51 protein-coding genes, 6 pseudogenes and 1 other annotated feature (2 of these 58 cut by a window edge) are annotated in these 57,671 nt (G+C 39.1%); of the genes and pseudogenes, 17 read left to right on the forward strand and 40 right to left on the reverse strand.

The genetic code is table 11. The features are described 5' to 3' along the window. The 3 genes from NSS70_RS19080 to NSS70_RS19090 form a co-directional block, all read right to left on the reverse strand. Nucleotides 1–556, reverse strand: the beginning of a protein-coding gene (locus tag NSS70_RS19080) for an IS1634 family transposase (RefSeq protein ID WP_339192846.1). It extends 1,055 nt beyond the left edge of the window; only the first 556 of its 1,611 coding nucleotides appear in the window; the start codon lies at nt 554–556; the stop codon falls past the left edge of the window. 72 nt (nt 557–628) lie between these two features. Further along, nucleotides 629–1,657, reverse strand: a complete 1,029-nt coding sequence (locus tag NSS70_RS19085; protein ID WP_340882298.1) for an ISL3 family transposase — start codon at nt 1,655–1,657, stop codon at nt 629–631. A gap of 137 nt (nt 1,658–1,794) precedes the next feature. After that, nucleotides 1,795–3,399: a PucR family transcriptional regulator gene (locus NSS70_RS19090; RefSeq protein WP_340882302.1), complete on the reverse strand. Its 1,605-nt coding sequence runs from the start codon at nt 3,397–3,399 to the stop codon at nt 1,795–1,797. A gap of 634 nt (nt 3,400–4,033) precedes the next feature. Here NSS70_RS19090 and NSS70_RS19095 point away from each other — a divergent pair. Then, nucleotides 4,034–4,231 carry a hypothetical protein gene (locus NSS70_RS19095; RefSeq protein WP_339197890.1) on the forward strand — a complete coding sequence of 66 codons (198 nt, stop codon included), beginning with the start codon at nt 4,034–4,036 and terminating at the stop codon, nt 4,229–4,231. Between the two features lie 169 nt (nt 4,232–4,400). On the opposite strand, the gene NSS70_RS19100 is transcribed toward NSS70_RS19095, so the two are convergent. Continuing rightward, entirely contained in the window at nt 4,401–4,601 is a 201-nt protein-coding gene (locus NSS70_RS19100; protein WP_339197893.1) for a hypothetical protein, read from the reverse strand. Nucleotides 4,602–4,756: 155 nt separating this feature from the next. On the opposite strand from NSS70_RS19100, the gene NSS70_RS19105 reads away from it, so the two are divergent. The 5 genes from NSS70_RS19105 (at nt 4,757) to pdxA (ending at nt 9,979) form a co-directional block, all read left to right on the forward strand. Further along, complete coding sequence (locus NSS70_RS19105) at nt 4,757–5,896, forward strand: sigma-54-dependent Fis family transcriptional regulator (RefSeq protein WP_339197896.1); 1,140 nt, start codon at nt 4,757–4,759, stop codon at nt 5,894–5,896. 86 nt (nt 5,897–5,982) lie between these two features. Then, on the forward strand, nt 5,983–6,546 hold the full coding sequence (locus tag NSS70_RS19110) for a helix-turn-helix domain-containing protein (RefSeq protein ID WP_340882305.1): 564 nt from the start codon (nt 5,983–5,985) through the stop codon (nt 6,544–6,546). Between the two features lie 158 nt (nt 6,547–6,704). After that, nucleotides 6,705–7,667, forward strand: coding sequence for a 2-keto-3-deoxygluconate permease (locus tag NSS70_RS19115; RefSeq protein ID WP_339210567.1), 963 nt, complete (start codon nt 6,705–6,707; stop codon nt 7,665–7,667). Between the two features lie 18 nt (nt 7,668–7,685). Further along, nucleotides 7,686–8,987, forward strand: coding sequence for a four-carbon acid sugar kinase family protein (locus NSS70_RS19120; RefSeq protein WP_339197905.1), 1,302 nt, complete (start codon nt 7,686–7,688; stop codon nt 8,985–8,987). Then, entirely contained in the window at nt 8,984–9,979 is a 996-nt protein-coding gene (gene pdxA / locus NSS70_RS19125; RefSeq protein WP_339210568.1) for a 4-hydroxythreonine-4-phosphate dehydrogenase PdxA, read from the forward strand. The genes NSS70_RS19120 and pdxA overlap by 4 nt, the downstream gene beginning before the upstream one ends. Before the next feature lie 458 nt (nt 9,980–10,437). Here the strand turns inward: pdxA and NSS70_RS19130 are convergent, their stop codons facing one another. Continuing rightward, a complete protein-coding gene (locus NSS70_RS19130; protein WP_117017421.1) occupies nt 10,438–11,775 on the reverse strand; it encodes an MFS transporter in 1,338 nt (445 codons plus the stop codon). A 452-nt stretch (nt 11,776–12,227) separates the two neighbouring features. Here NSS70_RS19130 and NSS70_RS20955 point away from each other — a divergent pair. Further along, nucleotides 12,228–12,494 (forward strand): annotated as a pseudogene (locus NSS70_RS20955) (IS1634 family transposase); the annotation flags it as partial. 313 nt (nt 12,495–12,807) lie between these two features. Here NSS70_RS20955 and NSS70_RS19135 read toward each other — a convergent pair. Beyond that, nucleotides 12,808–13,047: a hypothetical protein gene (locus NSS70_RS19135; RefSeq protein WP_339193526.1), complete on the reverse strand. Its 240-nt coding sequence runs from the start codon at nt 13,045–13,047 to the stop codon at nt 12,808–12,810. 432 nt (nt 13,048–13,479) lie between these two features. Next, nucleotides 13,480–14,397, reverse strand: a complete 918-nt coding sequence (locus tag NSS70_RS19140; protein WP_445290591.1) for an Rpn family recombination-promoting nuclease/putative transposase — start codon at nt 14,395–14,397, stop codon at nt 13,480–13,482. Between the two features lie 736 nt (nt 14,398–15,133). Continuing rightward, nucleotides 15,134–15,429: a binding site (T-box leader), on the forward strand. Between the two features lie 56 nt (nt 15,430–15,485). Between NSS70_RS19140 and NSS70_RS19145 the strand changes: the two genes are divergently transcribed. From NSS70_RS19145 to NSS70_RS19160, 4 genes are read left to right on the forward strand one after another with little or no spacing between them, the layout of a single operon-like run. Then, nucleotides 15,486–16,355, forward strand: coding sequence for an SAM hydrolase/SAM-dependent halogenase family protein (locus NSS70_RS19145; protein ID WP_339210584.1), 870 nt, complete (start codon nt 15,486–15,488; stop codon nt 16,353–16,355). A gap of 30 nt (nt 16,356–16,385) precedes the next feature. Continuing rightward, nucleotides 16,386–16,940 (forward strand): ECF-type riboflavin transporter substrate-binding protein, encoded by a 555-nt coding sequence (locus tag NSS70_RS19150; RefSeq protein ID WP_327856125.1) that lies wholly within the window; start codon nt 16,386–16,388, stop codon nt 16,938–16,940. 50 nt (nt 16,941–16,990) lie between these two features. Continuing rightward, nucleotides 16,991–18,721, forward strand: coding sequence for an ABC transporter ATP-binding protein (locus NSS70_RS19155; RefSeq protein ID WP_340882310.1), 1,731 nt, complete (start codon nt 16,991–16,993; stop codon nt 18,719–18,721). Further along, nucleotides 18,693–19,520 (forward strand): energy-coupling factor transporter transmembrane component T family protein, encoded by an 828-nt coding sequence (locus NSS70_RS19160; protein ID WP_327856127.1) that lies wholly within the window; start codon nt 18,693–18,695, stop codon nt 19,518–19,520. The genes NSS70_RS19155 and NSS70_RS19160 overlap by 29 nt, the downstream gene beginning before the upstream one ends. A 536-nt stretch (nt 19,521–20,056) precedes the next feature. On the opposite strand, the gene NSS70_RS19165 is transcribed toward NSS70_RS19160, so the two are convergent. From NSS70_RS19165 to NSS70_RS19175, 3 genes and pseudogenes are all read right to left on the reverse strand, one after another. After that, a complete protein-coding gene (locus NSS70_RS19165; RefSeq protein ID WP_094244295.1) occupies nt 20,057–20,602 on the reverse strand; it encodes a transposase in 546 nt (181 codons plus the stop codon). Nucleotides 20,603–20,607: 5 nt separating this feature from the next. Beyond that, nucleotides 20,608–22,133, reverse strand: a pseudogene (locus tag NSS70_RS19170) (YifB family Mg chelatase-like AAA ATPase). 118 nt (nt 22,134–22,251) lie between these two features. Then, nucleotides 22,252–23,045: pseudogene (locus NSS70_RS19175) on the reverse strand (IS3 family transposase); the annotation flags it as partial. 209 nt (nt 23,046–23,254) lie between these two features. On the opposite strand from NSS70_RS19175, the pseudogene NSS70_RS20960 reads away from it, so the two are divergent. Further along, a pseudogene (locus NSS70_RS20960) lies at nt 23,255–23,519 on the forward strand (IS1634 family transposase); the annotation flags it as partial. Between the two features lie 40 nt (nt 23,520–23,559). Here the strand turns inward: NSS70_RS20960 and NSS70_RS19180 are convergent. From NSS70_RS19180 to galE (NSS70_RS19200), 5 genes and pseudogenes are all read right to left on the reverse strand, one after another. After that, nucleotides 23,560–23,826, reverse strand: a pseudogene (locus tag NSS70_RS19180) (UDP-glucose 4-epimerase GalE); the annotation flags it as partial. A gap of 35 nt (nt 23,827–23,861) precedes the next feature. Beyond that, nucleotides 23,862–24,305 (reverse strand): DUF488 domain-containing protein, encoded by a 444-nt coding sequence (locus NSS70_RS19185; RefSeq protein WP_339197924.1) that lies wholly within the window; start codon nt 24,303–24,305, stop codon nt 23,862–23,864. A gap of 12 nt (nt 24,306–24,317) precedes the next feature. After that, entirely contained in the window at nt 24,318–24,746 is a 429-nt protein-coding gene (locus NSS70_RS19190; RefSeq protein ID WP_339197927.1) for a DUF488 family protein, N3 subclade, read from the reverse strand. 60 nt (nt 24,747–24,806) lie between these two features. Continuing rightward, nucleotides 24,807–25,469 carry a dual OB domain-containing protein gene (locus NSS70_RS19195; RefSeq protein WP_339197930.1) on the reverse strand — a complete coding sequence of 221 codons (663 nt, stop codon included), beginning with the start codon at nt 25,467–25,469 and terminating at the stop codon, nt 24,807–24,809. A 294-nt stretch (nt 25,470–25,763) separates the two neighbouring features. Then, nucleotides 25,764–26,756: a UDP-glucose 4-epimerase GalE gene (gene galE, locus NSS70_RS19200; RefSeq protein ID WP_340882314.1), complete on the reverse strand. Its 993-nt coding sequence runs from the start codon at nt 26,754–26,756 to the stop codon at nt 25,764–25,766. Nucleotides 26,757–27,123: 367 nt separating this feature from the next. Here galE (NSS70_RS19200) and NSS70_RS19205 point away from each other — a divergent pair, with 367 nt between their 5' ends. Next, entirely contained in the window at nt 27,124–28,662 is a 1,539-nt protein-coding gene (locus NSS70_RS19205) for an amidase (RefSeq protein WP_340882316.1), read from the forward strand. Between the two features lie 180 nt (nt 28,663–28,842). Here the strand turns inward: NSS70_RS19205 and NSS70_RS19210 are convergent, their stop codons facing one another. The 19 genes and pseudogenes from NSS70_RS19210 to NSS70_RS19295 form a co-directional block, all read right to left on the reverse strand. After that, nucleotides 28,843–29,163, reverse strand: a complete 321-nt coding sequence (locus tag NSS70_RS19210) for a DUF6932 family protein (RefSeq protein ID WP_340882318.1) — start codon at nt 29,161–29,163, stop codon at nt 28,843–28,845. A gap of 319 nt (nt 29,164–29,482) precedes the next feature. Next, nucleotides 29,483–30,454: a UDP-glucose 4-epimerase GalE gene (gene galE / locus NSS70_RS19215; RefSeq protein WP_340882321.1), complete on the reverse strand. Its 972-nt coding sequence runs from the start codon at nt 30,452–30,454 to the stop codon at nt 29,483–29,485. A gap of 290 nt (nt 30,455–30,744) precedes the next feature. Next, nucleotides 30,745–32,118, reverse strand: a complete 1,374-nt coding sequence (locus NSS70_RS19220; protein WP_340882324.1) for a sugar phosphate nucleotidyltransferase — start codon at nt 32,116–32,118, stop codon at nt 30,745–30,747. A 20-nt stretch (nt 32,119–32,138) separates the two neighbouring features. Further along, nucleotides 32,139–33,266 (reverse strand): glycosyltransferase family 4 protein, encoded by a 1,128-nt coding sequence (locus NSS70_RS19225; RefSeq protein ID WP_340882327.1) that lies wholly within the window; start codon nt 33,264–33,266, stop codon nt 32,139–32,141. Between the two features lie 47 nt (nt 33,267–33,313). After that, complete coding sequence (locus NSS70_RS19230; RefSeq protein WP_340882330.1) at nt 33,314–34,663, reverse strand: UDP-glucose dehydrogenase family protein; 1,350 nt, start codon at nt 34,661–34,663, stop codon at nt 33,314–33,316. Between the two features lie 72 nt (nt 34,664–34,735). Further along, the gene (locus tag NSS70_RS19235; protein ID WP_340882332.1) at nt 34,736–36,181 is read right to left on the reverse strand and encodes an oligosaccharide flippase family protein; all 1,446 of its coding nucleotides are present in this window, start codon (nt 36,179–36,181) and stop codon (nt 34,736–34,738) included. A gap of 34 nt (nt 36,182–36,215) precedes the next feature. After that, nucleotides 36,216–37,241 carry a glycosyltransferase gene (locus tag NSS70_RS19240; protein WP_340882334.1) on the reverse strand — a complete coding sequence of 342 codons (1,026 nt, stop codon included), beginning with the start codon at nt 37,239–37,241 and terminating at the stop codon, nt 36,216–36,218. Between the two features lie 38 nt (nt 37,242–37,279). Beyond that, a complete protein-coding gene (locus NSS70_RS19245) occupies nt 37,280–38,398 on the reverse strand; it encodes a glycosyltransferase (RefSeq protein WP_340882337.1) in 1,119 nt (372 codons plus the stop codon). A gap of 271 nt (nt 38,399–38,669) precedes the next feature. Then, complete coding sequence (locus tag NSS70_RS20965; protein WP_445290592.1) at nt 38,670–38,786, reverse strand: transposase; 117 nt, start codon at nt 38,784–38,786, stop codon at nt 38,670–38,672. Nucleotides 38,787–38,927: 141 nt separating this feature from the next. After that, a complete protein-coding gene (locus NSS70_RS19250; protein WP_340882340.1) occupies nt 38,928–39,560 on the reverse strand; it encodes an IS110 family transposase in 633 nt (210 codons plus the stop codon). 193 nt (nt 39,561–39,753) lie between these two features. Then, nucleotides 39,754–40,644, reverse strand: a pseudogene (locus tag NSS70_RS19255) (transposase). 167 nt (nt 40,645–40,811) lie between these two features. Beyond that, entirely contained in the window at nt 40,812–42,110 is a 1,299-nt protein-coding gene (locus tag NSS70_RS19260) for an O-antigen ligase family protein (protein ID WP_340882343.1), read from the reverse strand. A gap of 92 nt (nt 42,111–42,202) precedes the next feature. Beyond that, a complete protein-coding gene (locus NSS70_RS19265) occupies nt 42,203–42,877 on the reverse strand; it encodes a sugar transferase (protein WP_445290604.1) in 675 nt (224 codons plus the stop codon). A gap of 41 nt (nt 42,878–42,918) precedes the next feature. Continuing rightward, a complete protein-coding gene (galU, locus tag NSS70_RS19270) occupies nt 42,919–43,803 on the reverse strand; it encodes a UTP--glucose-1-phosphate uridylyltransferase GalU (RefSeq protein ID WP_340882586.1) in 885 nt (294 codons plus the stop codon). A gap of 637 nt (nt 43,804–44,440) precedes the next feature. Then, on the reverse strand, nt 44,441–45,205 hold the full coding sequence (locus NSS70_RS19275; protein WP_340789248.1) for a tyrosine-protein phosphatase: 765 nt from the start codon (nt 45,203–45,205) through the stop codon (nt 44,441–44,443). Nucleotides 45,206–45,300: 95 nt separating this feature from the next. Beyond that, complete coding sequence (locus NSS70_RS19280) at nt 45,301–45,999, reverse strand: CpsD/CapB family tyrosine-protein kinase (protein ID WP_340788934.1); 699 nt, start codon at nt 45,997–45,999, stop codon at nt 45,301–45,303. Further along, nucleotides 45,989–46,735, reverse strand: coding sequence for a YveK family protein (locus NSS70_RS19285; RefSeq protein WP_066248041.1), 747 nt, complete (start codon nt 46,733–46,735; stop codon nt 45,989–45,991). The genes NSS70_RS19280 and NSS70_RS19285 overlap by 11 nt, the downstream gene beginning before the upstream one ends. 163 nt (nt 46,736–46,898) lie before the next feature. Continuing rightward, complete coding sequence (locus tag NSS70_RS19290) at nt 46,899–47,033, reverse strand: hypothetical protein (RefSeq protein WP_339197976.1); 135 nt, start codon at nt 47,031–47,033, stop codon at nt 46,899–46,901. A 346-nt stretch (nt 47,034–47,379) separates the two neighbouring features. Continuing rightward, entirely contained in the window at nt 47,380–47,523 is a 144-nt protein-coding gene (locus NSS70_RS19295; protein WP_186439282.1) for a hypothetical protein, read from the reverse strand. A 177-nt stretch (nt 47,524–47,700) separates the two neighbouring features. Here NSS70_RS19295 and NSS70_RS19300 point away from each other — a divergent pair, with 177 nt between their 5' ends. Together NSS70_RS19300 and NSS70_RS19305 are read left to right on the forward strand one after the other, a co-directional pair. Beyond that, nucleotides 47,701–49,314 carry an SWIM zinc finger family protein gene (locus NSS70_RS19300; RefSeq protein WP_339197978.1) on the forward strand — a complete coding sequence of 538 codons (1,614 nt, stop codon included), beginning with the start codon at nt 47,701–47,703 and terminating at the stop codon, nt 49,312–49,314. A 48-nt stretch (nt 49,315–49,362) separates the two neighbouring features. Next, nucleotides 49,363–52,110: a DEAD/DEAH box helicase gene (locus tag NSS70_RS19305; RefSeq protein WP_340882346.1), complete on the forward strand. Its 2,748-nt coding sequence runs from the start codon at nt 49,363–49,365 to the stop codon at nt 52,108–52,110. An 817-nt stretch (nt 52,111–52,927) separates the two neighbouring features. Here the strand turns inward: NSS70_RS19305 and NSS70_RS19310 are convergent. Both NSS70_RS19310 and NSS70_RS19315 read right to left on the reverse strand, forming a co-directional pair. Beyond that, complete coding sequence (locus tag NSS70_RS19310; RefSeq protein WP_311066645.1) at nt 52,928–53,311, reverse strand: single-stranded DNA-binding protein; 384 nt, start codon at nt 53,309–53,311, stop codon at nt 52,928–52,930. Between the two features lie 147 nt (nt 53,312–53,458). Further along, entirely contained in the window at nt 53,459–53,854 is a 396-nt protein-coding gene (locus NSS70_RS19315) for a hypothetical protein (protein WP_117017298.1), read from the reverse strand. A 260-nt stretch (nt 53,855–54,114) separates the two neighbouring features. Here NSS70_RS19315 and NSS70_RS19320 point away from each other — a divergent pair, with 260 nt between their 5' ends. Together NSS70_RS19320 and NSS70_RS19325 are read left to right on the forward strand one after the other, a co-directional pair. Continuing rightward, nucleotides 54,115–54,516 carry a helix-turn-helix domain-containing protein gene (locus NSS70_RS19320; RefSeq protein WP_066248034.1) on the forward strand — a complete coding sequence of 134 codons (402 nt, stop codon included), beginning with the start codon at nt 54,115–54,117 and terminating at the stop codon, nt 54,514–54,516. Nucleotides 54,517–54,589: 73 nt separating this feature from the next. After that, nucleotides 54,590–55,048 (forward strand): YwpF-like family protein, encoded by a 459-nt coding sequence (locus tag NSS70_RS19325; protein ID WP_063388992.1) that lies wholly within the window; start codon nt 54,590–54,592, stop codon nt 55,046–55,048. A 186-nt stretch (nt 55,049–55,234) separates the two neighbouring features. Here the strand turns inward: NSS70_RS19325 and NSS70_RS19330 are convergent, their stop codons facing one another. From NSS70_RS19330 to NSS70_RS19345, 4 genes are all read right to left on the reverse strand, one after another. Continuing rightward, entirely contained in the window at nt 55,235–55,507 is a 273-nt protein-coding gene (locus NSS70_RS19330; RefSeq protein WP_339210635.1) for a hypothetical protein, read from the reverse strand. 478 nt (nt 55,508–55,985) lie between these two features. Continuing rightward, complete coding sequence (gene fabZ / locus NSS70_RS19335) at nt 55,986–56,408, reverse strand: 3-hydroxyacyl-ACP dehydratase FabZ (protein WP_094244697.1); 423 nt, start codon at nt 56,406–56,408, stop codon at nt 55,986–55,988. 199 nt (nt 56,409–56,607) lie between these two features. Further along, the gene (locus tag NSS70_RS19340; RefSeq protein WP_335642839.1) at nt 56,608–56,877 is read right to left on the reverse strand and encodes a DNA-directed RNA polymerase subunit beta; all 270 of its coding nucleotides are present in this window, start codon (nt 56,875–56,877) and stop codon (nt 56,608–56,610) included. A 186-nt stretch (nt 56,878–57,063) separates the two neighbouring features. Next, nucleotides 57,064–57,671: the 3' portion of a flagellar hook-basal body protein gene (locus NSS70_RS19345; protein WP_311066649.1), read on the reverse strand. 223 nt of this gene lie beyond the right edge of the window; 608 of the gene's 831 nt are visible here — the last part of the coding sequence; its start codon lies off the right edge, out of view — the gene reads right to left on this strand; its stop codon occupies nt 57,064–57,066.

A 57,671-nucleotide genomic window follows, 5' to 3' on the forward strand; every position in this document is an offset into this window, starting at 1 on the left:
TTAAATCGGTTAAATGTCCATAAAGTTGTTCCTCAATTTTTTCTTTTTGTTCACTTAAGAAGTCTAATGCACGATAGTAGTGATGGAGTTGGATGTCTGAAAGACCTTCTGCATAAATCGTGTCGATCCATTGTTTGAAGATATAATGCTTACTATTGGGATCCATGAGACGGTTTAACACCATGGCAAAAATGGCTTCGTCATACTGAGAAGCAGCCTCGGAATCATCCATGATTTTACGTAATAGCCGACCAAGCCCTAACTTTTCCCATACCTTTCGGAACAGATAAACCGGCCCAAACTCTTTTGTCCAAAGCACGGAGACAGAAGAGGAAGAGCCTTGCCCGTGAATTCGGTCAAAGTAACGCTCTGAAAATTTGGCTAATCCCTCGATTATGTTATCGACAGAGCCATTCTCTAATAAATGTTCTAACCTCCCTAGATTACAAAGCGTTTGTTGCCGAACTTTATTGTCTACACGAAATGTACGACATATTTGTAGATATTGACGAACAGAACCATTTTTATTTTTTTGCTTATTAATTCGAATATACATAGCACTAATAGTATAACATATATTACATATTATTGGATATACAAAAGTTATCCACATAACACTACATAATGATTATATTTTCGATAAAAAAAGTGGATAACTATTGGTATAATCATCTTTAGTTATCCACATGTAGTGAAATGGTGTCAAACTTGAGTCTAAGAGTGAATCAGCTGTATCATAGTCATTCACTTGGTATATTTTTCTAAATAGTTCTTTTAGAAAATAGGCATATGACAATTCTGAATGCTCTTTGAGCATCTCGTCTAATTGTTGTTTTTCATTAGCCGTTAACTTTTCAGAACCTTTCAAGAGTTTAAACCGTCCCTTTTTTAGTCCAGGAGTTTTCTTTCTAACTTGGTCAAGTGCATGTGTCACCTTTTGCACCACATGATATTTATCAATGACGATACAGGCCTCTGGGAATATAGATTTAACAGCTTTATGGAAGGGATCCCACATATCCATAACAACGGTATGAACGCATTTATCAGACAGAATCTTCTTGGCAAGTAAGATCTGAGTTGAACGATAACTCCGTTGATGTTCCATACCAAGCACACTCCCGGATTGGGTATCCATAAGAACTGTTTCATATCGGTGACCCTTTCGGACAGCGATCTCATCAAGGCTAAGGATTAATTCATTGTCTTCTAAAACACTTTCAAGAGTTTCTAAATGCTCCTTCTCTTTTTCTTTAGCAACGGAATAAAATATTCTCTCAACGGTTGTATAAGGTATTTTTTCCTTTCGACTCACTTCTTGGATAGTAGAGCCAATGCACATTTCGTACAGATATTCTCTGTACCGATTGGTCTGATGCTTATTAGGACGGATACATTCAAATGTTTGTGAAAATCCCTCATTACAGTTGTGACAACGGTATCTATACACTCTGACAAATAAGAAAAGGGGCTTACCTAATACGGACAAGTCACGAACCTTTCTTGTCCGCCAGTCATGGGCATGACTAGAAAAAAAACCGCAGTAAGAACAGCGTTCTTCTGTAGTATTTTTCTCAACATGTAACAAACTGCAATCTTCAAGAAACACTTGTTTAACAACTTCAAATTCTGGCAAATCTAGTGATACGGAAAACACTTTAGAACCTCCTGTTATGTTAAGTGACGCTAACATTATTGCCAGGAATTCGTGAGTGTTTTCCTTATTTTTTGGGTTAAATCACAAAATGTGGTGATGAATCAAAAAAGAGAGACGAACCATTTATTTCGCCTCTCTTAAGCTATTTTCATGATTTTTAAGCAAAATATTAAAATAAAACGATTTTCCGAATTGTTTAAATCTATATTTAGTAATTGTTCAATTTTTTTCAATCGATAGGTCATCGTACGCCGATGAATAAACAGAATTTCTGCCGACTTTGAAACATTGCCATTTTCCTGTAAATAAACTTCCAATGTTTTTAATAAATCATTCTTTTTATCTTCCAGCAATGGCGCCAAAAAGTTCAGTGCGTATTGTTTCGCAAACGGGTCATCAATTAAATTTAGTAAAAACTGATAAATTCCCATTTCATTATATGTGTAAACATATTCTCCCTTTTTTACATTCGAACCGACTTCGATGATTTTTGTAACAGATTGCACGACCGTATCGAGGTTGGCTCCTTTTCCAAAATAAGGACTAATCGAGACATATAATCCCCTTAAAGGATCCAATTTATTGTACGCCTCTATTTGGTTTTTCCACCGTTGGACCATTTCACTATAATTCTCTTCAATACCTGTTAGGAGCGCATAAAATTTTCTGTTTTTCATAAAGATAAACACTTGACTTTTATGAATTTGCAATTGCTCAATGAAATCCATTAACTTATTTCGAATTAAACCTTCATAGTCAATCAAAGACGGATTGGAATACGGGATGTTTAAACTGTCCGAATAAAAGTGAATAATGACATTATTCTTTTCGTTTGCCTGATCCAAATGGTCAAAACCCTTCAGAAACCCATTCATTTGTTCATAATCGTTTAGACGTTTTCTCTGATTATACAACTGTTCTTTCAATAATACATCTTTTAGCTTGTTCCCCACTTCTTCTAAATGATTTTGAAAGACAGGATCCGTGATTAAAGAATTGATACAGTGAATGTGGACAACGGCAAATACGCGGTTTTTATAAGTAAGCGGGATAATCATTTGCTTTCGATATCCTTCTATACTAAATAAAATATTTTTCGTGTGTGAAAATTTAGTTGTCCACTCCTCCAACATTTCATCATACCGCTGATAGGTTGGCAGTGAAAAAAGTGCCGTTGACTTTCTCCATCCATCGGATGTAAAGTTTTTTGCAGCATATAGAAGTCTTCCTTCGTTATCTTCTATATAAACGGATCCATTTAACATCTTTGATAGCACATCAAGCGCTTCTTGAACCGAATCGATTTCCATTGCTCCAAATTTTGACAAAGGATTTTCCGAACGACCCTGTCCAAAATACTTCTCTTTATATAAACATTCATAAAGTGGTGTTAACACGTTTATATAGGAAATGTTTTTAGGCAAAGTGATGATGGGAAAGTCATGTTGATTGGTAATGGCAATCATTTCTTCCGGAAGCGTATCAATAAATCTTCCGACTTTTATAACTAAACCAGCCGCCCCAATCGATATCAAATCCTTTACAACTTGAATTTGTTTATCCGGATCGTCTTTTATTGAATAAAAGGTTGTTAATACTAACATACCGGGAGTTGCCCAATTCAATACTTCCGGAACTTCCATGACTTCAACCGTTTCCACATTGCGGAAAATCCCCTTTTCACCAGCAACGATCTTTCCTGAAGCTAATTCGCCAATTTTTAATGCATCTTTTACTTTCATCCCTTCATCGCCTCGAAAAAAATTTGAAAAGGAAATATTTTTTGAACATTATATCACCAATTGAAAAAGATAGTAATACAAAATTGTTGAGAGTAATGGAAATAGTTCGTATTTTCGTAAAAATTTTTCAGTTAATGAGGTTGATTGTTCGTTTTATAGATTTGGAAATATAGGGCATATCTATAGGTCAACCCGTTATTCTCCTAAAAAAAACCAATTACTCTATTCAAGTTTCTAAAGATTGACATTAACCGAAATTGAATGGTTTACGACAAAAAACCGAAAGAACGAAACCTGAAAGAGACAAACAAATGCCCGGACGTATATGCAAAACAGCCGCAACGGTTTGGGAATATTATCAACAAAAGAACATAATAGGTGAAAACATCTAAAAAATGCGGCGATGTCGTTTCAAGATGAAGTCCAAGAATTTGTGTAAAAAGAAGCGGACACAAAGCGGTTCTATTTCCGGAGATATAAGTTTGTTGAACTAGGAGTCGGCTTTTACACAAACATTAGGATTTAACCTCATTTCAATATGCGCCTGATAGCCGACAATCCTTAATCAAACGTTTAATTAAGAAAAAGCGGGCGAAAAAACTGCTTCCTGTTTTTTGTTGGGGGCTAGCCAGTCATGAAAACATATGAAATGCCGAATACACTGCAGCGGCAAAAAGTCTATGTCGGAACGAAAGAATACTATGCGAAAACAGTGACAAATCAATCGTATGGAATTTCATATGAGCGCTCCAAAGGAAATGTTCCTCATCTTAACGCAAATGAAATACCGTATGAAAGCGGCCTGTTTAATGAGAATATAAAGGGTTGTTGAGGATCGTAACCATAGTGAGAGGATGTTCGGAATACGCTTGTTCCAAGGAGAGCAAAGGAAAACAGCCTTGCCAATAATACAATACCCGATCTTGCAAATCATGCTTGTGAACTATTTGAATTTCTACGTTCATCCGCTCTTACGTTTCTTTCACAAATTCCGTATTTTCTTATTGAACATCAACAATGCGGCCGCGTCCCGCACCTATGAAATAACAATTCATAAAAGTGATGGCAATCCGCTTTCGGCTTGGATGGCCGAACAGCTGTTTAAACATGAGATCCATTTCCAAATCGAGGTATTCTTTCATGACGGGGTTGATCGCTGCCAGCCGTACAAAAGCTACAGTCCACCACCGTCCGCTTTTCAAAAGTAATGATCCGCATTTACAAAAATAGAACCATCACTCCGGATGGGGACAAGCAGAGGAACAATTCTAAAATAACATAAGGAAACTTACCACAAAGCGAAAGTAAGTTATAATGAATGGTAGCAGAAAGAAATGAGATGGGTGGATTGATAAACATGAAAATCAAAACATTATTGATTGCTCCCTACCCTGGTTTAAAAGAATTAGCCTTAACCCTTGCCAAAGAACAACAATTGCTGGACATGACCGTTGTACAAGGAGATTTACGTGAGGCGATTCCTATTGCGAAACAATATGAAAAAGAAGGCTATGATCTCATTATCAGCCGCGGCGGCACCGCGCAGCTGCTGCGCCAGCATGCATCACTGCCAGTCATTGAAATAAAAGTCTCCGGCTATGACATATTGCGTATATTGACATTGGTCAAAGACTATAACGCACATCTTCGCATTATTGGATTCCCCAACATATGCCAAGGTTTTATTTCTGTCTCCAATCTTTTAGGCGTCCAAATTCCTTATACCATTATCCATGATCAAGAAGAGGTAGAGGAGGCCGTCCAACAAGCGAAGGCCGGCGGCGCCCAAGCGATCATCGGAGACACGATCACGTGCAAGACAGCGGAAGCGCACGGGCTTCAGAGCATACTGATTACTTCAGGCAGAGAGTCCGTGATCGAAGCGTTTGAACAAGCAAAACAAACTTATCAAATTATTGAAAACACCGCCAAACAAACAAAAATATATCAACAACTGCTGCAAAAAACAAAAGAACCTATTGTTGTTTATGACGAAAATGGCACGATACAATTCGCTAATTCCTCTTTTCAAAAGATATTGCGATTTATCAAAAAGGATTCGGATGAATCTTCTATTTATGCGTATTTTCCGTTTCTCCACAATGCGTGTGCGCAATTATGCAAAAAAATTGAACCGATCGAAATATTGTACACTTTCGCAACCGACGATGAACTGATGCAGTTTCGGCAAGGATACCTTAAAACGGATAATGCCGAAAACCAGTATTACCTGCGGTTTTCGGACGAAGAGAAGGAAGACCGGCAAGAATACGGCCTATCCGTTGCTGCCATTCAGCCAATCATGACTTCCTTTTCACAGATTCCCGGGAACAGCCAACTGATGCAAGCAGTTATTAAGCAAGGAAAAAAGGCTGCGGCGCATAATAAGCCAGTAGCATTATACGGAGAAAAAGGAACCGGAAAAAAACACTGGCCGGAATCATTCATTGTGAAAGCAAGGCGCAAGATGGTTTTCTGCTGCTCATCCGGATCTTAGAAGATCATCGCGAGATTGCAGACTATCTCAAACTCATCCTCGTCCATTTGGAAATGGGGACATGTTTTTTCCAAGGTGTGGAACGTTTGCGGTTGGAACACCAAAATCATCTAGCGCAACTCATCGATCAGACAAAAGCACGCATTATTTTTTTATTTCATGATAACCCGATTGATTTGTTGCAACAAAAAAAATTATCGGTTCAAATTTTTAAACAATTTAAACAAAACCAAATCCGATTGCCGTCCCTAAAAGAACATGCGGAAGATTTGGACGAATATCTCCGAAAATTTATTGCGCAATATAACGTCAAATACGGAAAGCAAATTGTAGGTGTGCAGGAAGAAGCGCTAAAGTGGCTGTACAGCCGTACTTGGAAAAATAATTTACAAGAATTAAGCAGTGTGATGGAACAAGCCGTTCAGTTTGCGAATCATGAGTATATAAGGAAAGAAGATTTCAACGACATTTTGAAAAACACGGATGATCACACTCAACTGGGCTGCTCCGTGATTGATCTCAATAAACCGCTCGCCGAAATTGAAAAAGACATTATCTGGAAAGTATTACAAGAAGAAGAGATGAATCAAACAAGAGCAGCCAAAAGATTAGGGATTAATCGGAGTACGTTATGGAGGAAACTGAAATAACGTTGCATTATGCAACATTATTTCAGTTTTTTTATTATAAATCAAAAAATTGTTGATAAATTAAACATAAATAAAATATAGATGTAAGCGATTTCTGTATGCGTTTTTTTATAAAACTGTTTCATTTTTAAACATAATTGTGAGGGAGAGATGAAAAAATGAAAATCAAAGCAACGTTGGATCGCATTCCAGGGGGAATGATGATCGTTCCACTCATCGTGGGAGCCATCATCAACACATTGTTTCCGAACGCAGCGAAAACTTTCGGTTCGTTCACAGGCGCGCTGCTGACAGGAGCGTTGCCAATCCTAGTTGTTTTCTATGTGTGCATGGGGGCGACGATTGATTTTAAAGCCACTCCGTACATCCTTAAAAAAGGAGGCGTGCTGCTCCTCAGCAAAGTAGGCATCGCAGCAGTGATCGGGATCATTGCCGCCCAATTCCTCGGCGAAGGCATGATTAGCGGAGGGATGTTTGCAGGGTTGTCAGTGTTAGCCATCGTAGCAGCCATGAACGACACAAACGGCGGGTTGTACATGGCGTTGATGGGCCAGTTTGGCAAGAAAGAGGACGTCGCTGCTTATTCGATCATGAGTTTGGAATCAGGTCCGTTCCTGACGATGGTAACACTCGGAGTAGCAGGACTTTCCGCTTTCCCTTGGCAAACATTGGTAGGTGCGATCTTACCCTTGGTCATCGGGATGATCCTTGGCAATTTGGATCAAGAGCTGCGCGAATTTCTCGGGCGTGCCGTTCCAGTGTTAGTTCCATTTTTTGCGTTCGCACTGGGGGCTGGTCTGAACTTGCTGAACGTGTGGAAAGCGGGAATTGCAGGAATTTTGCTGGGGATCGCAGTTGTACTCATTACGGGTACGGTGCTTTGGGTCGTTGACCGATTGACAGGAGGCAATGGCATAGCAGGGCTTGCGGCCGCTTCAACAGCAGGCAATGCAGCGGGTGTCCCTGCGGCAGTTGCGGCAGCCAACTCTTCGTATGCTCCGGTAGCTCCCGCAGCCACTGCATTGGTCGCTTCCTGTGTCATCGTCACCGACATCTTGGTTCCAATCGTCACCGCTTGGTGGGCAAAACGGATCGGGGCAGACAACAAAGCAACGGTTTGATGGACGGAGGGAGACAGGATGAACAAACTAGCCATTATTGCCGATGACTTGACAGGCGCTTCCGATTCCGGAGTGCAATTCGCCAGGAAGGGGCTTGCCACGCAGGTCTTGTTTGATCTAACCGGGCTGTCCAGTGTGAGGGATATAGAGGCAATCGTAGTCGACACCGATAGCCGATCGCTTCCCGCGCTTGACGCATACCGGCGTGTACAGAATGCAGCGAAATTATTACAGGAGATGGGATTTCGCCACCTGTACAAAAAAATCGATTCCACCCTTAGAGGAAATATCGGAGCGGAAATCGATGCCATTTACGATACAATAAAACCGACATTTATGATAATTGCACCGGGTTACCCTCAAAACGGGAGAACCATTTATAAAGGGCATCATTTTTTACACGATACATTGCTGCATGAGACAGAATTATCACGAGATCCGAAATGCCCGATAAAAGAATCATATGTTCCCAGTTTAATAGCAAAGCAGACGAAGCGCCCTATAGGGCTGATTGACTACCAAACCCTTCGTCTCGGATTTGACAAAGTCAAAGAACAGCTTGATCGTTATCGGGCAATAGGTATTCCTTACATCATCTTTGATTCCTTAAGCGAGGAAGATTTGCAGGACATCGTCCGATACGTGTGCCGGATCAATGAAAAAGTCGTATGGGTCGGATCGGCAGGTCTAGCCAATTATCTTCCCGAAGCTTATCACCTGCAAAAAACAAACAAAGCGGACATGATCGAGCCAATCGAACGGCCCATTCTGCTCGTCGTAGGCAGTGTAAGCCAAGTTTCCCGCAAACAGCTCGATCGCGCCCTTTCTTTACAAAACGTGAAAGGAATACCGGTAGATTCGATAAAACTCGCAAGCAATGACCAGTACCGTTATGAGGAGATGGAAAAGGCCTTTCACCAAGCGGAACAATGGGCTAAACAAGGTTATCATGTCGCTCTCTATTCTTCCGCTTCGCCAAATGAAATCAAACAGGTGCAGGAAATAGGCAAATCGAAAGGATTGAGCGCAATCAAAATAAGCAATTTCATCTCCCAAAGCCTAGGAGAAGCCGCCGCTAGGTTAATTCAGAAAGGATATTTTGGCGCCATGATCTTAACGGGCGGCGATACGGCAAAACATGTTTGCGATAAAATCGGGGCTAAGGGTTTTGAATTGCTGGATGAAGTGGAAACAGGAGTGCCAATAGCGAAATTAATTCATGACTCAGGAATGTACGTAGTAACAAAGGCGGGCGCCTTTGGTTCGGAAAATACATTTATTCAAGCCATTCACCAATTAAAAGGAGTAGATGCCAAATGAAACCTGTCATCGGAATCACGATGGGAGACGCTGCCGGTGTAGGGCCGGAGATTATCGTAAAAGCTTTGCAAAACCGATCCATTTATGAACAATGCAATCCTTTAGTGATAGGAGATGCAAAAATATTAGAACGGGCAGTTCAAATTACCAATTCCAAACTGGCCATTCACCCTATTTCATCGGTAAAGGAAGCAGCTTGCCAATACGGCACAATTGATTGCATCGATTTAAATTTGCTTCCCGCCGATTTGCCTTTTGGCCGGGTATCAGCAGCTGCAGGCGATGCCGCATTCCAATTTTTAAAACGCGCCATCGAATTAGCGAAAAACGGGGATATTCAAGCCATTTGCACAGCTCCTTTAAATAAAGAAGCCCTGCACAAAGGCGGACATCAATACTCGGGACATACCGAAATTTTGGCCGATTTAACGGGCACTCAAGATTATGCAATGATGTTGTCCTCTCCAAAACTTAAAGTCATTCATATCACCACCCATGTCGGGTTAATTAAAGCGATTGAAATGATTAATCCCGATCGGACCTACAAAGTTATTAAGCTGGCTCACGAAACGTTAACAAGAGCGGGAAAAGAAAACCCAAGCATCGCCGTGTGCGGCATTAATCCACACGCTGGAGAAAACGGTCTGTTTGGCAATGGAGAGGAAGAGGAAAAACTCATTCCCGGCATCCGAAAAGCACAAGAGGAAGGAATCAATGCAACCGGACCATATCCGGCAGATACATTATTTTACCGTGCGGTGCGCGGAGATTTTGATATTGTTGTCGCTTGCTACCATGACCAAGGGCACGCCCCTATTAAAGTGCTGGGGCTGGAAGCCGGAGTAAACATCACCGTCGGCCTCAAAGGCGGTATCATCCGCACATCTGTCGACCATGGAACAGCCTTTGATATCGCAGGAAAAAATCTGGCGGACGAACGCAGCATGCTCGAAGCCATTCGCGCCGCTGTCGAACTGGCTCCGAAAGTTTAAACACCAACCTTTTTACTTTATTTATCTGTTTTTGGCAATTAAAAAATGTATGAATGACAAAATACGAATATTCCATTCCCTGTATAAAATTTTAGGTCTATATCGCTTGACACGGAGCTTCTGCGGACATGTTTCCTAGCGAAAGGAGCGAGCGCCAATCCTTGCTTCGCAAGGCATCAAGCCTAACATGTCCGCCACTCCATGTAAAATTTCTATTCGGATCATTTATGCTAAATAAGCAGTATGCTCGGATATGGTTGTTCATCTACTTGACCTTAATTTTTTGTCCGGTTAAGTCAATTCATTTTAGAACCAATTTTAAAAATAAGTTCTTCATAAATTTTTAGCGATGAGGCAAACAAGCAAGACGAACAAGAGCGCCCAGATGGCGGCTGGTAAGCTATTTCTGTTTCCATGATTTCAATGACGGAATAGCTTTCGCCCCCATAAAACCTCCGTCAGCTTTTCGGCGCGGCAGGCGCCTGTGGCTTTACCTTCAGCAAAAAGAAAATGCCAAGGAGCACCATCAGCAAAAGCGATCCCATCGCCAACCGATTGGCAATGTTTCCGTATGAATGAAAAAGGAGGGTAATGCTTCCATAAATCGCTGGACCAATGATGGCTGACACTTTTCCAGAAAAAGCGAACAGTCCGAAAAATTGCCCTTGCTTATCTGGCGGGGAAAGTTCGACTATATATGTTCTCGAAGTGACCCACATCGCTCCTAAACTGACGCCGAACAAACTCCCAGCAATCCAAAAAGAAAGCTTGGAAAAAGCAAGCACCCCTATCGCCAGTGCGATGCACATCACGATGCCGACATACAAAACCGCTTTTTTGGCTCCCTTGTTTCTCGTAATATAGCCAAAAAGAAAGGAACCGATAATACTTGAAACTGTGGAGACTAAATATAAAAGGATGAACTCCCCTGCCGTAAACCCGGCAATGACTTTAGCATAAACGGACATGATGGCGATCGTCGTCGCCACCGCATCATTCAAAAAGAAATAAGCAATCATGAATGTAAAAATGTTTTGATACTTTTTCATTTCTTTCAATGTTGCATAAATATCCCGATAGCCTGCAAAAAATCCGGCCTTTCGCTTTAAGGCATCGGCTTTTTCGGCTTCTTCTTTGACAAAGAAAAACAGCGGGAAAGAAAAGAGGAGAAACAAAAGGGCGCTTGGAATAAAAGCCCGATAGTAATCCATTTCTCCAACAAACGGATACACAGCTAGCCCGACAAGCGTTCCGACATATCCGACAGCAACGCCAAAACCGGAGATAAGCGGTATTTCCTGTTTATTCCCCAAACTGGAAATCATGGAATCGTAAAAAACAAGGCTCGAATGGTAAAAAAACTTTGCTGCGACAAATAAAAGCACGATTATGACAAAAGACGCCGGCAATCCAAACATGGCATTCCCAAGATTCGAATATCCGGCAACACCCATAAGCAAAGTTGCCGTAACCGAAAGAGTCGTAAAAATCCCAAGCCATTTCTTTCTTCTCCCGGTCCGGTCAATCCATGTGCCGTATAAAGGTGAAAATATCACTAAAAAGAAAGAGGCTAACGCATTCGCATACGAAATAAATGTACTGGCGATCTGGTTCAAGCTCTCGCTTTTTCCCACCGTTTCCGAAACATAAAGCGGGAAAAAAATCGTGTTCACATTCGAGGAAAAAATCGTATTCGCAAAATCATACAACGCCCACGATAAAATCGGCAACGAAACATACAGTTTCCAGCCCGGCTGCCTCTTTGTTTCATACGCATGCGAGGCAATCTTCTCCACTGCACCCTCCCCCATTCTGTCGGTGATAAAACGGCCGCAAACCGTTTATTCCATATATAGATTACTTTTTATATTTAATGATTTTGTTTCATGAATGTAAATTTTTCGAAAGAATACCTCTTGCTTCCGAAAAAGATAGGTTTCATTTTTGTCAGAATATAATTAATATTTTAACAAATAAATGTGCATTTGTGTATGAGCATCGTTTTCCGGAGTCAGTCAAGACTTTGTTGGAGCTTTTTTGGTTCGCTGAAAACAGGTGTAAGTCATAGGTTAGCGAACCATTTTTTGAATTTCCTGCGTAAGTGCTTTTGGACTCTCATCCCTTGTCATGACAGACGGATATGTATACTTTTTTTACCATCCCTTGAGTTCAGACAGGGCATCGAGTGGTGACAGGCACCTGACCCAAGCAAAAAAATAAAAATGGTTCTGTTCGTCAATATCTACAAATATGTCGTACATTTCGTGTAGACAATAAAGTTCGGCAACAAACGCTTTGTAATCTAGGGAGGTTAGAACATTTATTAGAGAATGGCTCTGTCGATAACATAATCGAGGGATTAGCCAAATTTTCAGAGCGTTACTTTGACCGAATTCACGGGCAAGGCTCTTCCTCTTCTGTCTCCGTGCTTTGGACAAAAGAGTTTGGGCCGGTTTATCTGTTCCGAAAGATATGGGAAAAGTTAGGGCTTGGTCGGCTATTACGTAAAATCATGCCGTAAAAACAACTTATTAGACACCCCCGTGTTGTGGGTAAAGTCCAAAACACCAGTATTTTCGGGCTTTTCTTTAGTGTACTCTGTCAAACTTTTAGATATAGTAATAAAGCTTGTAGACTGTCTAAGCAGAGACTTTGTCAACAAGCGAAAGTACTAGCTGATGTTTTGTATTTTCAAGAACTGACTAAGATAATGATCCTAAATTCAAGGTCTTCCTCCTGTAATCCATTCAATTAAATATCCTATAAACATTAAAATACAAAATATTATAAACATGATAAGTTTATAAATCATTTAATTCCCCACTCTATTATTTTTTACAAGGTGCTATACTAAAATAAGCTGCTACTGCTAAGGCAGCTCTTTTTTCGTCAGATTTCATAAATAGAAGAGCGGCAGTTATCCCAGCTACTAAAGCTTTATCACAGCCACAATCGAAATATCCTTTTACTTTATAACAAAGATCATGTGTCATACATAAAGAATCTAATTTATTTTTTGGTACACCGCCACCATGTCCAGGTCCGTACCATTTTCCCCAAACTGGCATACTTCTTAATATTTGAGATACAGATTGTGACTCTTTTTTATTTTCAATATGATTAATTAAATATATACGTTTTACCTACGGCCGAGTAGAAACAAAATCCATTCCCGAGGGAATTCGGCGATTTGCCCAATCGCTAGAGTCCATGATACCAACATGCTGAATGACCAGCATGGTTTCTATTGAATAATACCCGTAGCTCAAAAATTAGGGGATATAAAATAGCTCTTGCATGGAAATGTCCTTTAAAAGGAAAGTGCGATCTTCAGTTTCATGCAAGAGCACTTTCATTTTTTTCGCCTACCGAGTGCTACATTTATTTTTCGATGGCGCAGCAAAGCCTTATTAGGCGGCAGGTTTTCTAACGTTTCCACTACTTCTTCGGATGAATAAGCCTAAACCACTGTCAAACGGCTTCGACAAATGACAGGCAATCTATTTCAACCACTTTCGCACTTCCTCTTCCGCAAGTCCAGTGAGATCGGCAATATCTTTCGCTGCCATTCCTTTCGCCGACATATGTCGGATCATGTTCTTCCGTTCTTCCTCCCGACCTTGCTTTAGCCCTTGTTTCAACCCTTCCTCCATCCCCGCACGCCGCTCGCCAAGAAGATTGGACAATTGATCCCGCAGCCATTTCAGCCGCATTTCATACGCGTAGCGATTTTCGGAACTGACGCTTAGCTTCTCCCACTCTTCCAATGCTTCGCGAATTTCTTGCTCGTTCATCGCCAACACCTCCAGTTCCTTGAGAATCGTCTCATCAATCTCTTGTTTCCGGGCATCCACCGCTGACAGCATCATCAACCAGGGCCACTCCGAAGATCGCTTCACATCACGTCTATATTTCTTCCATTTTACCATAAATTGTGATAAATCAATGGCGTGAAATTCAAGATGCGCGCTCCAAAGAAATTGTTCTTTATCTTCGCGGATATGAAAGATGGTGTGAAACCGATCGGTTTCATGCGGAAAGAGCGGGTAGTTGAGAATTGCAATCATAATGGTGGGAGGAAGTTCGCTGTACCCTTGGCCTTTGAAGAGCGACTGGGAAAAGAGCCTCGCCCAGTAATACAAAATCCGCTCCGGCATATCGTGCTGGTCAATGATTTGAATTTCCACGTTAATCCGCTCGCCTCGGTCGGTCCACACGAGCACGTCAAGCCGATTCATTTTCCCTTCTTCGAACTCTTTTGCCAGCTCTGTGTTATCAAACTGCACATCAATGATACGATCATGGCCTGTCCGATGCAAAACCGCATTCAAAAAAGCGATTGTAAGCTGCTTTCGGCTCGGATGGCCGAACAATTGTTTAAACATAAAATCCAATTTTAAATCGAGGTATTCCTTCATAATGGGAATCATCCTTTCGAGGAGAATTTTTGGGGAGAGTAGAGGTTTATCTAAAGAAAAGCAGAAGTTATTTACAGATTTTTCAGATAAAGGAAAGTACATCACCTTCCAAAACGCACTTCTTGACAAATCTCAACCAGCAGACGTTTTAATGAAAACTTTGCCACCATATACATTCAGAACGTATGTTCTGATAATGTTATTGTAATACACTTTATCTTATCTTTCAATCATCAATGATTCGACAAATTTTGCACAGAGCCAAAAACTATACCAAAAGGTAAGCCCTTTTACACAGCAAGTTCCTCCTTCCTTAGAAATAGATCCTAGTTGTCTTCCAAAAAACAAGAACATGAGTAATCCTTCCTCATTTTTCTTAGGTTACCATTTTAATTAGCAAAGTGACGGTGTGTTTAATCCTGCCGTGGTGACCGTCGGGAAAGGAGATAACCGTCAGTATACCGAAGCATATCTGCGTTTTCAAGCCCACTACGGGTGAAGTACAGCCGTGCAAAAGGTTGTTCACTATCCGAACCAAGTTTGTTCCACATACGCACAAACATATTTCATTCGACCTAAATCTTTTCCACATCAGACCTAAAAAAGTTCCACATCAAGCCTAATATCCAGCACTCCGCACCAAATCCCCGCCACATTCCATACTTTTCGTATTCCAACGCTTGACATGTTCGCGGCGGTGATTATAATTAATTAAAAAATTGTTAATAATTTTCTTACAATAACTATGAAGAGGAAAAGTAAGGTTCAGTTATTTTTCACAGAGAGCTTCGGTAGCTGAGAAGAAGCAAAAATACGAACCCGAACAATGGCCTCTGAGTTGCGTGCTGAAAGTATTATTTTCGTGTTTTATCCCAATAAAGTATGAAGGTACAAGTAGGTTCCGCCGAGTTTGGTACTCGTTACAAATACCACAGTATGAAGGGATTAAGCCCGTAGTACTGGCAGAGGCTGTTTTGTGCGAGCAAACAGTGAAGTAAGGTGGTACCACGTGAGCAAAACCACGTCCTTATCTATATAGATAAAGACGTGGTTTTTTTTATAAAACAACAATGTATGGGGGAAAATTTATGAATCGTTTTTTAGTTATTCAAACTGATTTTGGATTAAGCGATGGAGCTGTCAGTGCAATGTATGGAGTCGCTTTGAATGTTAATCCCAGCCTGAGGATTTTTGATTTGACCCACGATATTCCCCAATATAATATTTGGGAAGCGTCTTATAGGCTGTACCAAACGATATCGTATTGGCCAAAGGAGACGGTATTTATTTCTGTTGTTGATCCGGGTGTCGGTTCAGAACGGAGAAGCATTGTTGTGAAGACAAAATCAAACCAATATATTGTGACACCCGACAATGGAACGATCACACACATAAAGAAGTATATTGGGATCGAAGAAGCAAGGCTGATCGATGAAAAGGTAAACCGGCTGCCAAATTCCGGCCATTCTTATACCTTCCATGGACGTGATGTTTACGCTTATACTGGCGCACGGCTTGCATCCGAAGTGATTACGTTTGAACAGGTGGGGCCGGAAATTCCAATCGATTCGCTAATTGAACTGCCAGTTTTAGAAGCCTATATTCAAAATGGTGCGATTAAAGGGAATATTGATATACTTGATGTCCGCTTTGGAAACTTATGGACCAATATTGATCGCAGCTTGTTTCAGAAGTTAGACGTAGATTACGGAGATTCTTTTGAAGTAACGATTGAAAATGAAACAAGACAAGTATATAAAAATATTATGACGTTTGGCAGATCATTTGCGGATAGTCATTTGGGCGAGCCTTTGCTTTACGTCAATTCGCTCGACAAAATCGGTGTGGCAATCAATCAAGGATCATTTGCGAAGGCCTACCATATTGAAGCAGGTGCCAAATGGAAAATCACTATCTGCAAAGTACCGAATTTCGTATATAATGGAAATTCAATATAATCATAAAAATGAAAAAAGGAGAGGAAGTTCATGAAAGAAAACAATTTATCGATCAAAACAATCGTAGCAATCGGAATTGGAGCAGCTGTCTTTGTTATTCTGGGAAGATTTGCGTCCATTCCAACAGGGATACCAAATTCCAATATTGAAACAACTTATGCATTTTTAGCACTTATGTCAATTATTTTTGGGCCTGTCGCAGGCGGTTTAATCGGACTTATCGGTCATGCGTTAAAAGACTTAATATTTTATGGATCTATTTGGTGGAGTTGGGTTGTTGTCAGCTTGCTTGTCGGATTTTTAATTGGTCTGGCTTCCAAAAGCATCGATATCGAATCTGGTGAATTCGGCACTAAAAAAATTATTACATTTAATATTGTTCAGGTGATTGTTCAAGCAATCGGCTGGTTCCTTGTCGCACCTTCTCTTGATATACTGGTTTATGCTGAGCCAGCAAATAAAGTCTTCCTGCAAGGATTAGTTGTTGGAATTTCCAATATGGTAACAGTTGCCGTCATTGGAACACTTCTTCTTTTACTCTATGCAAAAACACGCAGTCAAAAAGGAAGTCTTGATAAAGAATAAAAGCACATTGTGAGTTTTGACAACATATTTACTTACAGGAGCTTTTACGAATGAGAAAACGAGTGATTGAATTTCATAATTTTAGCTTTAAGTATCATAGCCAAAAAAATCCAACATTAAAAAATATTCATTTCAACATTTACGAAGGGGAAAAAGTTTTAATCGTTGGTCCTTCAGGATCTGGGAAGAGCACCATTGGCCACTGCATCAATGGTCTAATCCCCTTCTCTTATAAAGGAGAAATGACCGGAAGTTTAAAAGTAATGGGTCAGGAAACAAAGGAGTTAAATATTTTTGCTTTATCAAAAATGGTTGGTACTGTTTTACAAGATCCTGATGGCCAGTTTATAGGATTAACTGTTGGTGAAGACATAGCTTTTGCACTGGAGAATGATTGCACTCCGCAAAAGGAAATGTTCGAGATCGTAAAAGATGCTTCCCAAATGGTCGAAATGGATGATTATTTGCCTGCCTCTGTCCATCATTTGTCAGGCGGGCAAAAGCAGAGGGTTTCCCTCGCTGGTGTAATGGTTGACAAAGTGGATATCCTGTTGTTTGATGAACCGCTCGCAAACCTTGACCCCGCTACTGGAAAGTATGCAATGGCTTTAATCGACAAAATCCAAAAAGAAACGAATACAACCGTTGTCATTATTGAACACCGTTTAGAAGATGTTTTATATCGCCATGTCGATCGCATTATTGTGGTCAATGACGGCTCAATAGTAGCTGATATGAGCCCTGACCAGCTTTTAACAACTAACATTTTAGAAGAGACGAATATACGGGAGCCGTTATATATTAAAGCGGTCAAATATGCCGGTTGCGAACTAACTGAAGATATGCATCCTGCTGATTTCAATCAGTTTAAAGCGGATTTATGCCGAAAAAACTTGTTGGAATGGTTTGAAGATTCAAATCCAAAAACGCCAAGTAAAGAAGGAAAAACAATTTTAGAGCTGAAAAATATTTCGTTTAGCTATTCACCAGGTCACGAAACGATAAAGGATGTTTCTTTTTCAATTAACAAAGGGGAAATGGTGAGCATTGTTGGAAAAAATGGAGCAGGGAAATCTACAATTACAAAATTAATTTGTGGATTTGAAAAGCCTTCCTCAGGGAGCATATTGTTTAACGGCAAGGATATAACAAACGAAACGATTAAAGAACGCTCGTTAAAAATCGGCATGGTCATGCAAAATCCAAATCATATGATTTCAAAGCATATGATTTTTGACGAAGTAGCCTTAGGCTTAAAGGTTCGCGGCGTAGCGGAAGCTGAAATAAAAGAACGCGTCGACAATACATTAAAAATTTGCGGGCTGTACCCATTTCGGAATTGGCCGATTTCAGCATTAAGCTTCGGTCAAAAAAAGCGGGTTACGATTGCTTCCATTTTAGTGTTAGAACCAGAAATCATTATTTTGGACGAGCCAACTGCCGGACAAGATTTTCGCCATTATACAGATATTATGGAGTTTCTTGTTCAATTAAATCAGCAAGGCGTCACAATTATGATGATTACTCACGATATGCATTTAATGCTGGAGTATACAGAAAGAGCGATAGTATTTGCAGAAGGCAGGAAAATTGCCGATGATTCTGCTGTCAATGTCCTTTCTGATATTGACATCATCAAACAGGCAAATTTAAAGGAAACGTCTCTTTATAACCTGGCATTAAAAACAGGAATACCAGAACCGAGGAAGTTTGTGGAACGTTTCATAGAATATGATCGGGAGGTAAGGCAGGTTGGCAGCCGAAATGCTATCTTATATTGACCGAAAATCTCCTGTTCATCAGTTGACAGGTGTAACAAAGCTAATATGCTTTATCTTATGGTCGACAGCAGCTATGCTGACATACGACACTCGTATTCTACTATTTTTATTTTTAATTAGTATTCTCATTTTTATTATTTCAAAAATTAAACTTGAAGAGATATTGTTTGTTCTTGTATTTATTTTAGTATTTCTTTTCATAAACAATGTTGCCATTTATGTCTTTTCACCGCAAGAAGGAGTAAAAATTTACGGCTCCAGCCATGTGTTATTTGAAATATCAGGAAGGTATAACGTCACATTGGAACAACTTTTTTACCAATTGAATATTACGTTAAAATATTTCACAGTGATCCCAGCGGCTTTGCTTTTTATTGTGACGACTCATCCGAGCGAATTCGCCGCTTCCCTCAATCGCATCGGTGTGAGTTATCGAATTTCGTATGCTGTTTCTTTGGCATTAAGATATATACCGGACGTACAGCGGGATTTTCGGAATATAGCACGCGCCCAACAAGCCAGAGGCCTTGACATGTCCCGCAAAGAAAAACTTCCTAAACGGATCAAAAATGCCGCCTCCATCCTTGCACCGCTTATCTTATCAAGCCTAAACAAAATTGACACCATCAGCAACGCAATGGAACTGCGCGGCTTTGGCAAAAACAAAAAACGCACATGGTATAGTGCAAGACCTTTTCAAAAAAGTGACTACTTTGCAATCGCTCTATTTACTATTCTGTTCATTGTCACCTTAATCATCACATTCCATGATGGAAGCCGGTTTTATAATCCGTTTTAAAAATACTCCTACTGATCGCATCCAGTAACGCTGTTTGTTGCTGGATGCGTTTTTTTGTGAAAACATTTAAATTAGCCCAATTTTAGGGGTGGGCAGGTTGCTTCCTTGGGCCACTAAGCTGGCAAGCCTTTTTTTATGCAATCAAGTTCTGCATTTTTTTGTTGCAGAACTCTGTATTTTTATTTAGCAATAAACACTCATGCGTATCACCTAAACAGAACTGCCCACATTTGTTACGCCAATCACTCTTAGTTCATCTTCCCATATTCGTGATATGGACATCAATCCCTTTATTCCTACACGTTTCTTCTTAATCCTTTTTCCTCCATAAACTTTTTACGAAAATATACCTGTGACGTATGGACTGCTCCATAACCGACCGCCAGCACGCCCTATTAACCAATTAATAGACCGAATATTCAGTTAACAGCGCCCATAAAAACAAACCGCCCCATCAAGGGCGTCTCGACCATTTGGACCCTTTCCACTGATGCCATTTCCACGCGCTTTCGATGGCTGACAAGTGACAGGCAGCCTCACCCCCTCACAAATTCAGCATATTTTTTCTTCCGCTCTGTTTTTGTGCCTGAAAGGTAATCTAATAATGCATCCATATTCATAAATTTCGGAGGCAGCGATTTTGGATGCATATACAAATAAAAACTACTCCATCGGTAAAGTTCCGGCGCATGTACCATATGAGCTTCTACCGGGTTGAGATGAATATATCGACTCACTTCCAACATTCCGCTATCATTGTCAATCAATTTACCATAATAACGCTTTTCAAATACATGTCCCGTCAAACGATAGCGAGTATTATAATAATTTGCATACCGTTTGTTCATGAGCGCCATGACTTTCGAAATCGGCTCCTGTTTTGAGCGCAGCTGCAGGTGAAAGTGATTCGTCATAAGGCAATATGCGGCTATTTCAAACGGGATTTTTTCATGTAGCTGGTGGAGGATATGAAGAAAAGCGAGAAAATCATTTGTTTCCTTGAATAGGGGATCACGCCGATTGCCGCGGCAAACGATATGATAAAACCGATGGGGCACCCAGATCCGCTTTTGCCGTCCCATTCTTTTTACCTCGCTGTTGCCTGTTGCTTCGTATATGTTTTCAGCCATCTTAGCGTCATCGCTTCCCAAAGCGATTCATCTGCTATCTCTTCGGTTCCCTTTAAATCGGAAATAGTCCTTGCCAGCCGAATGATTTTCGTTTGCACACGATTGCTCCATTGATGCTGGGATGCCCATTGTGCAACAGGTGTTGCTGCCTTTTAGCAAGCGGGCTTTTTTCCATTAATAACTCAAAAGGAACACGCCCATTCGTTATTTCTTTTCCGTAACGTTCATATTGCTTTCTTCTTGCTTCTTCTACTCTTTTCCTTATGGTTTCCGAAGATTCCGAAACCCTCGTTTCTTTGGTGAAATCAATGACTTCCAATGGTAATAAAACATCCATCCGGTCATAAATCGGCCCGGAAACACGATTTCGATACGCTTGAATTTGTTTCGGACTACATGTGCAATAGCGCGTTCTTGAGCCTAAATATCCGCACGGACACGGATTCATCGCCCCAAGCAAAATAAAGTCCGCAGGATATGTCACCGTCGACGAAATACGGCTAATCGTCACTTTCCCCGTCTCTAACGGCTGGCGAAGCATATCCAGCGTCTTTTTTGCAAATTCCGCCATTTCATCGAGAAATAAAACACCGCGATGTGCCAGCGACACTTCGCCAGGCTTTGGGTGCGTTCCCCCGCCAATTAAAGAAACCGATGAAGCGGAATGATGCGGATGACGAAAAGGTGGATAGCCACTCTCGATTTTTTCTCCTGCCAGCTGGTACAAACTGATCACCTCTAACTGCGCATCATGAGAAAGACCCGGCAAAATCGACGGAAACGTTTCCGCTAACAAACTTTTCCCGCACCCAGGCGGTCCAACCATTAACACGTTATGTCCGCCTGCCGCTGCGATCTCCAATGCACGCTTTGCTTGATGATGGCCAATAATCGATTGAAAATCTCGATGATGCTTTCGAGGGGAGTCCATAATTTCAGGAGAGCGAAAAACTGGGGGTAACGAAAGAACACGTTGTCCATGCAGATATTGCACCGTTTCTTCCAACGTCTGAACAAAGATACAATCGAGATCTTTCAAATGATGAAGCGGAAGTGTGGGATCATACGGAAGGTATATTTTTTGAAAACCGAGCTTCTTTGCTGCCAATATCGCTGGAAGCATGCCATCCACCGGCTGAATCGTTCCATCCAACGATAACGAACCTAAAAACGCTGCATCGGAGGAAGCCGGCGCTGTCAGCTTGCCCATTGCCTTCAAAATCCCAATCGCCATCGCCAAATCAAACATCGGGCTATGCTTTTTCCGCTCCGGCGGAGACAAATGAACAACAAGCCTTTTATCAAAAAAGTCGCATCCGAAAGCATAAAGCGAAGCAAGAACACGTTCCTTTGCCTCTTTCACCGATGCATCCGGCAACCCAACAATCACCATCGCCGCAATCCCCGGCACTTCCTGCACCTCCACCTGCACTCGATACCCTTCTAACCCCCTTAACCCAATGCTTAAAATCTTCACCGTCACTCATCCATCCCTCCCAATCACAGAACATTAGTTCTTACCCATTATTGTAATACCCTCCCTTTTATCTTTCAATTACCAATATTTCGACAAATTTCGGGCGGTGACAGGCACCGAACCCAATGTGGCGGTCAAAAGCGTAACCGACAATCTTTCTGGAATGTAAATCCATTACGGAAGCCAGGTAGCACCAACCGTCTCTCAAAGTATGAATGTACGTAATATCCGTAACCCATTTCTCGTTGATGGTTGTCGTTGAGAAGTCCTGGTTCAGCAGGTTATCGTGTTCTTCCATCTTGCCCTTATTGGAATGGGGGCGGTACTTTTTTCTGATAATGGAATAAATGCCTGCAGCCTTCATCAAACGCTGAACCCGTTTCAGGCTGACTTTGAGCCCTTCTTTTTCAAGCATATGGTGGATCTTCGGTGCTCCGTATCTCTGCTTGCTTTCCGTATGGATTTTTCGTATTCTGTCTGTCAGCTCCCGGTTTTCCCGCTTTGTTTTTGACTCTGTTTTTTGTTTGGATTGATAGTAGGTACTTCTCGGCACGCCAAGGACCGTACACATGGTTTTAAGGTCATAATGGTGTTTGGCTCTTATCTCGTCAATCATGGATATAACAGTGGTTTGATCTACTTCTTTGCGAATATGGCCATAGCTTTTTTTAAGATTTCGTTTTCCTCTTTCAGCCGGTGCAATTCTTTTTGCAGGTTCAGAAATTCTTCCGGGGTAAAAGAGCCCCCGTCATCCAGCTTAACCGGTTTTTGTTTTCTGATCCATTTGTAGATTGTCGTTTCAGACAGGCCATATTCGCTGCAGATCTGTTTTACTGGTGTTCCAGTTTGATAAAGCTCAACCACCATTTCCTTAAATTCAGCATGATAACTTTTACGTTTTTCGCTTGTGTTACCCATATCAGGACACATCCCTTCGTTAATATTATATTTCACTAAAGGGTGTCCATGAAACTATACTAGCATCACATATGTTTTCGTTCGTCGTAACACAATCGCTCCCTAGATCAATTCATCTGTGATCTCTTTATATTGGATTCTGATAACAAAGTAAATTGAAAAGCGATTTATGAGTGGAATTTGTAGTCAGCAAAACTTAAAATCTGGACGGGCATTATATCGTGTGTGGAAAAATGCGGTCCGGGAAGGACATCACGGAAGAAGCGATGAGCTGTCGTAGCCAGTACCACCAAGTTTGGGAAAATTTATATGTCAAAGAGATCACCACTGGAGATAGCAAGACGTGTCAGCGCTATGTATTGTGTACAGTCCAAAAGAAGCGGAACGTCAAGACAAGAGCGAAAAAAACTGTTGGAGACACTGAAAGCGGAATTGGGAGGGCTTCGGCAGCTGCCGAATAAGGCCAACATAAAGCGACATGCGGTGTCAGAAAAATGTCTCCTGCCGAAACTTATTAGGCTCTGTATTTATGCCATTCCCACGCGCTTCCGCTGATTGGTTCCAACAAATATTCCAAATATTCCGCTTTCCAGCCAAGTTCTTCATAAATTTTTTGCGATGATGCGACAAGGCGCGCCGGGGCGCCCGGGCGGCGGGCGATGGATTCAATGACAGCACGGTGGCCAGTGACTTTTTCGCATGTTTCAATCACTTCTTTAACCGAATAGCCTCGGCCATTGCCAAGGTTATAAATGGCGGTTGTCTTTTTCCCCGCCAGCAACACTATGAAAGGATTTCAAATGAACGATTCGTTCTCTACATTAAATGTACAATCTCTACATCCGAATGAAATTTTTGTAAATACTCTGCCAATAAACGGCGATGGCAATGATGCGGAGTATGTTCACTACATAACAGACAAACCGTTTTCTTTCCTATCAGGTCCTTGTGATACTGTTCTACCTTTCTCCTCTTTAACAAATCCATATACTTTTTCTCATAATCTTCCCAAGTGATTTCCTTATTTTTATAAGCTTTAAGAATCTCCTCGGTTGGGGCAAGAAGCGAATCGTGAACGTAGTCAATGCCCAAAATTTCCAATATGAATGATAAATCATCTTTTTTCGCATATCCTGAAAGTTGAGACGTGTTATGCAGCCGTGTATCAATAACCGTATGAACATTCTCTTGTTTTAATAGCTCCACAAACTTTCTCAACGATTTCTTCGAAAAACCGATCGTACATATTTTTGCTTTCATTCTTCCGCTCTCCTAAAACAAGCTTAGCTGTTCTGTCTTAATAGGGTTTAATTCCACAGCTACAACTCCATACGGCTCGAAAAACTCCCCCACTAAACGACGATGGCAATAACGATGATCCTCACAGAAACAAAGCAATACAATATCCTTTCCTAGAAGCAATTTCTTATAAATATCTCGAAGTGACCTTAACTTTTCCTCTTTCCTTAGTTCAGAAAGAAAAGCATTTTCATACAAAGGCCACCATTCGTTTGGGTTCGTTCCTTTCCATTCCCTTAGATAATGCTGAAACAGTTGAGGAGAAGGTGATAAGCTACGAACAACAATAGCGCCCGGTATATCATGACCGGCTCGCGTGATTTGCCATATTTCCGCATGAGGCGGCGCAAATTTTAGCCCCCTTACATTCGAGGTATATAACTTTCCCCTCGGTTTTTTCATTCACCTTCCCTCCTTCCCTTTTTATTAAGTATACCATTAGATAAATGCAAATATCCATTTTCAATCTGGATATTGTTGTGGATAAGGAACAAATGGATTCGTGATAATACTAATAACCATTGGATATTCACGGTAAATGTCCTTATTAGGTTCTTTCCTTGCGAGCCCAACACAGAGATATAATTGATTAAATTCATCAAAACGAACAGAACGATGTTGGAAAACTGAACGCCATTTTAAATCAGTCACGGGATAGCCTTCCTTAAAGGTATTATTACGATATTCATTTCCATTAATTGTGAAACAAACTCGATTCTCTCCAACCACCTTTCGTATTTTATCTGCATTAATCAAACATAGAGAACGTCCGTTAGCATCTAACGTATCACATAGCGATTGCTCATCATCGAGATGTCGCTCAACAAACGTACATAATTGCTCATTACTTAGTTCATTACATTTATTTACAGAATTGTAATCTAATATTTTGATATCTTCCGTGTGTCCCGGCGATTGAGGATCGTTATATTTGACATAATCAGTAATTTCCCATACGTCTCCCGGCTTAATGAATGCACTATCACAATATCTATAGGTTGGCCAAAAGCGGTGATCAGGTGGTAGAGGTCTTACCCATTCCCCGTATTCAGTCATACCTGCAATGCAATAACGATCATACGTTTTTGTAACGGCAAGAATCACAATTTTCAATGTTTTATCCAAATTCACCATCCCCTATTTTTAGATGAATTTGTTATTACTGCAGATGGACAATTTCGGGTAATAAAGAGCCTGTCCCAACATCAATAAAAGCTATCGGTGTATTTGCTCATCTACAGTAATAATACTTTTATTTCGATATTGATCCCCTTAATCCTTTTTCTTCCACAAAAATTTTATGAAAATATACCTGCGACATATGGTCTACTTCATAGTTTCTCAGCACCGTGCATCACCTGGCTAATCGATTTTATACAGAATATTCCGTTAATTATATCCACAAATAAATAAACCGCCCTACCAAGAGCGGCTCGACCATTTGGACCCTTTCCACTGATGCCATTTCCACGCGCTTTCGATGATTTTTTCCAACGAATATTCCGCTTTCCATCCCAACTCTTCATAAATTTTTTGCGAGGATGCGACAAGACGCGCCGGGTCGCCCGGACGGCGGTCAGTGTATTCAATGACTGCTTTACGTCCCGTGACTTTTTCACATGTTTCTATCACTTTTTTAACGGAATAACCTAAGCCGTTGCCGAGATTGTAAATAGCAGTTTTCTTTTTACCCGTCAACAACGCTGCAAGCGCTAAAATATGTGCCTTCGCTAAATCGGTAACATGGATATAGTCACGAATGCATGTCCCGTCTGGTGTATCATAGTCCGTACCAAAGACAAAAATTTTGTCGCGCTGGCCTAACAAATGCTGCAAGACAATCGGAATTAAATGCGTTTCTGGGTTATGGTCCTCACCAATTTCTCCCGACTCATGCGCCCCAGCCGCATTGAAATATCGAAGGACGACATAGTTGAGCCCATACGCAGAAGCAAAATCCGCTAAAATTTGTTCGATCATCAACTTTGAACGGCCGTATGGGTTAATTGGATTTGTTGGGCAATCTTCCGTAATTAATTCGACATTCGGAATCCCATACGTTGCCGCAGTAGACGAAAAAATAAAGTTTTTCACATTATATTTCAACATTGTTTCTAGCAACGTTAATGTAGCAGCAACGTTGTTTTGATAATATTTCAGCGGATTCACCACTGATTCGCCGACTAAGCTGTTCGCCGCAAAATGCATGACAGCTTGAATCGGGTATTTTTCAAAAATCGGTTCAAGATCCGCTTTGTTTCCTAAATCCCCTTGCACAAACACCGTGCGATCATCCACTAAATACCGATGACCGGTCGATAAGTTATCAAGCACAATTACTTGCTCTTTTTCCACTAACTCTTTCACCAAATGACTGCCGATATAACCGGCGCAGTCGACAACTAGAATCACGGTAATCCCCCTTGAGTTGATCGATTCCTTCTAGGGTTTTTTTACCCATTTTAGTAATACCCCCAATTTGCCCTAAAATGAATTTAGCCTCCCGTTGAAATGATTTGTAGGAGGTTGTTATATTGACCTATGTTTCATCTAATTAAAATTAAGGCAGGGTTTACTGATTTTAAACGTTCGGGTTATTGGATTGCCAACGCCAAACATTAGCACACATTTCTTGATTTTTCAAATTTTTATGTAAGATGATCTGCCAAGTTAATACAGTGAGTTTTATATATGTAATAAAATTAAGTCAATCCAAATAATAGGATTTTAAATTTGTATTAGGGAATATAAAAATAAAAACAAAGAGGTGTTATTACAATTGGAAAAAAGTACTTTATTAAAATCTGTTGGCGAAGGTTTCCGATTTGAAGAAGTGACTGTAGACGAACTCATAGCCGGTTACAAAAATCGTGAATACACAGTTCAAGAGGTTGTTCAATCCTATTTAAATAGAATTGAACAATTTGAAAAAATTTATAACGCATTCACCTTCATGAACCCTAATGCTTTGGAAGACGCGAAAGAAATGGATCGTCTGTATGAAGAAAGAGCTGAACTTGGACCACTGGCAGGGATTCCAATTGTTATAAAAGAAGCGGTGGATATGGCAGGATATCCATCGACATTTGGCTGGACACCTTTTTGTAAAAAAGCAGGCGGGATCGAATTAATGCCAACAAAGGATGCCCCGGTTGTAACAAGACTTAAAGAAGCGGGAGCGATTATTCTTGGTAAGACTAATATTCCTGCTTTTAGTTGTGCCTATAATGCAAACAATAGCTGGGACGGTCCGACATATAACGCAGTAAATCGGTCGATTTCACCAGGCGGAAGCAGCAGTGGTACGGCGACTGCTGTATCAGGAAACTTAGCTGTGCTGGGCGTCGCCGAAGAAACGGCCGGATCCATTCAAGTTCCTGCAGCAGCTCAAGCCTTAGTTGGAATTAAAACTTCCTTCGGATTAATCCCAACAACTGGGGTGACACCTCTTGCCGGCAGTACCCGGGATGTCTTGGGACCGCACGCTCGTACTGTCCAAGACGCTGCAATTATGCTGAGTGTGATGGCTGGGTATTCAAAAGAAGATCCTAAAACAATTGCTGCAATCGGGAATATTCCTAAAGAAGGCTACACTGCTTTTCTTAAAAAAAATTATCTAAAAGGCAAACGAGTCGGCTTGTACGGACCGGGATGGCGTACACAGGAACTCTCTGATGAAACGAAAAAGCTTTATGCTTCTGCCATTGAAATACTAAAAGCACAAGGTGCAGAGGTAGTTGAAGATCCGTTTGCCGGGACAGGGCTCGCTGAGTATGTTTCATCCAAAAATACTTTCTTAGGAATGGAAACATTTTTTTATGACCTTGAAAAGTACCTAAAAAATCTGAATCCAGAGGATAAAACCCTTTCCATTAAAACTGTATTCGACAAAGCGGGGGCGGTCCCATGGACAGAAGATGGACCACTTGCTTTAGTTTCGGATTTTGTCAATGAAGAGAAAGCTATGGCAGATCATAGTGTTTTACCAGATTTGACAGAATTCAATGAAGTGAAAGGTGAATTGCTCCGAATTATCTATCAAGTGATTGAGGACCAACAGCTTGACGGATTTGTCTATCCTCAAATGCCGACTGCAATTCCAAACATCCAAGAGGAAAATATACAATCAACAACAATATCAGAAATAAATATCAGCGGTTTACCATTGATCACAGTTCCAGCTGGCTATTACGAAAACGGATCCCCGTTCGCCCTAGCCTTCTTCGGAAAAATGTGGAGCGAAGCCGCACTAATTGGAATGGCCTACGCTTACGAACAAGCCACAAAACACAGAAAGGCTCCTACATTAATCAGGTAAAAACAGGCGAATCATCTATATAATCCAGATGATTCGCCTGCTTTCTTTATTAAATAAAACGCAGATATAATTGAATACCTCAAAGCAGTCTCTTTTTCAGCAATCAAAACCGTCCCTTCATCCTCCTATGTTAGCCTAACACCGAACAATTGTATTTATAAAATAAGACTCTCTGAAACTTTATTTGAATCTAGATATCTGATCAATATAGATGCCTAGTGCTTCTGATACTTCTTTAGATTCTATATCTTCCGGTCGATAAAAAACGACCAAATCAATATCGTTAGGATTCAGCTTCGTTGTTAGAAAGCTACCATCTAACCAAATATATCGAGGTGGTAACATTTTCACCAATTTCCTAATCCATACACCAAACTTTTCATAGATGTCTTGACGCGATTCAGAATGAGGGAAGTTTTGTACAAATTGCTCTTTAAACTCTTTACATGTATATTCATGTATCCCAGGCTTTAGGTTCCCATCCTCCAAAAAATCCTGCACTATTTTTCACTCCCCTTGTCAAAAATAAACCGAATCATTGCTGCTTGTCTTGAATTTTAGCTCATTTAATAAATAAAGACAATTGAATTTTCGTTTCGTCTTGCCATCTCACAGTTCTACCAAACAAAGAACAATATCAAAATATTCACAAAAATACATTTTGCAATCTGGAACATAAACAATGATAAACAAAAACACCTACTATTAACATCGAAAATAAAAATATGATAACTATTAGATACAAAGAGAGTAAATACAGTTCCAAAATAAAAACAAACCCAGCCTCCACTGAAATTGTTTGGCAAGAGGCTGTTGTTGTTTACTTCACATTTCGACTATGCCATTTCCACGCGCTTTCGATGATTTGTTCCAATGAATATTCCGCTTTCCAGCCAAGTTCTTCATAAATTTTTTGCGAGGATGCGACAAGATGCGCCGGGTCGCCCGGACGGCGGTCGGTGTATTCAATGACGGCTTTACGTCCCGTGACTTTTTCACATGTTTCTATCACTTCTTTAACGGAATAACCTAAGCCGTTTCCGAGATTGTAAATGGCAGTTTTCTTTTTACCCGTCAACAATGCTTCCAGCGCTAAAATATGCGCTTTCGCTAAATCGGTGACATGGATATAGTCACGAATGCATGTCCCATCTGGTGTATTATAGTCCGTACCGAAGACAGAAATTTTGTCGCGCTGGCCTAACAAATGCTGTAAAACAATCGGGATTAAATGCGTTTCTGGGTTATGGTCTTCGCCAATTTCTCCCGACTCGTGCGCTCCAGCTGCGTTAAAGTAGCGAAGGACGACATAGTTGAGCCCATACGCAGAAGCAAAATCCGCTAAAATTTGTTCGATCATTAACTTCGAACGGCCGTATGGGTTAATTGGATTTGTTGGGCAATCTTCCGTAATTAATTTGACATTCGGAATCCCATACGTTGCCGCAGTAGACGAAAAAATAAAGTTTTTCACATTATATTTCAACATTGTTTCTAGCAACGTTAATGTAGCAGCAACGTTGTTTTGATAATATTTCAGCGGATTCACCACTGATTCGCCGACTAAGCTGTTCGCCGCAAAATGCATGACAGCTTGAATCGGGTATTTTTCAAAAATCGGTTCAAGATCCGCTTTGTTCCCTAAATCTCCTTGAACAAACACCGCTCGTTCATCAACTAAATAGCGATGACCCGTCGATAAGTTATCAAGCACAATGACTTGCTCTTTTTCAACTAACTCTTTCACAAAATGACTACCGATATAACCGGCTCCGCCAACAACGAGAATCATATACAATCCCCCAATTTAATACGTTAACTATTTGATGGACTATTGTTATGACTGAGTTTTCTAATGCGGAAACAAGTTCTTCTCTCTCTTGTATGGATGCGCCGAATTGGCCAACACTCTCCCGTTTGCTCAGAAGGAATGTCATATCCGTACAAATCCCGCAATTTCGTACCGCACCAGATGCATTCCTAGAAAACAGAGTGCATGAAAATCGATTAAAACCCTTCTTTTTCTTTTACTAACAAAAAAGAAGCTGCTAGAAGAAACACATCCTTCTAGCAGCCAATAAATCATTTACTCGCAGAGAAGCAATTTGCTTCTACTTCTTCCCATGTCATATAAATACGAACAATATCTTCTTCAATTAACTCCGTTCCTGTTTGCACTTCGATAAATTCTAAATCAGTAATCGCTTTAATTCCATGTTTCGCACCGACAGGAATTTCAAGCACATCCCCCGGCTTCACACGGCGAATTTCTCCGTTAAAAGCAAATTCTCCTTCACCTTTAATGATGGTCCACACTTCACTGCGATGATAATGCATTTGATAACTTAAATTTTTCCCTGCTGTAACGCCAATTCGTTTTGTTAATACTTCTCGTCCATCTTCAAACCTTGTATAATCTAATACCCGATACCAGCCCCAGCGGCGTTCTTCATACATTGGACGCTGATCAAAGTCGCTTACAAGTTCTTTAATTTTTGGACTTGCTGCTTTATCAGAAACTAAAATTCCATCCGGACTCACAGCAACAATAGCGTTGGACACTCCTAATACAGTAACTGGAATATCGAGTTCATTAATTAAGTGAGTATTTTCTGAAGCAGCAATAACACCTTTACCGATTTGGTTTGTTGCCATTTCCTCTGTTAACGTGTTCCACGTACCAAGGTCTTTCCAATAGCCATCATATGGCAACACAACAATATGTTCTGTCTTTTCCACGACCTCATAGTCAAAGCTGATTTTCGGCAACTTATCATACTGCTTTAATAGCCCATCATATTGAGTTGGAAATCCCTTTTCTTGCAGCAAAGAAATAATATAGTCGAGTTTAAAAGCAAACACGCTGCAGTTCCAAAGCGCGCCTTGTTTAATTAATTCCGCTGCTTTTTCTTCGCTTGGCTTCTCCGTAAAATGACTTACTCTTAAATAATCACTATCACTAGATTTAGAAGCGGGAACAATATAACCGTACTTCGCAGATGGATACGTTGGCTCGACACCTATTAACGCCAAATCAGCACCACTTGCGAGTACGTTTTTCTCTAAATCTTTCACTCTATCAAAAAAACGGTCCTCTACATACGGATCAACAGGCAATACAGCCACAACTTCATTTAAACTAATGCCTTGAACACTAAATAAATAAACCGATGCTAGAGCAATCGCTGGAAACGTATCGCGCCGCATCGGTTCAATAATAATCGGTACATCTTGACCTAATTGGTTTTGAATCATATCGACTTGGGATTTGCTTGTAGCAATCACGGCGGAATCAGCTAGGTCAACATTTCCTAGCTGTTCCCATACGCGCTGAACCATCGACTGCAGCTCGCCGTTTTGATTTTCTAACACTTTTAAAAATTGTTTCGAACGAGCATCATTTGATAACGGCCAAAGGCGTTTGCCGGAACCTCCAGAGAGTAATACAAGCTTCATCGGAAACCTCCTATTTTTATCTACATATTTTCAAGTTTACTATTCACATAGTCTTCAAATTCTTTTCTAAATCTCTCTGGTGAAAAACGCAACGCATTTTCACGACAGTCTTGATATTGAATATCTCCCGAGATATTCTCAAACAACTGAATAGATTGAACTAACGATGCCACAGTCTGTTCTTCAAAAAATAAACCTGTTGGCTTCTCAGCTTGTCCATATCCTCGAACAGTTTCTAATGCCCCGCCTTTCCCATAGGCAATAACTGGAGTACCACAAGCCTGTGCCTCAACAGGTGTGATTCCGAAATCTTCTTCTGCGGCAAATACAAACGCTTTTGCCCGCTGCATATAGTCTCTTAAAACTTCAAAAGGCTGGTATCCGAGCAACTCCACATTAGAAGCAGCCTTTGCCTTAATTTTATTAAAATCCGGTCCGTCACCTATAACGACTAATTTTTTATCTGGCATTTGTGAAAAAGCTTCAACAATCAAGTCGATCTTCTTGTATGGAACCATTCGAGATGCTGTAAGATAAAAATCTTCTTTTTTATCGTGGAAAGTAAAAGCGGACACATCTACCGGCGGATAGATGACATCCGCTTCTCTTCGATACACTTTCCAAATCCTCCGAGCGATAAACTTTGAATTCGCTACAAAATAATCGACACCATTCGCTGTACGGTAATCCCAATTTCTTATGTAATGAAGGATTGCCTTCGCGATCCAGCCTTTCATTCCGCGTTCTAATCCCGCTTCTTTTAAATATTGATGCTGCAAATCCCATGCGTATCGGATTGGCGAATGAACATAAGAAATATGCAGTTGGTCAGGACCCGTAATCACTCCCTTCGCAACTGCATGAGAACTAGAAATGACAATATCGTACTTTGATACATCCAATTGCTCAATAGCCAACGGCATAAAAGGCAGATAGCTGCGATACTTTTTTCGAGCAAATGGCAACTTTTGAATAAAAGACGTGTGAACATTTTTATTTAAAATAAAATCCCTTTTGTCTTCATCTATAAAATCCACTAAACTAAACAAATCGGCATCAGGGTAAATCATTAGCAACTGCTCCAATACTTTCTCAGCGCCTGCATAGGTGACTAGCCAGTCGTGAATGATTGCTACTTTTGTTGGCATTAAAAAAACTCCTTTTTATTCTTTCCTAACAACTTTGTTACAATTAATTATCGCTTTTGGTTAAAGAGGCAAGTCAGTTTACTACTTCTCCTTAAAATATAAGGTCTTCCAATAGAGTAATAATCTATTGGATACTGTTTCATGTATTCCAAATTAAAACAATTTCTTCCATCAAATACAATTGGTTCTTTCATTAGTTCAACAAATTTATTAGGATCAATAGATTTAATTTGCTCCCATTCTGTTAAAATAAATGCTACATCTACATCTAGTAAAGCTTCTTCAATTGTATCTACAAAGGCGATTTCGTTGGATAAAACTTTCTTAGCATTTTCAATTGCTACTGGATCATATGCCTTAATATAAGCTCCGAATTCAAGAAGCTGTTTTGAAACTACGATAGAAGCAGCTTCACGCATATCATCTGTATTAGGTTTAAAAGCTAATCCTAATAATGCAACTTTTTTCCCTCTCAAGCTACCTAACTCTTCGATTGCTTTTTGAACTAACTTCACCTGCTGTTTATTATTAACATTAATAACCGCTTCTAACAATTCAAATTTATGTTGAACATCCCCGGCTATTTGAACAAGAGCACGTGTATCTTTAGGGAAACAAGATCCACCATATCCAATTCCAGCTTTTAAAAATTGCGAACCAATGCGATTATCTAGCCCCATTCCATAGGCTACATCTTCAATATTCGCACCGACTTTTTCGCAAATATTAGCAATTTCGTTTATAAAACTTATCTTTGTTGCCAAAAAAGCATTTGATGCATATTTAATCATTTCTGCACTTCTTATATCCGTCTTAAAGATAGGGATTCCAAAAGGCTTATTAATTTCCTCAATAATTGAAGCAGCCCTCTCATTTTCAGCACCAATAACAATACGGTCTCCATGAAACGTATCATAAATAGCAGAGCCTTCACGTAAAAATTCAGGATTAGAAACAATATCAAATTGGACTTCTTTCTTTAAACTACTTTTAATCCAATTTTTCACTTTTTCATTTGTACCAACTGGAACAGTACTTTTAGTTACTACTACTATTCCATCTCTTTCAATATGTTCTCCAATATTCTTTGCAACTTGTTCAATGTAAGTTAAATCAGCTGAACCATCTTTCTTCTGTGGTGTTCCAGCAGCAATATAAATCACTTCAGCTTCAGAAATTCCCTGCTTATAACTCGTTGTGAAATGCAATCTTCCAGCTTTTATGTTTTTTCGCATTAATTCATCCAGACCTGGCTCATAAATAGGGGATTGCCCTTTTTTCATTTTCTCGACTTTTTGTTCATCTATATCAATACAAATAACATTGTGACCGATTTCAGATAAAGCTACACCAGTAACTAGACCAACATAACCTGTTCCTACAACTGAAATTTTCAAAGCAATCTCTCCTTGCATTGAATTTCATCTGTTCTAACATTTTTATTTTATTGTTAAAATATCAGTTAAATTTTAAGCATAAACCTTATTTTTGACTAAAACTGTTTTCATTTTATATATAGACCATTTCAATACCTTTCGATTAAATATATACGAAAATATTATATAAAACAAAAATCCAAATAAAATCATAATAAACATTTTAAGAAATGAATTATTTAAATTGACTATAAATAATTTTAATGAAAGCAGTGAGACTAACATTGAGATAGAGCTGATTAAGCTGGGTAGTAAACATTTTAAAATACTCGTTATTTTCAAATCTATACACCTAGATATCTGCAAAATTTTGTAACTATCAATTATTATAGTTTGTGCCACAATGCTTATCGCAACACCTAATAGACCATAGAAAGTTCCAAAAAAAATCATCACACCTAATAAAATGGTAGAATAAATACTTACCTTTAACTCAACGTCCGCTTTACCAATCCCCATTAGAACAGATCCACCTACTGTTCCAACAGAAGTAATTAAGCCAGCTATTAATAGAATTTGCAATATAACTACTGAATCTCTCCAACTTTCTCCATATAAAACTTCAATAAACTCAGGAGCTATACCTAATAAACCTAAACAGATAGGGAAAGTAAAGAATGCTAACTTATTTACCATGTTTAAATATATTAATTTTACTTTATCAAAATCTTTCTGGTAATATGAGATTTCGGGAAAAGCAACTTTTGCTATTGCTCCTGAAATGGCGAACCTAGCAATAACACTCCACTGATACGCCACTGTATAGTATCCTAAGCTTTTAGCACCTAACATTTTCCCTATCAAAAAATAATCTAAATTATTACCCAAAAAATTCATTATTTGTGAGAACATTACTCTTCCGCTATATAAAAACATATCTTTTATTTTTCTTAATTTCGGAATCCCAAACAATCCTTTTTGATTCATAACTAACAGAAGGATTGTTCTAATTAAAGGTCGAAATAAAAATCGAGAAGTAACAGAAATAAGATACATATTGTTAAAAGCCAAAATAACTGAAAAAATACTACTCAAAGATTCAGCTACTAAATCAATAACAGTTAATGTTTTAAATTTTTTATTTCTAACCAAAATGCTTCTGCTTGTCGTTCCAATAGCTCCTATAAACATCCCAGCTGATATATATTTAATTATTGTCTCTACTTCTTTAATCCTATAAAAATCAGCTATAATTCCTGATAACAAATACATAGTACATGAAAGTATAAAAGAGATAACTATATTTAAGAAAAAAACAGTAGAAATATCTTCTCTTTTTAAATTTTTTGTATATATCAAATAACTACCAAAACCTATCTCCTGAAAAACTAAGATAAGGGCAGAAACTGAAGTAGCTATTCCTAAAAAACCAAAGATTTCAGGTGTTAAAAGTCGAGCTAAAATAACTGTCGTCACTATGGAAATTCCTTGTATTCCAATAGTATTAAAAAAAGACCATATTATATTACGGAAAAACATATGATTTCATCACCTTATATAATTTGCCACCCTACTAGTTTTGTATATTTTTATAACATGCAATAGTTTTTTTAGCGATATCTTTCCACTCTAAATTGCTCAATATCTTTTCAAAATTACGAATATCATATTTTAAATTTTGTGCTTTAAGCAGAGCAGCCTTTAGTCCTTCTTTGCTCGAATCATATAATACCGAAGTTTTTTCATCTAAATACTCTTTTAAAAATGGAGTAGCAGGAGAAACTACGACTTTATAAAAAGAAATTCCCAAAATAGCAGAACCAGAAGTAGTAATTTCTTCATACGGTAAAACTAATACATCAGCACAGGAAAGCAAATCTACAATTTCCTCATCTGGAATAAACCTTAAATCTAGTATTATGTTTTTGTTATTAATATTTAAGTTTTTTATAGCTCGCCTCATGTCCTCAGAAGGTTTTCCTGCTACAACAAGATATACATCTTTTTGGGAATTGTATAACTCTTGAAAAGTTTCAATTAAATTAATAACTCCTTTATATGGTCTAATTTGTCCCAGAAATAGGAATACAAAACTACTTTTTGGAATTCCATAAATGCCCCTAAAATCTTTTCCTATACTTTTATAAGCATCTCTATAATGACCATGGGGGATTACTAATATTTTATCTTCTTTAATTTTGAATTCATCTATTACTTTATTTTTTAGGGACTCACTAGCTACTATTAACTTATTACAAAAACTCATAAAAAGCTTACGACTTACTTTTTCTAAAAATTTGAATTTATATTCATGAGGATATAGATTATGAACTGTCCAAACAAGTCTTACATTTTTAAATTTTAAATATAATAATATAAACAGCATTATAGTTAGTTTTATAACCATTAAAAATTTAAAATTTGATTGGTAAATTCCTTGAATCCAATGAAAATGAATAATATCGTTCCTTTTTAATTTAAATAAATTAGCCCAATTAAAATCCAAAACTTCTATTTTTTCTCTTTCTAAAGAAGTAGACAGAAGCTCATTATATTTGTTTTCGGGGCTTTTTTTAGGATACATCCATACTCTTATCATATTTCCCTCCATAATAAAGCATAAGCAAATCAATTAATCTACAATTCCTCTATAATTCTCTCAATTGAAGAAACAGTTTTTTGAATTGTGAACCTGTTAATAAAGGTTTTATATCCATTATATATTAATTCTTCTGTCAAATTTTTATTTGAATACAAATACTCTATGGTTTTTACCAAATCATCTACACTATTGGGTTTATATAGAATACCGTTTTTATTATGTTCAATAATCTCTAGAGGTCCTCCTATGCATGTCGCAATCACAGGTACTTTATTTGCCATTGCCTCAATTATAACTCTTCCAAAAGGCTCTGGCTTTACAGATGCATGTACTAATAAATCTAACTGACTGAGATAGTCCTGAACATTTTCTTTGTAACCTGTGAAAATAATATTAGGATTTTCTTTTGCTAGGAACTTTATATGTTTCTTAAAATCAGCCTCTTTTTCGAACAAAGTATCGCCAATAACCAAGAATTTCATGTTAGGATATTTTTTTACAAGTATGTTGGCAGCTTTAACAAATATATCTTGTCCTTTCCATTTTGCTAATTGACCTATCATTCCAATAAAATAGTCATTTTCTTTTTTTTCAATTATTTCATGTTTACTTCTATTCATTGTAGTACTTAAACCGTTATAAACAATTTCAATGTCAGGATGTGAGAACTGCTCTGAAACAGCTTTAGATATACATATAATTTTCCTTGTAAATTTAGAAAACAAACGAAACAATTTTTTATAAAGACCTTCTTCTAATATGTCTCTAACGTGCCAAATAACAGGTTTATTTGTTATTTTTCCTAACAATACCCCTATAAAATGGGCTTTCATTGAATTTGAATATATAATATCAATCTTTTTTAAATGTGCCAGCATAATCAACTTCAGTAATGGTTTAATAAGAAGAAGAGCATAAATTAACTGAAATAAGCTATTTGTATCTCGATTAAATGAAATAATTTTCTTAGAAAAAGGAATAATATTAACTTCAACTCCTTTAATTTCTGAAGCAGCCTTCGTCAATGGTCCTTCTTCAAAGCAAACAAAGTAAGGTTGAAATTTATCTTTATCAATATATTTTAAAATATCTAGTAAACTTCTTTCAGCACCACCTAATTTGGCTGTATGAGAAAGAAACATTATTTTTTTCATAATTCTCTACCTCTGAAATTAAGTTTGATGATTTATGCTCTCAAAAAAACTGACTCGTTATACTATATAGCTCTCTTCGTTTTAACATGTGATAAATGATGACCGGAATGGAATGCGACACGGCGATCGTGGTTCAGTTTTTTCCTCGACAGGCAATGATTCGGTGGTATTGAGCCTAAAGATACATATGCTTCTGTCGGGTGGCGACCCGAATAGTTTCAACTAAACATGTGCACAACTTCTTGTTCCCTTTTGTCATGTGAGTCGATGTTCACTTCCCGACACTTTCATGTTTCCCTGGAGCCAGACCAGCCCACGAGGCTAAATGCGGGTGGATGGAGACACAGCTCATGGCTGTTCCGATTTCAGCTAGAATTTGTTCGTCCACTGTCTCCCAATGCTGGGGAATGGTGTCCGATGAGCTCTAGGTCCTCCTCAAAAAGGAACATTCGTTCCTTGATTTCTGCATCTAATTGTGCAATTACCTCATCGAGAAAATTAGATATACCGAAATTGTTCAGCTACTTGGTCAATGTAGACAGAAAGAATCGGAGCTTCCGTTCCATCGATCAGCACTTGAATCATTACCCGAAGCCCCGTTGATATCGCAGACAACCAAGGAAAGCTTGATATTCGCTTCCTCAAGAACCTTTTGCATCCGATTCAACTCCCGAGCTCGCTCTTCAATGTGGCTTCGGCGATAGTGAATCAGTTCTCGAAGCTCTCGTTGTTCTCGATTTGGAATATGTCTTGCTTTGATGAGACCGTGTCGCAACAGCTCGGCGATCCATTCCGCATTTTTGATATCCGTCTTCCGAACGGGTACCGTCTTAATGTACTGGGCGTTTACAACCAAATACTTCAGGGGGTACACTGACTTCCAATAAACTCCGGTGGATTCCATCGCCACGTGAGTTACGTTCTTTTGTTTGAGCCAATAGGCCAGCTGAAGGGAATCATCCGTCATCGTGCCAAATATTTGGTCCTTGCCTTCTGAGATCATCGTACAAGCGGTAATCGATTTTTTGTGAACATCCAATCCACAACAACATTCATAAAGAACTTGCACGATAAATCTCTCCTTGCGACCTTGGACAAACAGCTGATGCAGCAATCTCTCATTGGAGCATTCTATCCTGCGTTCTTCGGCAAGGAACGACATTCCATGGTACACCAGGCTGCCATAGGTCGTCTTATATTCAGACTCGAAGTACCAATTTCAGAACGACCTCCTGACCTTAGTTGCAAGGAGGAGATTCGACAAAATTGGTTTTTATCCTTTTCCGATGGTGATACATTTGTAACATGAGCATCTTATATAAATAATCCTTAAATTAAGTGATGGTGTTGCAAAACTAGAGTAAAAACTCGAAGTTATGCATAAGGATGCAACATAACACATGCAGTACATATCGATGAAATCCATACCATCTTGGCTGTTCCAACCCGTCACTCTTTAACTCATTAAATACTCATTCAATCTCACGACGAAGTCCAAACAGCCATTGGCCAAATCTCGTTTTCAAAAAGACAGGAAGAACCCGGCCATAGGCATCTTTTCGTTCCTCGCTATTGCGGCGGTTGATAGGGGAAATGAATAGGATTCCTGACTGCTCTGCTGTTTGACGAACCTTTTCACTGTCATACGCGGCATCACCCAATACAAATTCGATATCCCACTGCTTTAAAGAAACAAGCAATTCTGGTGCTACTGCCGCATCATTTCGATTCGCTGTGGTCAACACATGAGATAAAATGATTCCCTCGGCGGTGGTGCAGAGATGGAGTTTATATCCTTTAAACCAGTGATATCGGGTGGACACTCCCCACTTCGCCTGTGAATCGTAAAAACTGCTTCGAAGGGCCGTGCTGTCGATCAGCACGATTTGCGGATAACGTACTTCTAGATCTTTGAGCAGCTGTGCATGAAAAACAGGAAATCCTTGTTCCCGGAACCACTTCGCCGCACGGGAAAACGTAGAAAGGTGAGGGACTTCACCAAGCCCACAGGCCCGTTGAAAACAGCGAAAACGATGCAGGATGCGCACTAATTTTCGCAAGGAATCAATGGAAAAATAGGTTTTCAAAAAGAAACATTTCAACAACGATTTTTTCGACACCGGCGGTCTTCCTGTCACATACGGTGTTTCCGGCAATGATAGCGAGTCGATATACCGAAATAATGCTTCTAAAATTGGGTCAATTTCATAAGTCCATGCATGTTCGCTGTTCCAATTGGAAATCATAATAGTGTCCACCCCTTGGAGAGTTGTTTTTTTGATCACTGTATATGATTTCCAAGGTGGTGGATTTTTTATGTGCATTTATGCATTCGTTATGCGTTTTGCAACACGTTCTTAAGTAAAAAAGAACTTTTTAAGTTCCTAAATTCGCTATCAAAAGCATTGAATATTCATTTGGAAAATTGATAAATCTTTAAAACTAACCCAATATACAAGGAAACCATCAGCATTACAGATATATATATTATATAAGTATCTACCATTCCATGAATTAAAAGCGCAACTAGGGATACTAGAACTCCTGTAACAAAAGCACCTAAATAATCTGATGATTTTTTCCTACACCTAATAATTATAAATCCAAATACAACTACTCCTATCAAGAAGACTAAACTTCCAATAATCCCAGTTCCCGATAATATATATAGATAAGTATTATGAGGATGAAATGGATTGAAATAAGGAAAATCATTATAAAAAGAATTATAGTAATAATTAAAGTTTCTGAGCCCTATACCGATATAAGGGTGGTTAACAAAAAGATCTCTACTAGCTTCCCACATATCGATTCTAGTAATAGTATTAAAATCATTTTTATCATCTATATCAGTCAACCTTGTAATTATAGTATCAGGCAGAACAAAGAATGATATCACAGAAATAAATAAACCGACTAATGCATACCGAAAAATCTTTATAATATTTCTTTTATATAATATTAGATAGAGGAAAATTGAGATTACTACAGCTAATAAACTCCCCCTACTATCATTAAAAAGTAGTGTAATTATACTTAGTAATAGAAAAAGAAATATCTTTAGATTTTTTTTATATTGTAATAGCACAAATCCTAGTGGAATAATTAAATCTAGAATAAATCCGTATACATTTTTATTTAAGGTTAAATTAGGATATAAAAAACGCAATCCCCAATTTGCAACCAAACATATAATAAAAACTAAAAATAATTTACTGATAAATAATTCAATATCATGTAAATTTTTAAAACTATCAAAAACATAGATAATAAATAAATAAAAAACAAGAACTTCATAGGTTCCTCTAAACGAATTTAAAATTTCATGTGAAAAAAGTGAAGATGAAAACAAAATTAACAAACTGGATAACGCTAATAAATACAAAAACTTCAAGTTTTTATAATTTCTTAAAATAATATCACTTCTTATCCCCATGAATAAAATAAATACAAGTGATAAGATATCAATATTCCTATTAAATTGTATATTTATATTTAACTCAAAAGTATAGAAGTAATTAACGGCAAAAATCAAGATGAACAAATTTCTATTGTACACAAATAGATAAAAAAGAAACATTAGTAATAAAAGAGTAAAAAACGATATCAACAATATTCCATTGGAAGCAACTATCCCCAAAATTGCTCCTAATATTATTATAATAAATATAAACCATTTTTTTTGCTCTATATTCTGATATGCTAAATTCATAAACAACACCCTATATAGTTTTAATAATAACCTTAAAAGAATAGTTAAAATTTCTACTGGCTATTAAATTTGTAAATTTTCATAATCATAAATCAATATGCACCTTTTCTAGTTAAAACAATTTGCAATGTTTTAAAAATAATCCTAATGTCTAAATAAAAAGATTGATTATAAACATAAAAGAGCTCTAAATCTACTCTTTCTGGATAATCTATGTTACTTCTTCCACTTACAGCCCAATATCCAGTCATCCCTGGTTTTATGGAGAGAAATTCATTTACCCTATCACCATACTCTCTTAATTCCTCAACAACAACTGGTCTCGGTCCAACTAAACTCATTTCTCCTTTTAAAACATTAATTAATTGAGGAATTTCATCTAAACTTGTCTTTCTTAAAAAACGTCCTAAATTCGTAATCCGAGGATCTTCATGAGGTTCCAGCTTATAATTATTTTCTACGTATTTTTGATAAAGTTCTTTATCTGCTTTCAGTTTATCCTCTGCTTTAACAATCATGGAGCGAAATTTATAAATATAAAATTTTTTTCCATTTTTCCCTACACGAATTTGTTTGAAGAAAATCGGTCCTTTCGAGTCACCGAATAAATAGAAGATGCTAATAATAAAAAAAAGCGGACTTGTTAAAATAAGTCCAATGATTGCTCCGACAATATCCATTGTTCTTTTTGTAATAGCGTATAGTTTAGATGTATCTTCTAAACTTTGAAAGGAAGTGTATTCTACGCTGTGATTAGAAGCAAACACTTTTTGTACAGAATTCGACTTCGACAACTCCCCGTCCCCCTTTATTTCTCTTCTACTTTCATATCGCTTAATATTTTCTCCATGAATTGAATAAGATCTTCTCTTAACTCCTGATACTGCAATGCAAATTCAATAGTCGTCTGTATAAAACCTATTTTTTCCCCAACATCATATCGTTTTCCTTCGAAGTTGTAGGCGAAGACACGTTGGATTTCATTTAGTTTTTGGATGGCGTCTGTTAGCTGGATTTCGCCGCCGGCTCCGATTTTTTGTTCTTCCAAAAACAGAAAAATTTCAGGCGTTAGTATGTACCGACCCATAATGGCGAGATTGGATGGCGCGGTTCCTTTTGCCGGTTTTTCGACGAAGTTTTTGACTTCGTATCGGCGGCCCGTTTGTTCGAGCGGCTCGATGATGCCGTAGCGGTGTGTTTCTTCTTCAGGAACAGGCTGTACGCCGATGATCGATGCTCCCGTTTTTCCATATTCGTCCATCAGCTGTTTTAAGCAAGGCTTGTCCGCCTGCACGATGTCATCTCCAAGAAGCACCGCAAACGGTTCGTCGCCGATAAATTTCCGAGCGCACCAGACGGCATGTCCAAGCCCTTTCGGTTCTTTTTGCCGTATGTAATGAATATCTACTTTGGAAGATTGGCGCACTTTTTCCAAGAGATCAAATTTTTCTTTTTCAACTAAATTTTGTTCGAGCTCAAAGTTGTTGTCAAAATGGTCTTCGATCGCTCTTTTCCCTTTTCCGGTGACGATGATGATGTCTTCAATGCCAGATTCGATCGCTTCTTCTACTATGTATTGAATCGTCGGTTTATCAACGATCGGCAGCATTTCTTTCGGCATCGCTTTCGTTGCGGGCAAAAATCTTGTTCCGAGCCCCGCAGCTGGTATGATGGCTTTCCTCACTTTTTTCAATATACTCACTCACTTCCCTTTGTACTTTTTGTTTATACGGACCTACGTATAATCTATTCATCAATAGAGCATACGTAGATACATATCGGTTTTGAAAAAAATAACCACTTGATGTCGTCCCCAGTGGTTTTCCAGTTTACTTCTTAGTTTTAACATTTTTTGCTAAAATACACCATCCATAGCTCTCCCTAGTTCAGTAATTGTTTTGCTTTCTATTCTGTATGTTTTTCAGGCATCTCATTTATGATCAAAGCTTAATATCTTTTTGAGCAAGTTTTTATCAAAAAATTTTTTCTTATGTATTACGATGCTTCATTCCTCGACGTTTTCTATTTTTTGCACTTGTTTCACATTTATCATCATGAATTAGTATTATCCTTCTTTAATACAGATCAAAGGATACTTTGCAGGTGTTGGTTCATTTTGGCACCCACCAATGAATTTCTTTTGTTGATAAACCGGGCATCTAACCCGCCCTCACACCGCACCATCGACGACTAGCGTCTAAGGTGTCCTTTTGGAAGCACCCACAGTGCGGCCGAGTGCCTCTATTGATAAAGGTAAAGAGACATCACCTTTTTAAGGCATCTTTTATTTCACAAAACAATCTGTCAAATAGCCAGTCATATATTGTAATTTAGAAAATTCCAAAAAACTTCTTTTTTTTGATGCGCTCGGGCGGTTCTTTGTAAATCGCTTCGTTTCGAATGACGCAGTCGGCGTTTTCTTTGAAATATTCGACCGCATCTATGCCAAATTGTTCTTCCACTTCCGCAAAAGCTTCCTGCATGTGAAAGCTCCTATACTTCAAATCGTGCGCATCTGAAGCAATAAAATGAACAAGATTGGAATTTAGCAACTCGAAAGAAAATTTTTTAATTTTGCTGCCAAACGTTCCCGTAAGGCTTGCTGCTGTCAGCTGGGCTGCCGCTCCCTGCTTTACAAGCTTATACAAAAGGTCGGGATTTTGCGCAATTTCGCTGTTTCTCTCTGGATGGGCAATGATCGGATTCAGCCCGGCCATCATCATATCAAATATCAACCGTTCCGCATATCTTGGCACATGGTTTGAAGGAAACTCAATTAAAATATAGTTTGACTGATTTAAACCGCCGCAGTTCCCAGCCGAAAAGTCTTCAAGCAGTTCCCCGTACAGCCGGATCTCTTGGCCGGGAACAACTGTAAGCGGAATTCCTTCCTGTTTCAATGTTTCATTCAATTTTTCTGTCTTTTCTTTAACGAAGCTCCATTCATTGTCAAACTTCCCGTTTTTATGGTGCGGTGTAGCGGTAATGACCGAAATCCCTTGACGGACAGCCGCTCGCGCCATTTCGATACTTTCAGTCAAATGCTTCGCTCCATCGTCCACTTCCGGCAATATATGACAGTGCAGATCAATCATCATACGACACCATCCTTCAAATCACGGAAAAAAATCAGATATTCTCATTTTAAACAAGTAGACTGTTTTTTTCAAAGAAAAATAGGAAAAAATACCTAGTTTTTCCCGCCGTAATAATAGTAATAATGGCTGTCTTTCTGCGGCTTGCCGTTTAATACAACTCCTAACAGCTTGCTTTTTGCCGACAACAATGATTCTTTTCCTTTTAACGCTGCTTCTCTCTCCGTTTTTCCGCTTGCCACCACCATGATCGACGCATCGACTTGATTAGCCAAAATTTGCGCATCCGCTACCGCTAAAAGAGGCGGAGAATCAATAATCACAATGTCGTACTGATCATAAGCTTCTTTGAGCAGCTCCACCATGCTTCTCGATGACAAAAGCTCGGCTGGATTCGGAGGAATAGGTCCACTTGTTAAAACGTCCAAATGATCAACTTCACTTACCGACACAGCTTCCTGCAAAGTCGCATTTTTCAACAACACACTTGTCAATCCGTGAATGTTTTGCAGCCGGAATGTATAATGAACTGTCGGTTTGCGCAAATCGGCGTCAATTAACAGCACCTGCTTCCCTTGCTGAGCAAACACAACAGCCAAGTTTGCCGCCGTTGTCGACTTCCCTTCTCCAGGGCCAGTTGATGTAATCATGATTGAACGAATTTCATGGTCCACAGACGAAAATTGAATGTTTGTCCGAATCGTCCGGTATTGTTCAGAGATCGGCGATTTCGGGTTGAGCGCCGTGATCAATGTGCGCTGTTTTTGCTTCATTCCTTTCGCTCTAGGCGCCATACGTCTCACCCCTGACTCTCGATTTTTTGACCGCTTGATTCATTGTCGAACTGTTCATTTCATTATCCATTTCAGAAATTGCCCCAAGCACAGGAAGCTCCAAAAGCTTCTCAATATCCTGCTCTGTCTTTACCGTGTTGTCAAGATACTCAAGCAAAAACGCAAGTCCAACGCCGGCCATCAATCCGACAACAAACGCAATCGCCATATTTAAGACAGGCTTCGGCTTGACAGGAGAAGCATTTTCTTTCACTTCCGCTTTCGACAAAATGTTGACGTTGTCAACGTTCATAATATTTTTAATTTCCTTTTGGAAAACGCTCGCGATCGTGTTGGCAATATTTGCTGCATGATTCGGATCAGGATCTTGAACGGAAATGTTGACGACCTGCGAGTCCTTTTCGCTTCCGACCGTAATTTTTTCATTTAATTCATCGACCGTCTCGTTTAAACCCAGCTCTTCAATCACCAGCTCCAAAATTCTTGGACTTTTAATAATGACATTGTATGTATTAATGAGCTGCAAATTCGTTTGAATTTCGTTGTATTGAAAAGCGGCTTGGTCATCCTTCGTTTGGTTGACTAAAATTTGGGTGGAAGCTTGATAAATCGGAGTAATAAAAAAATAGCTGACAATGCCGCTTGCCGCCGTTGCAATCGCCGTAATGAGAATAATTAAGCTGATCCGTTTTTTCAATGTATCCAATATCTCTTTTAAACTAATTGTTTCTTCCATGTTTACCTCCGTTGCAAAATATGTCATTACCTATCAATTTATTATAATATTAAATTCTTCCAACATCTAGTTGATTCGACAATTTTTATAGAGAATTTTGTCCTTTTTCAGAAAAAAGCGTAAGGAGGCGAATCGTTTCAATTCACCTCCTTACACTTTCTTCCTACATCGTATTCAGCAAAATTGCGGCAGCCGCCCCAATGGCAACAGCAATAACCGGAAAAGCGATATAAAGGCACATTTTTTTGATTTTTCTTCTTGCTTCGATTTCTTCCGGCGTCAACCATTGACCTTTCAACCCTTCACCCTCCCCCGAACACACTTTTCTTGGCTGATATATCAAAATTCTTACTAAATAATATGGAAGTAAGACTACAATACCCATATCGGTCAGCCGCCTTATGATGTTTACAGGAAAAAAGGCTTATTTTTAGTTCGGGGGAGATAGAACAATCAAACGTTCCCTAGCTTTTAAAACATGCAGAATGAAAGGAGATGTCAGATAAGTCACTTAAAATAAATCAAGTAGAGAAAACAAACCGTTTTTCTCTACTTGATTTCGTATATTTCTATTTTTGCTTGAAAGTATCTGGCGGATGCCTGCTACTTTCAGTATGATGTGGGATAATCCCACAATCCCACAGCTATGATACATACACCTTTTTAATCTCGTGTTCAAGCTGTTTTAATAATTCTTTCGTAGTGACATGTTCGTTTGTTTCACCTTGCTTATACGCATTAAGGAGAATTTTCAGAAATTCGTCCTGGATCTTCTTTGTCTCTTTCATTCTGAAAAATTTCCTTTCTTCAAATTTTTACAAAATTAAACAGCAAGATATGACAATTATACTAACATCAAATCAAAGTTGCAATAGTTTACTAGACAAGAATAGTGTTCGATTTCGCATTTTGCGCTATAATCGTAAGGAACGTGTTGCTATAAACGACAAAGGAGCGGACTTCTCATGCCTTCCCATATTTTCGATAAACAATTAGTGCTTCATTGTTCAGAACAAGTGATAAACATGCTTTCCCCTGAAACAGAGGAACAACGTGAATGGATGAAAAAAGGGTTTCTTTTATATAGACAAGGAAACGTGTTTAATGTCAAGCAAGAAGGAATATTTATTACGGCGGCAGTTGAGGACGTAAAGCGCGCATATGTCAAGCTTGATTTGGAATATTTCCAGCTGTCAAGCTGCTCCTGTTCTAATGAGTTTCCATGCCGTCATCTCATTGCTGTTTTTTTATATATTTATGCATTAACAGACGATCTCGGTGACTTTTTTAACAAGTGGAAAGAAAAACCGAATAAAAAGCTGGCCGTGTTGAAGGAGGAAGGCTTGATTCAAAAAGGAATGAAGCCGAGTGAACAACCGGCCGACGATTGGGCGGAGCTTTTTAAAGGCGAACTGGACAATGTTGAAACACTCTTCGGTACACAAAGAATTTATGCGATTTGGTATAAAGTGTATCCTCTTCTGAAAAAGAAGGAGCCTAAAAACCGAGGGTTAAAACCTCTCTACCATATCATGCTGGCAAGTAGTCTGCTTGTTGAAATTTGCCGCTTTTGCCATCAAAACGAAACAAATACAAATTCGCCAGCTCTTTTCCAATACGCTGCTCAAGTGATAGAAGAATTGCAGCTTGAGATCATTGAACATGTAAAGCAAATAAAAACAACGCCTTTACCTTTTTCCGCTGATCCCATTTTACATGACATGAGGGATCACATCCGCGAGCTTTTGTTTTGCGGCAAAGCTTTTCTCTATGAGCGAGTCGTTATTTACCGGATCATCTGGGAGTATTTACTGAACCGAAAAAAGTGGATGGAAGAAGAGCGGACGATGCTTGAACATCGAAAAGATGATGAAATGAAAAAAGGCGGTTTGTTCATTCTTGAATGCGAACTCGCTATTTTCCATTTTGATTTTTTGGACAAAAACGATGACCGCATCATCCATTATTTGAACGAAACTGAGCTTCCACTTTTGCCGTTATTGTTTGATTGGATTATATCGATGAATAAAAGAAAAGAATTTAAACGGTTCCGAAAATGGGTTCCGGTAATTCTTGATCAAGCCAATTTGTATATTCAAGTAGAATATTTTTACGATCGACAAGAAACGATATATTATTTATTAAATGAGTTTGAACATTACCGTGCTCAAGTTGGGGATGACGAGACGTTCGAACACGCTTGCCGAAAGCTTCTTCCGTACAGCTATGCAGTTTATCATGAATATTTAATAGAAAAAGGCCTGTTTCATACATGGGCGGAGCTTCAGCTTTCGATCGGTTTCTCTCTAGATGATGTAGAGAGCCGGCTTCTTACTGTCATTGAAAAAAAAGCACCCGGTGTGCTGCTTCCCCTATTGCATCAAGAAATTGCCGGCAAAATCGCTGCAAAAAACCGATCAAGCTACAAAGACGCTGTGAAATATTTAAAAAGGCTGAAACGCGTTTATAAAAAAATGGGCGATATGGACACTTGGGAACACTATTTTCAGCATATTACGAGCGAGTATAAACGCCTTCGCGCTTTTCAAGAGGAGCTCGTAAAAGGAAAATTGATGTAATACACAGCTTAAATATCAAAAGTATTCAACAGAAAAGGAAGTGGGGACATGTTCACCACAACTAGTCTTGTGATTTGTGCTGAGAAAATCGGAGATCATCAATACAGCATTTGGTGTACAGATGAAGCTGGCACCTTTCTTTCGCTTAAGCAATGGCAGCAATACGCATTTATTTGGCATACTTCTTCCTTTTATGGCACCGATTTGCGTGTATCAGACAATTGTATTCTGCTTTCGCCGTGGCAGGCGGTCGAATTTTTTGCCAAACGACCTGTCAACTCTTTGCTCAATATTTCCTTTTCCAGCGATCTTGACCAGACATCGCAAACAGCTGAACTGATTTTTCAGCTTGTTCAGACCGGTAACTTCATGCCTGACTATTCATCTTGGCAAAAAGGAAAGCTGGGCTGGAAGCCGAAGGATAACACGGTTAAGGAAATTGATCTTCCATGGTTTTCCGCTGCCGTTTCTGACCTTTTGGAAAGAAGCGCAGGAGCGAAACGTGCTTGGGATCAGCTTGTCGAAACATATCCTTTGCTTACATCGTTTGAAGGGCATTTTCTTGATGAACAGGACTGGCTTGAGAAAATAGGCTGGCGATTAAACGATCAGCCGTTTCAAATCGGCTTTCGTTTAAATGAACCTGAACAGGATGGCGGCATTTGGAGACTGGAAATGTTTTTGCGTGATCAAACAGACAAAGATTCTTTGCTTTTATACAAGGGGAAAAGCTCGCTGCCGGCTAAATGGCGGAAATATACGGACACAATTGAGCGTGAACAGCAGCGATTTTCTACAATCGTCCCATGGCTTGCATTTGAAAATGGAGAAGCTCTATTAAACGAACAAGAAGCGTGGCGTTTTTTATTTGAAGCAAGCGAAACATTCATCAATTCAGGCGTCGAGATTCTCCTGCCATCTTGGTGGCAGGCGGTGAAGCAATCGAGCTTGGCATTAAAAGCGCAAGTGAATACCGTCCCGAAAGGAAGATCGTTTGTCGGGATGAATTCCCTCATCGACTTTAATTGGCGGATCGCAACAAACGGCGTGGAGCTGACCGAAGAAGAATTTGAACAGCTGGTTGAGCAAAAACGGCGGCTCGTCAACATACGGGGAAAATGGATCATGCTTGATCCGTCAATGATCGAACAGATGAAAAAAATGCTGAAGCGTGCAGAAAAAGAGGGCCTCCACATTTTTGATATTTTAGAGCAGGAATTTGGGCGAAATCGCGAAGAGGGAGACGAGCTAGATCGCCCATTTGCTGGGATTGAAATCAAATTAAACAGCACACTAAAAAAAATGGTGAAGCAGCTGGGGGAGCTTTCGGAAATCCCTTCCGTAAGCATGCCGAAGCATTTCGCCGGCACCCTCAGACCTTATCAAAAACAAGGCGTGGATTGGCTGTTGTTTTTACGCCGCTTCGGTTTTGGCGCATGTTTGGCAGATGATATGGGGCTCGGGAAAACAGTACAAATGATCGCTTATTTTCAATATGTGAAAGAACGGGAGAAGCCGGAAACGCCCGCACTGATCATCGTGCCGACATCCGTGCTTGGCAACTGGCAAAAAGAAATAGAAAAATTCGCACCTCAATTAAACGTTTATTTACATTACGGCCAAAACCGGAAAAAAGGCGAAGCGTTTCAAAAAAAGGTGCTGGGCTCCGATATTGTTTTGACATCATACGGCTTGAGCCACGTAGATTTTGACGAACTTTCTTCCGTTCATTGGACCAGCCTCTGCATCGATGAAGCGCAAAATATTAAAAACGCCCATACGAAACAATCGCGATCTATCCGGAAATTGAACAGCCATCAGCGCATTGCGCTGACAGGAACACCGATTGAAAACCGTCTAACAGAGCTTTGGGCCATTTTTGATTTTATCAATAAAGGGCTTTTAGGAAGCCTTCACCAATTTCAGAAGCAATATGTGCTTCCGATCGAAAAAGGGGAAAAACCGGACAAAATTCAAAAACTGCGCAGCATGATCAGGCCGTTTCTGCTTCGAAGAACAAAACGCGATGAGCATGTTGCCCTGAATTTACCGGAAAAACAAGAACAAAAGGAGTACGTGCCGCTCACCGTCGAGCAGGCATCATTATATGAACAGCTTGTCAAAGACACATTTGATGAAGTTATGAAAGCGGACGGCTTCGAGCGGAAAGCGCTCATTTTAAAAATGCTGGGCAAGCTGAAACAAATTTGCAATCACCCCGCTCTTTATTTGAAGGAAGAGGCTTCTTCTCCTCTTCAAGGCCGGTCTCATAAAATCGATAAGCTGCTCGAATTAGTTGAAGCTATTTTGGATCAAGACGAAAGCTGTTTAATTTTTACCCAGTACATTCAAATGGGAAAAATGCTGCAAAACTTGCTTGAAAAAACATTTAAAATAGACGTTTTATTTTTGCACGGAAGCTTATCCAAAACAGAAAGGGACAAGCTCGTCGAGAAGTTCCAAAGAGGAGACAGCCGCTTATTTATTTTGTCGCTGAAAGCCGGAGGCACAGGATTAAATTTGACAGCCGCCAATCACGTCATCCATTTTGACCGTTGGTGGAACCCGGCCGTTGAAAACCAGGCAACCGACCGCGCCTACCGCATCGGCCAAAAGCGGTTTGTCCACGTGCATAAACTGATTACTACCGGCACAATTGAAGAGAAAATCGACGACATGATCGAGAAAAAACAAGCATTAAACGAAGAGCTGATCCAAAGCGACAACTGGATCACCGAACTTTCCACAGAAGAATTGAAGGACTTAATTGCACTCAGAAATGAAGAAAGACGATAAAGCGTGTCTGCATCGATCGAAAACGACTGAGGAATAAAAAAAGACGATAAAGTGTTAAAATGTAAAGCTTTTTAAAAAGTGACTATGTCTACTTTAGCGACTTCTTTTGTCAAAGTTTGAAAGCAAAGGGATTATTCCATTCTTAAGCTGTTAAAAAAGGAGGGAATCTTCTTGGCAAAAAAAGATTCTAAAACGGAAACACATGCCCCGGAATGGGAAAAACTTTATGAAGAATTAATAAAAGCTGCAAATAAATAAGAACTCTTTTAACCACTCTTTTTGGGAGTGAGGAGCGGAGTCTATACACCACAAAAAAAGATCTTGGAGTCTTATCAATTTTAATGAGGCTGAGGCAAAGACCGGAAGTTGGAAGCAGTCTCGACGAAACAGCATAAATACATTAAAAGGAAGCCAAGAATGGAGCGGTTGAAGCTTTTATAAAATGAAGCATCATTTTCATCTCTAAAAAATTTGAACAAAATGGATCAAAACGTCATTTCTAAAAAACGGCTGTTACCTTTCATTAGCTGATAATTCCTTTCCTCTCAACAAAACAGCCAGCCTCAAAAAAACGGCTGGCCAAAGGTTGAGGGAGCTTTTAGGGGATGCCTTGTGATTTTTTCTTTTCACTGGAAGGAAAAAAGCGGACGACTTAGCTAACGGAAGTCCATTTTCGATTTGTGTCAAAAGGTGGACTTTCTTCTCATAAGATTGATTTACGTTTCTTCTGCGGAATCAAAAGCAAACTTACTTTACATCAAACATGCCTTATTTTGCTGAGGACGAAAGGATTGTTTTTCCTCTAAAGTCAGACTTACTATGCCTCAGACTGTTCAGGTGCGGATTCCGGATCGAAAAGCTCTCTTGCCCGTATTCTTTGCGGCGGAGTGCCCATAAATCGAACGGAATCCGCAACAACTTCTGTTACGTACACTTTTTTGCCCTCGCTGTTTTCATAGTTTCGCGTTTGAATTCTTCCGATTACGCCAACGATCGATCCTTTCCGGCAGTAATTTGCAGTATTTTCAGCTGTTCGTCTCCAAAGTGTACAATGAACAAAATCTGTGTCGATTTCCCCTGCCGCATTGCGAAAGTTGCGGCTCACAGCCAGCGTAATATTGGCAACAGGAGCCCCTTCACTTGTATAGCGGATTTCAGGATCTTTCGTTAATCGACCGACGAGCGTCACATGGTTGATCACATCATCCCTCCCTTCTCGTAATGTGCACCCTTATTGTAGCTGAAGTTAAAAAAATAGAAAAATGTCTATTTTTAGATTTTTCCGCCTTTAACGACGTTGATTTTCTCATTTTCCTATAGCTATTTTTCGAAAATAAACAACGATTTATTAATTTTCGCGATTTTTCATATTTTTTGTCGCAATGAAGGAAAAATGATTCGACCCATAGATGTGTATGTTCTGCAAGAGCTTTGAGAAGATTGGAGAAGATTTCATTTGCTCATCGATGATTTCTTCTTTATAGCGAAGAGTTGTGTGGTCGTATGTAAACAATTGAACATAAAACTGCTTTTCTTGCATCCCAAACATTACCCGCAATATTGACAATTTATCCTCCATTTGAAAATATACATCAATTACCGCATCGCTCGGGATTTGAAAATAATGATAGCTAAGCTCATTTTCGGAAAAATCGCCAATCCTCAACATCATGAATTCCTTATTTCTAGTTCTATTTTCATGACCGCGGATAATATGAATTTTTTTGAGTTTATATTTCGTCATCAAATCCCCCCTTAGGCCTTTTTAAAAAAGTATAATCCTTAATGTCAAAATTATCTATATTTACGAAATATTTGTAATATATGTATTTTAGTTCATTTTTCCTATAAAATGTCGAAAATTCTCCTTATCTCTTGTATTTTCTTCATTTTTCAATTTCGTTCTAATACTGAACGTTTATTTTATTGATCTTATTACGATCTGACGATGCCTTCTTTTTCCTTTACCATATTTTTTAATGGTATGGAAAAGTTGGTGGAATCGTGAACGCACAGCAAAAATTTCAAATGAATATGAAATTTTTCCGAAAAGAAAAAGGATGGACTCAGAAACAGCTGGCCGAAAAATTGAATATGACAAGATCAGTAATCAGCAAATTGGAAACTGGAGTGCAGCAGCCTAGTCTGGAGCAGCTTGTTTCGATTAGTGAAGCACTCGAAATCAGCATTGATCATCTAGTTGGTCAAGGCGGTACCCCGAGCATGTTGGCAGAAGTGCTTGAACCGTATCGGTCAGAAAAACATTTGGAGGAAGTAATTGACTTTTTAATAAAACATCCCAATTTATACGATGCGATTAAAAAATTAGCGAAAACAAATCATAATCAACAGCAATTATCCCAGTATGTTGCTACGATGATTCATGAACTGTTGAAAATAGAGTAAAGGCTGACTTTTGTCAAGCCTTTTTTATTTTATGTTATAATAAAGCATAAACTCTAGTTGGGGGCCTTGAACCATGAAAACCTTTAAGCTTGTCGAATTGAAAGTTGAGAGGAAAGATCAGGAAAACCGCATCGAAAATTTACCTCTTGCTGATGGGCTGATCATTAATAAAGAGGACGGCGAAAATTCGTGGTTAATTGAGGCGCTTCTTTCTAAACAGTTTCGTCCTTATTTTGAACACCATTTGCAAAATAATGATGAACTCAAGCTTTTAGCCACGATTACTAAAAAAAATAACAGACCCGCTCATATCATTGCAAAAATTCGTTCGATCACTATGTTAAAGGATCATATTTCTGTCCTTTTTGACGGCAGAATCTATAATAACCGAACTTCCAAGCAGGAAGCAGAAATGGTCCTCAGAGAATTAATTTCAAAAGGTCTATCCGGACAAGAGCTGCTGGAGGCATTTAGTAAAACAATCCATAAAATCCATGATCCAAAAACTAAATGCCGATTTAAAAAAAATTGAATAGTCCTCCATGAAAAAGGATAGTCATGCGTATTTAATGAGAAAGCCAGCAAAAATCCTTGGACCAGATTTGCCTAGATGAAACCGCAGATGCTTCACATCTAATCAATTTTAACTTAAATCAGTTATGAGACACCTCATTTAACTCTTAAAAATAAAATAGAAGGCACGAACGGCCTTCTTCAATTATTGATTTTCTTGTTCTTCGTTGTTTTCGTCGTTATTATCGTCGTTATTATCGTCGGCAGTATCATCTTGATTGTTATCAGCACCTTCTTCATCATCCGGTGGCAATTCTTCATCTAAAGTATTCCCGTTATTGTCTTCATCTGTTGGACCTGTATTTTCTTCTGTATCGTTATTATTGTCCGGAGGGACCTCATCATTCGTATTGCACCCTGTCACCACCATCAACGCCATTAGCATGCTAAATAACATGTACATCCATTTCTTTTTCATATGATTGCTCCTTTCTTATTGTTATACGTTCTTAACATGCCCAAGTATTTTTAACACATTCAACAAATTTTTCTAAAACACAGATTGAATTTTTCAACCTTCAGTATATGATGACATAGATTGAAGAAAGGATAAGAAGAAATATTCGTAAAAGAACGATTTCGAAAATAAACTTTTGCAATCCAACATTTTCATATCCAAATGTAAGAGAAAACACTTTAGAAGGGCTCATAATCGGGGAAAAACAAACGAAAGCCATATTTTCAACATCAGAAGAAATAAAAAATGAAGATATAGAGATGAATACACCGTACTGGAGCACATCGAAAATTTTGGGAGAGAATACAGAAAGAAGATCTTTTAAGATGCAAGTACATTCAAATTGAGGTCAATACAACAGACTTCTTGAACTTATGAAAAAAGCGGCTGTCTAATGTGCTTATTTAATAAAAAACAGATGCCATTATAAGGCACCCGTTTATTTCACAGCAAATGTTAATTCAGCTTCACAAGCGATTTCGTCATCAACCTTTGCAATTCCTTTTGCTTTTCCGATCGGACCCCGCTGTGCGATCATTTCCACTTCCAGTTTTAGTTGATCCCCGGGGCGTACTTGTCTTTTAAAACGGCATTTATCAATGCCAGCAAAAAGAGGGAGCTTCCCTTTATATTCTTCTTTTTTCATCATGGCAACGCCGCCTACTTGAGCCAGTGCTTCAACGATCAAAACGCCTGGCATAACCGGATAATCCGGATAATGTCCGTTAAAAAACGGTTCATTAATTGTGACATTTTTGATGCCGACCGCCCGCTTGCCTTCCTCTAATTCAACAACTCGATCGACTAGCAAAAACGGATATCGATGTGGTATGATCTCTTTTATTTGCTGAATATCCAACATGAAGATGCCTCCTTAAGGATTAAAACGATAGTCTGTTTCCGCAGCTTTTTATGGCTCTAATAAACGATTTATGCCCCATTTTTTCGTCTCCCGATCTCCGGCATGTGAGCAATGCATCAGCTCGTTTCTTAGAACCAGTCTTGCAGAAGATCTTAACAAGGAGGAAAATTCCCCCAGCCTTTCATCAAGTATATTAGAATTACGCGTCCTTTTCAACAAGATCTATGATGTGCTGCCATGTAGACGGTTTAAGTGCATCTAGTGGACGTCCGTCCCCCAACACTCCATATCCGATTATCGCACCGATGGCCATGCTGATGACCATTCCAAAAACAAGTAAAATGAGACGAAGCCAAATTGGAATAAGCCGGACTCGTGTGCGCGTTTTTCTCTTGACTCCGTCCTCTTTTTTCGCTTTTTTCCGTTCTTCCCTTGTTAAAATATCAACTTTTTCCTGAGCAGCCATCATAAAAACTCCCTTAAAAAAATAACAAGTTTTAAAAAGCTGATACAGCAGCTTCTTTTAAGGTCAAAGATCAAAAAGACCTATTTCTATATTCACGGTGAACTACCCCGTTTAAGGCTAGAGGTAAAACTTGTTAAATTGCATTTTGCCGATTTTCAACTGTTCAACACAATTGCAGAAATCGCCCTATTACCTCACGGTGTTGATTAGTCCAAGCATTTGATCGCCGATCGTAATTGACCGGGCATTTAATTGGTAGGAGCGTTGTGCGATCATTAAGTCTGTAATTTCTTGAGTCAGGTCGACATTTGAGCTTTCTAGAGCCCCTTGCCGCATGCCGATTTCCGTCCGCAAATCCCCTTCCAAATTCGTCAGCACATCTGTGATGGGCACGTTTCCTAATTGCTGTAAGCCGTATATATTATTGCCGAGTGAAATCATCATGCTCGGACGATCTACTCTGACAACTCCAAGATTAACCGTTTGCGGCAGTTCTCCTTCATTCCGTGACGCTGCTGTAAGCGTCCCGTTTGCAGAAATGACAATCTCGCGAATATCTCCGTCCAAGTAAATCGGATTTTGATTTTCATCAAGCACGCGGTAGCCGTCTTTCGTCACAAGCATAAGGCGGTTCGTACCATCGTTTGCAGGAGATAAATAAAGAGCACCGTCTCTTGTATACCGGACCTCGCCGTCTACTTCCACTTGTAAAAACTGATCCTTGTGTAAAAGCGCAACATCTAGCTCTCTGCCTGTCGTTTTAATAGCGCCTTGATGAAAGACAAGCTGTTTATCCA

Source organism: Aeribacillus sp. FSL K6-2848 (assembly GCF_038004325.1).
GTDB lineage: Bacteria > Bacillota > Bacilli > Bacillales > Aeribacillaceae > Aeribacillus > Aeribacillus composti.

Bases quoted from the DNA above. Each gene is read 5' to 3' on its own strand.
- NSS70_RS19090 (WP_340882302.1), bottom strand. From the start codon at position 3,399: ATGAAAGTAAAAGATGCATTAAAAATTGGCGAATTAGCTTCAGGAAAG.
- NSS70_RS19095 (WP_339197890.1), top strand. From the start codon at position 4,034: ATGAAAACATATGAAATGCCGAATACACTGCAGCGGCAAAAAGTCTAT.
- NSS70_RS19105 (WP_339197896.1), top strand. From the start codon at position 4,757: ATGAAAATCAAAACATTATTGATTGCTCCCTACCCTGGTTTAAAAGAA.
- NSS70_RS19115 (WP_339210567.1), top strand. From the start codon at position 6,705: ATGAAAATCAAAGCAACGTTGGATCGCATTCCAGGGGGAATGATGATC.
- NSS70_RS19120 (WP_339197905.1), top strand. From the start codon at position 7,686: ATGAACAAACTAGCCATTATTGCCGATGACTTGACAGGCGCTTCCGAT.
- pdxA (WP_339210568.1), top strand. From the start codon at position 8,984: ATGAAACCTGTCATCGGAATCACGATGGGAGACGCTGCCGGTGTAGGG.
- NSS70_RS19135 (WP_339193526.1), bottom strand. From the start codon at position 13,047: ATGCCAGTTTGGGGAAAATGGTACGGACCTGGACATGGTGGCGGTGTA.
- NSS70_RS19140 (WP_445290591.1), bottom strand. From the start codon at position 14,397: ATGAAGGAATACCTCGATTTAAAATTGGATTTTATGTTTAAACAATTG.
- NSS70_RS19145 (WP_339210584.1), top strand. From the start codon at position 15,486: ATGAATCGTTTTTTAGTTATTCAAACTGATTTTGGATTAAGCGATGGA.
- NSS70_RS19150 (WP_327856125.1), top strand. From the start codon at position 16,386: ATGAAAGAAAACAATTTATCGATCAAAACAATCGTAGCAATCGGAATT.
- NSS70_RS19155 (WP_340882310.1), top strand. From the start codon at position 16,991: ATGAGAAAACGAGTGATTGAATTTCATAATTTTAGCTTTAAGTATCAT.
- NSS70_RS19165 (WP_094244295.1), bottom strand. From the start codon at position 20,602: ATGGGACGGCAAAAGCGGATCTGGGTGCCCCATCGGTTTTATCATATC.
- NSS70_RS19185 (WP_339197924.1), bottom strand. From the start codon at position 24,305: ATGAAAGCAAAAATATGTACGATCGGTTTTTCGAAGAAATCGTTGAGA.
- NSS70_RS19190 (WP_339197927.1), bottom strand. From the start codon at position 24,746: ATGAAAAAACCGAGGGGAAAGTTATATACCTCGAATGTAAGGGGGCTA.
- galE (WP_340882321.1), bottom strand. From the start codon at position 30,454: ATGATTCTCGTTGTTGGCGGAGCCGGTTATATCGGTAGTCATTTTGTG.
- NSS70_RS19220 (WP_340882324.1), bottom strand. From the start codon at position 32,118: ATGAAGCTTGTATTACTCTCTGGAGGTTCCGGCAAACGCCTTTGGCCG.
- NSS70_RS19225 (WP_340882327.1), bottom strand. From the start codon at position 33,266: ATGCCAACAAAAGTAGCAATCATTCACGACTGGCTAGTCACCTATGCA.
- NSS70_RS19235 (WP_340882332.1), bottom strand. From the start codon at position 36,181: ATGTTTTTCCGTAATATAATATGGTCTTTTTTTAATACTATTGGAATA.
- NSS70_RS19240 (WP_340882334.1), bottom strand. From the start codon at position 37,241: ATGATAAGAGTATGGATGTATCCTAAAAAAAGCCCCGAAAACAAATAT.
- NSS70_RS19245 (WP_340882337.1), bottom strand. From the start codon at position 38,398: ATGAAAAAAATAATGTTTCTTTCTCATACAGCCAAATTAGGTGGTGCT.
- NSS70_RS19250 (WP_340882340.1), bottom strand. From the start codon at position 39,560: ATGTCGTTCCTTGCCGAAGAACGCAGGATAGAATGCTCCAATGAGAGA.
- NSS70_RS19260 (WP_340882343.1), bottom strand. From the start codon at position 42,110: ATGAATTTAGCATATCAGAATATAGAGCAAAAAAAATGGTTTATATTT.
- NSS70_RS19275 (WP_340789248.1), bottom strand. From the start codon at position 45,205: ATGATTGATCTGCACTGTCATATATTGCCGGAAGTGGACGATGGAGCG.
- NSS70_RS19280 (WP_340788934.1), bottom strand. From the start codon at position 45,999: ATGGCGCCTAGAGCGAAAGGAATGAAGCAAAAACAGCGCACATTGATC.
- NSS70_RS19285 (WP_066248041.1), bottom strand. From the start codon at position 46,735: ATGGAAGAAACAATTAGTTTAAAAGAGATATTGGATACATTGAAAAAA.
- NSS70_RS19295 (WP_186439282.1), bottom strand. From the start codon at position 47,523: ATGAAAGAGACAAAGAAGATCCAGGACGAATTTCTGAAAATTCTCCTT.
- NSS70_RS19300 (WP_339197978.1), top strand. From the start codon at position 47,701: ATGCCTTCCCATATTTTCGATAAACAATTAGTGCTTCATTGTTCAGAA.
- NSS70_RS19305 (WP_340882346.1), top strand. From the start codon at position 49,363: ATGTTCACCACAACTAGTCTTGTGATTTGTGCTGAGAAAATCGGAGAT.
- NSS70_RS19315 (WP_117017298.1), bottom strand. From the start codon at position 53,854: ATGACGAAATATAAACTCAAAAAAATTCATATTATCCGCGGTCATGAA.
- NSS70_RS19325 (WP_063388992.1), top strand. From the start codon at position 54,590: ATGAAAACCTTTAAGCTTGTCGAATTGAAAGTTGAGAGGAAAGATCAG.
- NSS70_RS19330 (WP_339210635.1), bottom strand. From the start codon at position 55,507: ATGAAAAAGAAATGGATGTACATGTTATTTAGCATGCTAATGGCGTTG.
- fabZ (WP_094244697.1), bottom strand. From the start codon at position 56,408: ATGTTGGATATTCAGCAAATAAAAGAGATCATACCACATCGATATCCG.
- NSS70_RS19340 (WP_335642839.1), bottom strand. From the start codon at position 56,877: ATGATGGCTGCTCAGGAAAAAGTTGATATTTTAACAAGGGAAGAACGG.